The organism is Nonomuraea sp. IBHARD001 (genome assembly GCF_056106265.1).
In genome coordinates, this window is sequence record NZ_JBWBBW010000002.1 from 3,858,161 (window position 1) to 3,915,357 (window position 57,197).

Here is a 57,197-nt window from a genome sequence, read left to right on the forward strand (position 1 = left end):
ACTCCCGCCGGGTGGGGGTGGCTGGTGTAGCTCTCGCCGGGTTCGAGGCGCCAGCGCCACATCTCGACGGGGGCGGCGCCGGGGACGGTGAGCATCAGCCGGGCCTCGCCGCCGTGTTCGCCCTGCCAGACCGCGGCGGCCTCGTCCGGTCCGACGATCTGGACGACCTGTGGCTCGGGGCCGCCGACCAGGGCGGAGACCGGCAGGCCGAGGGCGTCGGCGAGCCGTACCAGGGTGGCCAGGTTGGGGTTGCCGCCTGCGTTCTCCAGGCCGACGAGGGAGCCCTTGCTGACGCCTGACCTGGCGCTGAGCTGTTCGAGCGACAGGCCGGACCTGGTCCGCGCGGCTTTGACGTTGCGGGCCACCGCGTGCAGGGCCGCCTGTTCGGATGCGGTCATTGTGTTAAACCTTTTGGCTAATGTGGTCACTTGGCTGTACTGTCCGGTCATTCTACGCCGTGCCACGGCTGGCGCGCTTCGACGGAAGGACGCATGTGACCGCACTACTGCTGGCCTTGGCCAGTTCTCTCGCCTACGGTGTCGCCGACTTTCTCGGCGGGCTCGGCGCGCGGCGTGCCCATGTGCTGCGGGTCGTCGTCGTGGCGGCGCCCGCCAGTCTGGCGGTGGAGCTCGTGCTGCTGCCGTGGCTGGGGGCGAGCTGGAGTGCGGCGGCGTTCGGGTGGGGAGCCGTGGCGGGGCTCGCCTCGGCGGTGGCGTTCGGGCTGCTGTACCGGACGCTTGCGGCGGGGCCGATGAGCGTGCTGTCGCCGGTGACCGCGCTCGTCTCGGCCGTGCTGCCCGTCGGGATCGGGCTCGCGCAGGGGGAGCGGCTCGGGATGGCGGCGCTGGTCGGGGTGCCGCTGGCGCTGGTGGCCGTGGTGCTGGTCAGCGCGGGGCCGGGCGCGGGGGCGGCCAGGCCTTCGCGTGCCGCGCTGCTGATGGCGTTCGGCGCGGGCACGGCGATCGCCGTACAGCTCGTCTGCCTGCATCAGGCGCCGGGCGGCAGCGGGCTCGCGCCGCTCATCGCGGGGCGAGCGGTCTCCTCCGTGCTCGTGCTCGTCGTGGCGTTCGCGCTGCGCGCGAGGCTCGGCGCCGGGCGCGCGTCGCTGGGGACGGCCGCGGCGGCGGGCGCGCTGGATTCGCTGGCCAACCTGGCCTTCCTGCTGGCCGTACGGTCGGGGGACCTGGCGGTGGTCGCCGTCGTCACCGCGTTGTACCCGGCCGCGACCGTGCTGCTGGCCAGGGGGGTGCTGCGGGAGAGGGTACGGCCGAGCCAGGTCGCGGGGCTCGGCGCGGCGGCGGTCGCGGTGGGGCTGCTCGCCGTCGGATGAGCGCGCTCAGTGCAGGCGGCCGTGCGGCGGGTTCGTCCGGGCGCGGCGGGCGCGGTGCGCGCCGGTGCCGGTCAGGGACCTGACGGCGAGTTCGTCGTAGCCCTCCTGGTCGGGCTGCTCCCGGCTCAGCAACGTGCCGAGGAAGGCGCACAGGAAGCCGAAGGGGATCGACACCAGCCCGGGGTTCTCCATCGGGAAGACGTGGAAGTCGACCCCGGCGGGCAGCAGCGACAGACTCGCCCCCGTCACCGGATCGACCTTCCCCGACACCACCGGCGAGAGCAGCACCAGCGTCAGCGACCCGAACAGGCCCCCGTAGATCCCCGCCACCACGCCGGTCGAGTTGAACCTCTTCCAGAACAGCGACAACACGATCGCCGGAAGGTTCGCCGACGCCGCCATCGCGAACGCCAGCGCCACCAGGAACGCGACGTTGAGATGCCTGGCCACCACCGCGAGCACGATGCCGAGCAGCCCGATCACGAACGCGGAGAACCTGGCGACCGCCACCTCCTGCGACTCGCGCGGCCTGCCGAACATGAGCACGTGCCCGAAGTAGTCGTGCGCCATCGACGTCGAGGAGGCCATCACCAGCCCCGAGACCACCGCGAGGATCGTCGCGAACGCCACCGCGCCGATGAAGGCCAGCAGCAGGTCGCCGCCGATCGGCCCGCCGACGTACTCGCCGAGCACGTGGGCCAGCTGCAGCGCCGCGGTGTTGCCCGTCGGGTCCTGGTCGGTGATGGCCCGCTGGCCGACCAGGGCGGTGGCGCCGAACCCGAGCGCGAGCGTCATCAGGTAGAACACACCGACCAGGCCGATCGCCCAGTTGACCGAGGTACGCGCGGCGCGGGCGTCGGGCACGGTGAAGAACCTGCTGACGATGTGCGGCAGCCCGGCCGTGCCGAGGACGAGCGCCAGGGCCAGGCTGATGAAGTCGAGCTTGTTGATCAGTGTGGCCAGCGGATCGCCGTCGACCTCGCGGCCGTACTTCAGACCGGGCCGCAGGAAGTCAGACGACCGGCCGCTGGCCTCGGCGGCGGCGCCGAGCATCTCGCTGACGTTGAATCCGTAGCGGCCGAGCACCAGCACGGTCAGCACGGTCGTGCCGAACATCAGCAGCACGGCCTTGATGATCTGCACCCAGGTGGTGCCCTTCATCCCGCCGAACGTCACATAGAAGATCATCATCGCCCCGACCGCGACGATCGTCACGACCTTGGCCGTGCCGCTCGACATGCCGAGGAACGTGTCGCCCGGACTGATGCCCAGCAGCAGCGAGACCAGCGCGCCCGCGCCCACCATCTGGGCCAGCAGGTAGAACGTCGACACCGTCACGGTCGAGATCACCGCGGCCGTGCGCACCCTCGGCTGCCTGCGCACCCGGTAGGACAGCACGTCGGCCATCGTGAAGCGCCCCGCGTTGCGCATCAGCTCCACCAGCAGCAGCGTCAGCAGCCAGGCCACCAGGAAGCCGACGGAGTACAGGAAACCGTCATACCCCGACAGGGCGATGATGCCCGCGATGCCGAGGAAGGAGGCGGCCGACATGTAGTCGCCGGCGAGCGCCAGGCCGTTCTGCGCGCCGGAGAACGTGCGTCCGCCCGCGTAGAAGTCGTCGGCGCTCTTGGTGTTGGCCCTGGCCCAGAACGTGATGCCGAGTGTGATGACGATGAACACCACGAATAGCCCGAACGTCAGCAGCCTGCCGCCGAACAACTCGCTCATATGCGCTCTCCCCGCTCGTCGAGTACGGGCCGGTGGGCCGGTCTGCGGTGGGCGCCCGTGCGCGGCGCGGTCCAGTTCTCGATCCGCTTGCGTTCGGCCATGGCGCGTTCCAGCTGGTCGTGCTCGATGCCGCGCAGTTCGGCCTCGTCGCGCAGCTGGGCGGCGAGCGGGTCGAGGCGGCCCCTGGCGTACCTGCTGTAGCGCCAGGCGAGGACGAAGGTGGAGACGAACTGCAGGATGCCGAGCAGCAGGGCGACATTGATGTGCCCGATCGCCGGACGCGCCATGAAGTCGCGGGCGAAGGCCGAAAGGGCGATGTAGAGCAGGTACCACCCGAGGAAGGAGCCGACGATGCCGACCGCCAGGCGGCGGAAGCGCTTTTGCAGCAGGCGGAACCTCCTGTCGTGCGCCATGGCCGAGTAGTGGCCTCGGGGGACGGCGTCAGGGGCCTGCCGCCTGCGGTGTCCCGGTGCTCTCGCGTCCCCGGCCATCAGGCCCTCCCAGGCGTTCGTGACCCACTGTGGCGGTTCAACTCCGCAGTGACATGAACGATAAAGGGAGGTTCTCGCTTTTTCCGGGAAATGCGCGAAAGAGCAGGGAGGACTCAGGCGGGCTGCACGCGGTGCGGCCTTCCGCCGGGCGCGAGCAGCACGGCGCCGAGCCAGAGCACCGAGATCCCGACCGCGACGAGCGGGGAGTCGCCGCCCTCCCTGACCGAGGCCACGGCCAGCACCAGCACGCCGGTCCCCAGCAGCCCGGCGCTCCACACCGACACGACGCCGTCGGCGGCCAGCAGCCAGGCCAGGGCGATCAGCCCGGCATAGAGCATCAGCGGTCCCGCGCCGTACATCGTCACGCCCGCCGCCGGATGGGCGGCCACGCCTTCGAGCAGGGCGAACAGCGCGTCCGGGTCCGGCCGGGTGAGTCCGGCGAACAGCTCGAAGGCGGCCCAGGCCAGATTGGCCGCAGCCCCGAGCACCGTCACCCCCAGGGCGACGCGCAGGGCGTTCCTCCGTCCCGGCGTCGCGGGAGCCGCCATTCGCCACATGCTTCCCGCCATCACTCCGAACAGGACGAAGGCCGCGATCCACACGGCATGCGCGGTGGTCCACCACAGCCCGGGTACGGCGTCGCCGCCGATCGGCCGCATGAACAGCCAGCCGGCCAGCAGTGCGGCGGGCGCCGCCGTGAAGGACAGGCAGGCCGCGGCGGGCGGGTGCGCGGCGGGCGCGGTGACGGGATCCATGACGCCAGCCTGCCGCGCCCGGCACTCCCGGCCATCGGTGATCGCCCCTGACCCCACCCCTGACCTCGCCCGGGACCGGCTCAGGGTACGGCGGGCCGCGATGATCGCGATTCTGTCGGTGGCGACGTGCATCCTTGCGCCATGCGCACAGTGATCACAGCCGGGCGGCTGGCGGAGCTGCGGGGCGCCGAGCGCCGCGCCGTCACCGTCCACCTGGCCCGCCCCGACTCGGAGCACTCCTACAGATATGCCGAGCTGGAGCTGCTCCTGGCCGGGTCGCAGGACTGGAGCGCACGCGAGATGACCTCGTTGCTGCTGGCGGCGGGCTCACGCCATCTCGGCAGCTGGGACGACGGCTGGCTGGGCGTGGTGCTCGACCGGGCGCTGGCCATGAGCCCCGCCGACCGGGCCCAGGTGCGGGAGGCGGCGATCAGGCTGCTGGAGGCGATCGACGTCGGCGAGTTGCACCTGGCGCAGCGGCGAAGGCTGCAACGCCGTTTCCCCGCCCTCCTGCACACCGACGCCGCCTCGCCGGTCGTGCCCGCCCTGCTGCCGACCGACGCCTGGGCCGTGGCCGTGCGCGCCAGGCTGGGCTCGCCGCCGGAGGCCGGGCTGGTGGAGCTGGTCGCGCATCTGGCCGATCTGGCGGCGCCGCGACCGGCCAAGGCCTGGCGGGTGCGGTGTGCGGAGCTGTCGTCTGGGGAGGGGGCGAGGGGGTTCGTGCGGGCGGCGCTGGCGGCGTTCGAGCTGGTGACGCGGCGCACGGCCGGTGGGCGCACGCGGGAGATCGTCGTCTCCGACGCCAACACGGACGTGGCGCGCGGCGTCGTGTGGGCCGCCGCGCTGCTGCCGGTCGAAGGCCTGGTCGAGGCCCTGGAGCGGTTGGCGGTCCGCGCCGGGGCGCCGGGCGACACGCTGGGCGCCCGCACGGCCGCCGCCGCCATCAGCGCCCTGGGCGAGAGCGGCGACCCGCGGGCGGCCGGGGCCCTGCTGCGCCTGACCGACGCCATCGGCAACCGCCGCCTGCGTCGTCACATCGCCTCGGCCCTGCGGGCCTGATCGTCCGGCGGTATGCCGTCTCGGTCTGGATCGGGAGCACCGGCCGCGTGGCACGGTCCAGCGGCCCTAGGGTGATCGCGGACATGGGCGGACATGACGCGTCCGGAGAGATCGCAGGCCCGCTGCGCCAGGTCGCGGCGACCTGGCACACTCCCGCTGCGGTAGGAGCCGGTCACCGGTGCATCATCCTGATCGGCCGCGATCCGGTGAAGATCGTAGCCGCACGATCAGGGAGGTCTCCTGATCGTGCGGCGCTACACATCCCTCGCCTGCGCGAGCCGTGCGGGCTGCGTGACAGGAACGTAACTCGTGATCGCTCGTGGGCCGAGCGTCTACAGCGTTTCGGTGGAAGATTCTCATCCCGGGTAGAAGAAAACTAATACCGCAGAGTGGAACGATTCATATCCTTCGTCGTCCACATTGATCGGCCGAAGCGGCGGCGGGCCGCCGGGGAATCCCGTCAAAGGCGACAATTGTCCTATGACCTCACGCCTGCTGACCCCTCGCCGCCGACCCGCCGTACCCGGTCCCGCGGACAGTCCCGGCGGTGTCGATCCGACGCCGATCCTGGACTGGCGAGCTCCCGTACTCGGCTCGGCGGCGGCGCGCCTGGCGGGGCTCGGCGCCAGGGACACGGTGCTGGCCGCGCACCGGCTGGTGGCGCAGGCGGTGGAGGGCGTCTACGGGATGGACGAGCGGCAGGCGGCGTCCGTGACGTTCGCCCGGGGACGAGGCTCGTGCAGCCAGCGGATGGCCGTGGTGGAGGCGCTCGCACGGGCCTGCGGGGTGGCGACCAGGGTGCGGGGACTGCTGGTCGACGGGCGGTTCTGGTACGCGCGCTTCCCCCGCCTGCGGCCGATCGTGCCCGACCGTGTGGTGCTCGGCTGGCCCGAGTTCGCCGTGGCGGGCGACTGGCCGGCCCTGCCCGAGGTGTACGGCGTGCGCGACGGCGCGGGATTCGTCAACGCCGGTGGCGAGACGCTGTTCGACGCCGTCGCCAGGACCGACGTCGACTGGACCGGCGGTGGCTGCTCGGCCTGCGACCTGTCGGGGTACGTCCTGGCCGAACTCGGGCGTTTCCCCAGCAGGGACGCTCTGTTCGACGCCTGGGGCCAGACGTTGTCGCGCCCGGCGCTGCGCGTGGCCGACCCGGTGATGCGCCGCCGCCGGGCGTGACGGCGGCGGCGGGGCGGCCCTAGGCCAGCAGGCGGCGTACGAGGGCGGGCAGTGCCTGGCTGATCGGCTCGCGCAGGACCTCGTCGGCATGGTCGTCGTAGGGCGTCGGCGCGTCGTTGACGACGATCAGCCGTGCGCCGGACTCCACGGCCAGCCCGGCGAGCGAGGCGGCGGGCTGCACCTGAAGGGAGGTGCCCACCGCGACGAACACCCGGCACGTCTTGGCCGCGCGCACCGCCCGCGTCGTCGTCTCGTGGTCCAGCGCCTCGCCGAACATCACGGTCGTGGTCTTGAGCGTCGAGCCGCACTCCTCGCACGCCGGGTCCGGCTCGCCCGCCTCGATCCGGTCGACGGCCTCGCGCAGGGTCGTACGTGCTCCGCAACCCGTGCAGCGCACGCCGAACATGTTGCCGTGCAGCTCCAGCACGGCCTCGGGGCTGGAGCCCGCCTTCTGATGCAGGCCGTCGACATTCTGGGTGATCAGCTTCGACAGCAGGCCCGCGCGCTCCAGGTCGACCAGCGCCAGGTGCCCGGCGTTCGGCCTGGCGCTCCAGGCCGGGCTCTCGCTGCGCATGCGCCACGAGCGCCGCCGTACGTCCGGGTCGCTCATGTAGTGGTCGACGGAGACGAGCTTCTGGTAGTCGGGGTCGGTGCGCCACAAGCCCTGGGGACCCCGATAGTCGGGGATGCCCGACGCGGTGGAGATGCCCGCGCCGGTCATCACCGTGATCGTCGCGCTGGTATCGGTCATCCTGACATTGTGGCCTTTTCGGGGACGGCGATGGTGATCCTCGCCGTTCAGGGGGTACAAGGGGCCGGTCGGATGGATCGGCGGGAGGGGGCCGGGTGGAGGGGCGAGCGGTGACGCCACGTGAGGCGATCGTCGGGCTGGACGTGGGCACGTCGTCGGTCAAGGCGGTCGCGTTCGGCGTGGGCGTGTCGTGGCGGCGGTCGGCCGTGCGCAGGTACCGGCTGGCCGAGCCCGAGCCAGGCCGGCAGGTCCAGGACGCCGAAGAGGTCGCGTCGGCCGCCCTGCGGGCCCTGGCCGATTGCCTGGCGGCCTGCGAGGGCGTCGAGGTGGCCGCGGTCTCGGTCAGTACGGCGATGCACGGCCTGGTGGGCCTGGACGCCCGGATGCGGCCGATCACCCCGCTGGTGACATGGGCCGACGGCAGGGCGGCGGCCCAGGCGGCCAGACTGCGCGAGGAGGGGCAGGCCGAGGAGATCCTGCGGGTGTCGGGCACGCCGGTGCACCCCATGGCACCGCTCGTCAAGATCATGTGGTTCGCCGAGAACGAGCCGGAGCTCGCCGGGCGGGTGCGCTGGTGGGCCGGGCTGAAGGACTACGTGCTGTGGCGGCTGACGGGCGAGCTGGTGACCGAGTTGTCGAGCGCCTCGGGCACCGGCCTGCTCGACGTCCGCACCCGGAACTGGAGCGCCATGGCCACGGAACTGGCGGGCGAGCGGCTGCCGCCGATCGCGGCCACGACCGACGTGTCGCGCCTTTCGGGCACGGGAGGGCTGCCGCGCGGCCTGCCCCTGGTCGTCGGGGCAGGCGACGGGCCGCTGGGCAATCTGGGCACGGGCGCGATGGCCGAAGGCGTGGCCGGGCTGTCGCTGGGCACGAGCGGCGCGGTCCGCTCGGTCGTGCCCGAGCCGTACGCCGATCCCAAGGGCCGTCTGTTCTGCTACGCGCTGACCGATTCGGCCTGGGTGGCGGGCGGTGCGATCAGCAACGGCGGCGCGGTGCTGGAGTGGGCCGAGTCGGTGTTCGGCGACGGCTCCCTGGCCGCGGGCGAAGGCCGCATCGACGTGCTGGAGCTGGCGAGCAGGGTGCCGCCCGGCGCCGACGGCCTGGTCATGGTCCCGCACCTGCTGCCCGAGCGCGCCCCGCTGTGGGACCCCACCCTGCGCGGCGCCGTCGTGGGCATGCGGCACTCGCACGGCAGGGGCCACCTGGTCAGGGCGGCCATGGAGGGCGTGGCCGTGCATCTGGCCGTCGTGCTCGACGACCTGGAGCGGGTGGGTCCGGTGACGGCGGTGCGCGTGACCGGAGGGGCGTTCAGGTCGAAGGTCTGGCTCGGCATCGTGGCCGCGGCGATGGGGCGTCCCGTGTACACCGTGCCCGAGCCGGAGGCCACGGCGCTGGGCGCCGCCGCACTCGGCCTGTACGCCCTGGGCCGCGCCGACGTGCTCGCCGACGCGACGGCCCCCCTGTGCGCCTCGCCCGCCGGGGACGAGCGCGCCGTCGAGGTGGACGAACGCGCGGTCGAGCTGTACGGCAGGCGCCGGGAGGCGTGGACCGGGCTGGTCGAGGGGCTTCGGGGGCTGGATCCGGCGCATCTGGACTGAGCACGGGGCTTCGGCGGGCCGCGGATCTGGGTGTTTCGAGGCCGTGGGTCCGGATGCATCGAGGCCGTGGGTCCGGATCAGGGACCGCGCCAAGGCTTCCGTGAATCCGGATCAAGCCCACCAAAGTTCGCGGTTTCCCGCAAAGCGCCTCCGAGGGGACGGCCTGCCGGATAGCCTTCGCCACGTCGGCTCGGCGGGAAGTCATGAGGGATGGCGACGTGGCGCGGTCGTGGACGGCGGGGCCTGCCCGCCGGGTGGTGCGCGTGGACGACGCACCCCGCACAGCCGACGTTCCCGGCCCCTTGCCTTCCGCCTGCTGGAGTGCTCACGCATCGTCGTTCGGCTGGGAAGGCGGGAGGGAGAGGACATGGTCGCGAAGAAGCTGTCGCTGCCGGAGATGTCGGCGCTTCTGGTGCTGATGGCCGAGGCCAGGGAGGTCTCCAACCCCGAGCTGAAGGAGCGCTACGGCCTGACGCTGGTGTCGAAGGAACGGCTGAGCCTCAACGAGCAGAAACTGGTCGACAGCCGCAGGCAGGGACGCTCCTACACACACGTGCTGACGGATGCTGGCTGGGCCAGGGTCGCGCGTGAGCTGGGCGAGGGCCTGCCGGGGGCGAGCGGCTCGGCGGCGGGCGCGCTGCGCGCCGTGCTCGCCGGACTGCACGGCTACCTCCGGCGTACGGGCAACAGCCTCGCCGACGTCTTCACCCCCGACAGCCCGCCCGAAAGCCTTGAGGCCGCCGTGCGCGCCGCCTATGCGAGCCTGGCCGGGCGGCCGGGCGACTGGGTGAGCCTGGCCGACCTCAGGCCCCTGCTCGGCACGGCCGACAGGAGTGCCGTCGACGCCGAGCTCAGGCGAATGAGCCTGCTGCCGGGCGTCGCCGTCGTCCCCGAGTCCAACCAGAAGGACCTCACCGAGGCAGGCAGGGCGGCGGCGGTGAGCATCGGGGACCAGGCCAAGCACCTGCTCTCGATCGGCGAGCTGTGACCGGCGAGGAGCGCAAGGCGCTGGCGGCGCTGAAGTTCAACTGGGCGCAGGTGCCGGACGACGTGTGGCGCCCTTCGCTCTTCCATGTCGAAGGGCTGCACGGCCACGCGGCCCGCGTCCTGCTCGACGGCGTCGAACAGGCCAGGCGCAGCGCCGACGCCAGTCCCATCGGGGTCGTCGTGCGGGGCCAGCGCGGCGCGGGCAAGACGCATCTGCTCGGCTGGGCCAGGCGCGAGGTGCAGCGCGGCGGCGGGTACTTCTTCCTGGTCGGCCTGCTGGACGCGCGCAGCTTCTGGGAGAGCACGGTCGTCTCCATGCTCGACGGCCTCTCGCGTGAGAGCGCCGACGGCGAGAGCCAGTTGCGGCTGCTGATGCGCCGCCTGGCCCTGCACGCGGGCCTGTCGCGCCTGGAACGGCGTGCGGTGTTCGGCGGCACGGCGGTGACGAAGGCGCACCTGGACGCGTTCGTCGAGGGCCTGCGCCGCCACGATCCCGTCGTCGGCAAGGACTGCCAGGACACCGCCAGGGCGCTGTCCCTGCTCGCCTCGTCCGACCTCGCCGCCCAGGACGTCGCCGACGCCTTCCTCGCCTCCATGCCGGAGGAGGAGCAGGGCGAGCGCGCGCAGTGGGGCATCAGGGGTGTGCGCCGCTCGCCGCAGGAGATCGTCAGGGACCTGTCGCGCCTGCTCGCCCTGACCGGGCCGTCGGTCGTCGCGATCGACCAGATCGACATGCTGGTCGCCCAGGCGTCGCTCGCACGGCCGGGCGACGGGCCCGTCGAGCGCAAGGCCGTCCTGCTGATCGAGCAGGTCGCGGGTGGGCTGATGGCGTTGCGCGAGGTCACCCGCAGGACGCTGACCGTGGTGTCGTGCCTGCCCGCCACCTGGACGCTGATCGAGCAGCACGCCACCGACACCGTGCGCGACCGCTTCACGCACGCCGCCCAGCTCAAGACCATCCCGGACGCGGCGCTGGGCCGGGCGCTGATCGAGACCAGGTTCGGGGCGCGCTTCGCCGAGGTGGGGTTCGTCCCGCCGTACCCGACCTGGCCGGTGCGGCCCGAGGCGTTCGAGCACGCGGTGCACTTCACGCCGAGGCAGCTGCTGATCAGGATCGACGCGCACGTGCAGGCCTGTCTGGTCGACGACGTCGCCGCCGAGCTCGAAGGCCTCGAAGGCGAGCGCGCCAGCGCCGTGCAGCCGCCTCCCGCCGAGGCCGCCGGGCAGGAGCTGGCCGCGCTCGACGCCAGGTTCGCCGGGCTGCTCGCCTCGGCGCAGGTCGAACGGGCGCGCAGCGCCGAGGGCGAGGACGCCGTGATGCCCGCCCTGATCGCGGCCGGGCTCACCGCCTGGATCGCCGAACGCGGCGAGGCGGCCGACCGTGTGTTCAGCCAGGACCCGCCGCCGAGTGTGAAGCCGCCGCTGCACGCACGGCTGCGCCGCGTCCTGGACGAGGAGACCGAGGACGAGCTGCACTGGGCCTTCCGCGCGATCGGCGCGCCCAACGCCATCGCCGCGCTCAACCGCCTGCGCCGGGCGTGCGTGGCGGCCGGGCTCGACGCCGAGGTGCCCAAGCGACGGCTGTACGTGCTGCGTGACCTGCCCTGGTCGCAGGGCGCGCGCACGCGTCAGGCGGTCGAGGCCTTCGAGGCGGCGGGCGGGCGCGTGCTGCTGACGCCGGACGCCGATCTGCGGACGCTGATCGCCCTGTGCGAGCTCCTGGCCGACAACCCGCCCCACCTGCAGTCCTGGCTGCGCGCCCGCCGCCCGGCCTCGGGCGTCACCTTCCTGGCCGAGGCGCTCGCCGACGCCTGGCCGTCGCCGTCGCCGCCCGTTCCCGCCGAGCGGCCGCTGGGCCCGCACGTGACACGCGGCACTCCCGCGAACGCCTCCACGGTTCCCGCCGAGCAGCCGCCCGGCCCGCAGGTGACGCTCGGCACTCCCGCGAACGCCTCCACGCCGTTGCGCATCCCGCTCGAAGCGCTCAGGAAGCATGTGGCGATCTTCGCGGGCACGGGGTCGGGCAAGACCGTGCTCATCAGGCGGCTGGTCGAGGAGTGCGCCCTGCACGGCGTTTCGGCGATCGTGCTCGACCCCAACAACGACCTGGCCAGACTGGGCGACCCCTGGCCCGAGCCGCCGCAGGGCTGGGGCCAGGGCGACGCGGCGCGTGCGGCCCGCTACCTGAGCGAGACCGACGTCGTCGTGTGGACGCCGAGACGCGCGGCCGGCCGGCCGCTGAGCTTCCAGCCGCTGCCCGACCTCGCCGCCGTCGCCGACGACCCGGACGAGTACGAGGAGGCCGTCGAGTCGGCGCTCGCCTCCATCGCGCCGAGGGCCAAGCTGGAGGGCAGGACGAACAAGGTCCTGCTGGCCAGGGCGGTGCTCAGGGAGAGCCTGGCCTACTTCGGCAGGCACGGGAGGGGCGGCCTCTCGGGCCTCGCCGGGCTGCTGGCGGCGCTTCCCGAAGGCGTGAGCGAGCTGGAGGGCGCCGAGCGCATCGCCGCCGACCTGGCGCAGAGCCTGAGGGCCGCGATGGTGACCGACCCGCTGTTCGGCGGCGAGGGCACGCCGGTCGACCCCGGCGTGCTGCTGACGCCGCCGCCGGGCAGGCGGGCCAGGGTCTCGGTGATCAACTTCATCGGCCTGCCGCACGACGAGCAGCGCCAGAGCTTCGTCAACCAGCTGCAGATGGCGTTGTTCGCCTGGGTACGCCGCCATCCGGCCGGTGATCGGCCGCTCAGCGCCCTGCTGGTGATGGACGAGGCGCAGACGTTCGCCCCGTCCGGCCCGATGACGGCCTGCACGCAGAGCACGCTCGCCCTCGCCTCCCAGGCCAGGAAGTACGGCCTCGGCCTGGTCTTCGCCACCCAGGCGCCGAAGGGCCTGCACAACCGCATCCCCGGCAATGCGGCCACCCAGTTCTTCGGCCTGCTCAACAGCCCCATCCAGATCGCGGCGGCCCGCGAGATGGCCCGGGCCAAGGGCGGCGACGTGGCCGACGTCTCCCGCCTCGGCACGGGGCGGTTCTACGCGGCGGCCGAGGGCGCGCCGTTCGTCAAGGTCGCCACGCCGCTCTGCCTGACCCATCATCCGAGTAGCCCGCTGACGGCCGACGAGGTGCTCGCCCGTGCCGCCAGGGCGCAGGTGTGACTCCACCTGAAGGGGTCCGTTGACACCGTCTGGAGGCGGGTCTAGCGTTCCGTTAACGGACGTCCGTCGTCTGAATTACGGCCCTTTGGGAGTGATCGTGCAGATCGACGCCGCCGTTCTCCGTGCCGCCGACCGGCCGTACTCGATCGAGAAGCTCGACCTCCCGGTCCCGGGGCCCGGCGAGGTGCTGGTGCGGATCGCGGGGGCCGGCATGTGCCACACCGATCTGATGGGCCGGGTGCCGGGCGATCTCGTCAGGAAACCGGTCGTGCTCGGGCACGAGGGGGCGGGAGTCGTCGAGCAGGTCGGCGAGGGCGTGCGCGAGGTCGCCGTCGGCGATCACGTGGTGCTGTCGTTCGGCTCCTGCGGCACGTGCCTCAACTGCCGCGGCGCGCAGCCCGCCTACTGCGCGACGTTCTTCGCGCGCAACCTGCTGGCCGGTGCGGGCGGCGTCACCGACGGCACGGGCGAGCCGGTGCTGACGGGCTGGTTCGGGCAGTCGTCGTTCGCCTCGCACGCGGTGACCGGCGTGCGCAACGTCGTGGTGGTCGGCAAGGACGCGCCGATCGAGCTCATGGGGCCGCTCGGCTGCGGCATGCAGACCGGTGCGGGCGCGGTGCTGCTGACGCTCAAGGTGGAGGCGGGGTCGAGCATCGCGGTGTTCGGCGCCGGAGCGGTCGGCCTCGCCGCCGTGATGGCCGCCAAGGTCGCGGGCGCGAGCACGATCATCGCGATCGACCTGCACGACAACCGCCTGGAGCTGGCCCGCGAGCTCGGCGCGACGCACACGGCCAAGGACATCGCCTCGATCAAGGTGCCCGGCGACGGCGTGCAGTACTCCTTCGACACCACCGGCGTGCCCTCCGTCATCGCCTCGGCCGTCGCCGTGCTGCGGCCGACCGGCGTGTGCGGCCTGGTCGGGATCGGCCAGGGCGACCTGGTGCTCGACGGCAACGCGCTGATGTCGGGCAAGAGCGTGACGGGCATCCTGGAGGGCGGCGCGGTGCCCCAGGTGTTCGTGCCGCGCCTGGTGCGGCTGTGGCGCGCCGGGCTCTTCCCCTTCGACCGGCTGATCAGGACCTACCCCCTGCACGAGATCGACAGGGCCGAGGCCGACTCGCTCAGCGGCGAGGTCGTCAAGCCCGTCCTGCTGCCCTGACCCCACCAGGCCCCGAGGAGGCGGACATGCCCACGATGACCATCGGCGGCGAGGCTGTCGCGACCAAGCGCACGTTCGATGTGATCAACCCGGCGACCGGGCGGGTGCACGCCGAGGCGCCCGACTGCTCCCCCGAGCAGCTCGACCTGGCGATGGCCGCGGCGGCGTCGGCCTTCCCCGCCTGGCGAGCCGACGAGCAGGCCAGGCGCGAGGCCCTGAGGGCGGCGGCCGACGCGCTGCAGGCGGTGGCCTTCGAGATCGCGCCGGTCCTCACCGCCGAGCAGGGCAAACCGCTGCGCGAGGCCACCCACGAGGTGTACGGCGCGGCGATGTGGCTGCGGCACTTCGCCGCCCTCGAACTGCCCAGGGAGGTCGTCCAGGACGACGCGCGCGCCTTCGTCGAGGTGATCCGCAGGCCGATGGGCGTGGTCGCGGCCATCACGCCGTGGAACTTCCCGCTGGTGCTGGCCGCCTGGAAGATCGCCCCCGCCCTGCTGGCGGGCAACACGATGGTGCTCAAGCCCTCGCCGTACACCCCGCTGTCGACGCTGGCCGTCGGCGAGGTGTTGCGCGCGGTGCTGCCGCCCGGTGTGTTCAACGTGGTCACCGGCGGCGACGCGCTCGGCGCCTGGATGACCGCGCACCCCACACCGCGCAAGATCAGCTTCACCGGCTCGGTGGCGACCGGCAGGAAAGTGGCGGCATCGGCCGCGCCCGACCTCAAGCGCATGACGCTGGAGCTCGGCGGCAACGACCCCGCGATCCTGCTCGACGACGTCGACCCGGCCGCCGTCGCCGCCAGGGTGTTCGCCGGAGCCTTCCAGAACAACGGGCAGGTGTGCTCGGCGATCAAACGCCTCTACGTGCCCGAGCGGCTCCATGACGACGTGGTCGAGGCGCTGGCCGCGCACGCGGACGCGGCCAGGGTCGGCGACGGCATGGGCGAGGGCGTGCAGTTCGGGCCGATCAACAACCGGCCGCAGTACGAACGCGTGGGCGAACTCGTCGCCGACGCCCTGGCGCACGGGGCGAGGGCCGCGGCCGGGGGCGGGCCCGGGAAGGGGCCTGGCTACTTCTTCCGCCCGACGATCCTGGCCGGGCTGTCGGACGGGTGCCGGATCGTGGACGAGGAACAATTCGGCCCGGCGCTGCCGGTGATCGCCTACAGTGATCTTGAAGAGGCGGTGGCGCGGGCCAACGGCACGCACTTCGGGCTGTCGGGCTCGGTCTGGGGCACGGACGCCGACCGCGCGGCCGAGGTGGCGGCCAGGCTCGACTGCGGCACCGCCTGGGTGAACACCCATCTGGCGCTCTCCCCGAGCCAGCCCTTCGGCGGCCTCAAGCAGAGCGGCGTCGGGGTGGAGAACGGCACGTGGGGCCTGCTGGGCTTTACCGAGATCCAGGTCCTGCACCGAGCCAAGGGAGCTGTGTGAACCTCAGCCAAGCGGGTCTGACCCTGATCGACCCGGCCGCCTACGCCGACGACGAGCGCTTCCACGAGGCGTGCACACTGCTGCGCCGCGAGGACCCGGTGCACCGCGTGCAGGGGCCCGGCTACCGTCCGTTCTGGGCGGTGACCAGGCATGCCGACGTCCTGGAGGTCGAGCGGCAGCACCAGATCTTCCTCAACGGCCCCAGGCCGCTGCTGACGCCGCAGGCGACCGAGGAGCAGATGGCCGCCTCCGGTGTCGCCCTGCGCACGCTGGTCCACATGGACGACCCCGACCACAAGGTGGTCAGGGCGATCGGCGCCGACTGGTTCAAGCCCGCCGCGATGCGCCGGATGCAGGAGCGCATCGACGTCCTGGCCAAGAGGTATGTCGACCGCATGCTGGAGCACGGCGGCAGCTGCGACTTCGCCGCCGACATCGCCACGCACTACCCGCTCTACGTCATCCTGTCGCTGCTCGGCCTGCCGGAGAGCGACTTCCCGAGGATGTTGCGGCTGACCCAGGAGCTGTTCGGCGGCGCCGACCCCGAACGCCAGCGCGGCACCACGGCCGACGAGCAGCTCGCCGTGCTCCTGGACTTCTTCGCCTACTTCCAGGAGCTGACCGCCTCACGCCGGGCGGCCCCGACCGACGACCTGGCCTCCACGATCGCCAACGCCGGGCTCGACGACCTCGACACCGCCTCCTACTACGTGATCATCGCGACCGCCGGGCACGACACCACCAGCTCGACGATCGCGGGCGGGCTGCACGCGCTGATGACCCATCCCGACCAGCTGGCCAGGCTGCGCGCCGATCCCGGCCTGATGCCGCTGGCCGTCGACGAGATGATCAGGTGGGTGACGCCGGTCAAGGAGTTCATGCGCACCGCGACCGTCGACTACGAGCTGCGCGGCGTGCCGATCAAGGCGGGGGAGTCGCTGCTGCTGGCCTACCCGTCGGCCAATCGCGACGAGGAGGTCTTCGCCGATCCCTTCGCCTTCGACGTCGGGCGCAATCCCAACCGGCATCTGGCGTTCGGGTTCGGCGCGCACTACTGCCTGGGCGCGGCGCTGGCCCGGATGGAGGCCAAGGCGATCTTCACCGAGCTGATCACCAGGCTGCGCTCGGTCGAGTTGGCCGGCGAGCCGGAGTGGGTGCGCACCACCTTCGTCGGCGGGCTCAAGCACCTGCCGATCAGATACGAGATCGAATGATCGAGGGCGCGAGCTCGCCGAGCCCGCGCACCGGGAGCGACTCCATCGCCTTCACCTCGAACGTCGGGTCCCCCGCCAGGTCGGCCGCCATGGCGGGGTCGACCAGTACCCCGTCGGGCGGCGCGAGCGCGGTCAGCCTGCTGGCCAGGTTGACCGTGGTGCCGAACACGTCGCCCATCCGCCCGATCACCGGGCCGACGGCCAGCCCCACCCGCAGCGGCGGCGTCGAGGGCTCCTTGGCATGCGTCCTGATCAGCCGCAGGCCGATCACCGCCGCCAGGTGCGCCTGACCGGCCACGAACAGCACCGAGTCGCCCAGCGTCTTGATCACCCGACCGCCCGACGAGGCGACGACGTCGGCCGATCGGCTCTCGAACCTCTCCACCAGCCCGGCCAGCGCCGTCTCGGTGAGCTGACGGCTCAGCCGGGTGAACCCGACCAGGTCGGCGAACCCCACCGCCAGCCGTACGGCCGAGCCGCTCTCGTGGTCGACCAGGCGGCCCGCGGCTGCGGCCAGGTGGCGGCGCCAGGTGTAGCTGAGCAGGCGCTCCAGGTCGGGGACCACCTTGTCGGCCCGCTTGCGCCAGGCGGCCGAGCGTTCGGCCAGCGGCACGCCCGACTGGTCGAGCGTCTCGGCGCCGAGTTCGGCCTGCGACTCGGCCAGGCGGGCGGTGGCCCGGCCGAGCGAGCGGGTGAGCAGGACCAGGTGCTCCTCGTCGTAGGTGCCGTCGGCGACCAGCTTCAGCAGGGTCCGCAGCGCCTCGACGTCGTCCTCGGTGAACTCCCGCGCGTCGTCGGCCACATTGGCGAATCCGAGCGCGCGCCAGTAACGCCTGGCCCGGTATACCGGCACTCCGGCCAGGTCGGCCACCTCGTGGCTGGTGTACCGGCGATGCCGGCCGAGGAAGGCCTCGGCCAGGCCGTCGGTCACGGCGTCGTCCTTGCTAGCCCAGTCCATGTCAGCCCAATTATCACGGGAAGCCGTGAAACACTCCAGGAGTGCGGCAGCAAGAGTCGACCAAAGCAGGACCCGGACGCCCGGCCGACCCCACATTCGGCCCCCGGGTCCTCGCCACGGCCCTGCGCCTGTACGGCCAGAGCGGCTGGGCCGGCTTCAGCCTCGACGCCGTGGCACGGCTGGCCAGGGTCGGCAAGGCCGGGCTGTACCGCCGCTGGCCGAGCCGCGAGCTGCTCATCGTCGAGGCGCTCGGCACGCTGGTCGAGGACGGTCTCGACGTCGACACCGGCTCGCTGCGCGGCGATCTGCTGGCCATCGCGCGCGGGCTGCTCGGCCGGGCGCTCGGCCCGTACGGGCTGGTGCTGCTGCGGGCCCAGGTCGAGGCGAAGGTGTATCCGGAGCTGTTCGGCGCGGCGATGGAGCGGCTGGACGGGCAGACGCGGGCGGCGGGCAGGCGGGTCGTCCTCAGGGCCGTCGAGCGGGGCGAACTGCCGCGTGGCACCTCGCCCGCGATGGTGCTGAACGCGGTCGCCGGGATCGTCGAGCACCACATCCTGACCACGCCGCACGAGCACATGCCGGCCTTGGCGGCGGAGGCGGACCGATACACCGAGCGGGTGGTCGACTTCGTGCTGAACGCGGCCCGCGCGGGCTGAGACCGGGCTCTCCCGGCGGCCTGGGCACGGCGCAGCCCCAGCTCAACGTAGCGGCCCTGCGATCGGCGGGCGATGACCCTCATGGTTTTCGATGCTCAGGGCCGTAAGCATTCACGGGTCTTGGGGTCGTGCTCTCGGATCGTCAGCATTCGTTCACACGCAACGCATGCTCGACGACCCAGGAGACATCCATGAGGACAGGCAACTCGCGGCGCAGGCTGGCACTGGCCGCCTGCGCGCTCAGCGGTTCGCTGCTGGCCGGCGCCACCGCCTTCGCCGCCGCCCCCGCCGCGTCGGCCACGGCCGCTCCTCAGCAGAACACCACCCTGAGGGTGAAGATGTCGGGCTCGGGCGTCGACACGCTCAACCCGTTCCTCGCCTTCTTCAACGGCGCCCTGGACATCTTCGGCTCCATCTACCCCACGCTCAACGCCCTGGACGAGAGCGGCAAGCCGGTGCCGTACCTGGCGGAGTCGTGGACGCCGTCGGACGACAAGCTCACCTGGACCTTCAAGCTGCGCTCGGGCCTGAAGTGGAGCGACGGCAAGCCGATCACCGCAGACGACGCCGCCTGGACCCTCAACCTGATCATGTCGGACCCGGTCGCGGCCACCGCCAACGGCTCCCTGGTCGGCAACTTCGCCTCGGTCACCGCCCCCGACGCCGCCACGCTCGTCATCACCACGAAGGCGCCCCAGGCCAATGTCATCTATGTGAGCATCCCGATCAGCGGCATCCCGATCGTGCCCAAGCACGTGTGGGAGCCGCAGGCCAAGAACCTCAAGGACGTCAAGAACGACACCTTCCCGGTCGTCGGCTACGGCCCGTGGACGCTGACCGACTACAAGCCCGAGCAGTACGCCAAGTTCGACGCCAACAAGGACTTCGTGCTGGGCGCCCCGGGCTTCGACCACATGATCCAGCAGTCGTTCAAGTCGACCGACGCGGCCGTCGCGGCCCTGCGCAGCGGCCAGCTCGACTACATCAACGGCGTCAACCCCACCCAGTTCAAGGCGCTGCGCGGCGACAAGAGCCTGCTCACCGTGCAGGAGGTGGGCAACGGCTGGACCGGCATCGAGATCAACCACAATGCCCGCACCCGTACCGGCAAGAAGATCGGCACCGCGCACCCGGCGCTCGGCGACCCGGTGCTGCGCCAGGCGATCTCCCTGGCCACCGACAAGAAGACGCTGGTCGCCAAGGTGCTCGACGGCCTCGGTGTGCAGGGCGCCGGGTACCTGCCGCCCGCCTGGCCACAGTGGACGTGGAAGCCGGCCGCCGGGGCCGAGACGCCGTTCGACCTGACTCAGGCGGGCAAGCTGCTCGACGACGCCGGCTACGCCAAGGGCGCCGACGGCGTCAGGGTCGACCCCAAGAGCGGCAAGCCGCTGACCTTCCGTCTCGGCATCCACTCCGACGACACCATCGACGCCGGCATCTCCTCCTACCTCAAGGGCTGGCTGGAGACGATCGGCATCAAGCTCAAGATCCAGTCGCTGAGCATGAGCGCGCTCAACAGCGACCTGGCCAAGGGCGACTGGGACATCCTGATGGACGGCTGGACGACCGGTCCGGACCCGACGTACCTGCTGGGCATCCAGACCTGCGCCGTGCTGCCCAAGGACGACGGCACCGGCGGCAACACCGACTCCTTCTTCTGCGACAAGGCATACGACGAGCTGTTCGACAAGCAGCTGACCACCTTCGACCAGGACGAGCGGGCCTCGGTCGTCGGCCAGATGCAGGACATCCTGTACAAGGCGGGCGTCAACCAGATCCACTTCTATGCCAACACCCTGGACGTGGCCCGCACCGACACCGTCTCCGGTCTGATCACCGGCGCGCCCGACGCCCAGGGCATGCATCCCGCGCAGACCGCCTTCTGGTCCTACATCAAGGCCGCGCCGCCCGCCGCGAAGGCGCAGGCGGCGGGCGAGCAGGAGCAGGGCGGCTCGGGCGTGCTGCTGTGGGGCGGCGCGGCCGTGCTGGTGGTGGCCGTGATCGGCGGTGTGATCGTGATGCGTCGCCGCTCTTCGGCTGGTGACCGTGAGTAGCCTGCTCACCCCGGCCCCGGCCAAGGCGAAGATCAAGCGCTCGGACTTCCTGCCCTACCTGGGCGGGAAGCTGGTCGCCGCCGCCGTCAGCTTCCTGGTGACGCTGGTGATCGGCTTCGTGATCTTCTCGCTGATGCCGTCGGACCCGGTCAGGACGCTGACCAGGGGCCGTCCGACGAGCGAGGCGCAACTGGCCCAGCTCAGGGTGCAGCTCGGGCTCGACGATCCGGTCTGGGAGCGGTTCCTGAGCTTCGCCGGCAACACGCTCAAGGGCGAACTCGGCTACTCCTGGCAGTTCCAGCAGTCGGTCTCCTCGCTGGTCGCCGACCGGATCGGCCCGACGCTGCTGCTCATGGGCACGGCGGCGGCGCTGTCGATCGCACTCGGGCTGTGGCTCGGCGTGCGCAGCGGCTGGCGGCACGGCAGCCTGTTCGACCGGATCGCCTCCAGCGCCTCGCTGACGTTGTGGTCGGTGCCGACGTTCTGGCTCGGCATGATCCTGCTGGTCGTCTTCAGTGTCGGCGTCGGGCCGATCCCCAGCCTGCTGCCCGCGGGCGGGATGAGCGACCCGGCGCTGCCGCAGGAGGGCTGGACGCACGTCGTGGACGTCGCCAGGCATCTGGTGCTGCCGTGCCTGACCATGGTCCTGGTGGTCTTCGCCCAGTACGTCACGGTGATGCGCACCTCGATCATCGACGAGATGGGCAGCCCGTACCTGCTGACCGCCAGGGCCAAGGGGCTGACCGACGACGCGGTGCGGCGGCGGCACGCGGTGCCGAACGCCCTGCTGCCGTCGGTGACGATGATCTTCATGCATCTCGGCGTCCTGGTCAGCGGTGCGATCACGGTCGAGGCCGTGTACTCCTGGCCGGGGCTCGGCTATCTCACCTACGAGGCGCTCAAGATCCCCGATCTGCCCCTGCTCCAAGGCACCTTCATCGTCTTCAGCGCGAGTGTGATCCTGATGAACCTTCTGGCGGACGTGGTCTACCGCTTCCTCGACCCGAGAGTGCGGGCGCAATGACGGCCGCCACCGCGACGCCCGTGGCCGACCCGCCTCGCCACCACGCGTTCGCCAGGTTCTGCCGCGCCTACGCCAGGCGCCCGGCGGGGCTGGCCGGGCTCGGGCTGCTGCTGGCCTTCGGCGTGCTGGCGCTGGCCGCGCCGCTGTTCATCGGCGACGACCAGCTCAATGTGATCAAGGTGGACGGGCCGCAGCTGTCGCCGCCCGTCGACGGCTACCCGCTCGGCACCGACCAGGCGGGCCGCTCGGTCCTGCTGCTGGTCATCTGGGGTGCGCGCGAGTCGCTCAGCATCGGCATCATCGCCACCGCGCTCACTGTCGTGCTCGGCAGCGCGGTCGGGCTGCTGGCCGGGCACTACCAGGGGTGGACCGGCAAGGTGCTCATGCACGTCACCGACTGGTTCATCGCCCTGCCCAGCCTGCCGCTGGCCATCTCGCTGTCGGCCGTGCTCGGCCAGGGGGCGGCCTCGATCACGATCGCCATCGCCGTCACCTCCTGGACCGCGACCGCCAGGCTGGTACGCGCCCAGACGCTCGCCGTCGAGGCGCGGCCGTTCGTCGAGCGGGCCAGGGTGCTGGGCGCGGGCAACACACAGATCATGATCAGGCACGTGCTGCCGAACGTGATGCCGCTCATCCTGGTCTCCAGCACGCTCACCGTCGCCTCGGCGATCCTGTCGGAGGCCACGCTGACCTTCCTCGGGCTCGGCGACCCGACGAGTGTGACCTGGGGTTCGATGCTCCAGGCGGCGTTCGCGGGCGGGGCGGTCACGGCGGGCGCCTGGTGGTACCTCATGCCGCCGGGCATCGCGATCCTCATCGTCGTGCTCGGCTTCACGCTCGTCGGCAGGGCCGTCGAGCACGTGCTCAACCCGAGGATGGTCGGCCGATGACGATGCTTGAGGTACGCGACCTGCGCGTCACCTACCGCAACGGGGAACGCTCGGTGCCCGCCGTACGCGGCGTCGACTTCACCCTCGGCAGGGGGCAGACGCTCGGGGTGGCGGGTGAGTCGGGGTCGGGCAAGTCGACGATGGCGCTGAGCCTGCTGCGCCTGCTCGCGCCGTCGGCCCAGGTGAGCGGTCAGGTGCTGTTCGAGGGCGAGGACCTGCTGACGGCCAGGTGGTCGCGGCTGCGCGCGGTGCGCTGGTCGGCGGCGTCGGTCGTCTTCCAGGGCGCGATGAGCGCGCTGAACCCGGTGCGCACGATCGGCGAGCAGATCTGTGAGCCGATCCTGCTGCACGACAGGTGCGGCGCCAGGCAGGCGCGCGAGCGTGCGGCCGGGCTGCTCGACAGCGTGGGCGTGCCGTCGCGGCGGCTCGGGTCCTACCCGCACGAGTTCTCCGGCGGGCAGCGCCAGCGCATCATGATCGCGATGGCGCTGGCCTGCAGGCCGGACCTGATCATCGCCGACGAGCCCACGACCGCGCTCGACGTCATGGTCCAGGCCCAGGTCCTCGACCTGCTCGGCGACCTGGTCCGCGAGTCCGGCATCGGCGTCATCATGATCAGCCACGACCTGTCGGTCCTGTCGCACATGTGCGAACGGCTGGCCGTCATGTACGCCGGGCAGATCGCCGAGATCGGCCCGGCCAGGCAGCTCATCGCCGACCCGCGCCACCCGTACACCAGGGCGCTGGGCCGGGCCTTCCCCACGATCGGCGACCCGGCCTCCCGGCGTGCCCCCTCCGGCCTGCCCGGCGACCCGCCGACGCCGTCGGAGCTGGCCAGGCTCACCGAAGGACACGGCTGCGCCTTCGCCCCGCGCTGCCCCGACGCCGCACCCGCCTGCGGGAGCGAGACCATCAGGCTGTGGCCGAGCGGCCCAGGCCGCGAAGCCGCGTGCCTGCGTGTGCTGGAAGGAGCCCCATGACCCCCGTCCTAGAGGTACGCGACCTGCGGGTCACCTACCCGGCACGCCGAGGCGCCGCCCCGGCGCACGCCGTCGACGGCGTCAACCTCCAGGTACGCCAGGGCGAGATCGTCGCGCTGGTCGGCGAGTCCGGATGCGGCAAGTCCACCCTGGCCAGGGCCCTGGTCGGCCTGGTACGGCCGACCGGCGGCCAGATCCTGAGCGACGGCGTCCCGCTCGGCTACTCGGCCGCCGCGCTCAAGGCCTACCGGCGTCACACCCAGCTCGTGCTGCAGGACCCGGGCGGCGCGCTCAACCCACGGCAGAACGTCTTCGACGCGGTCGCCGAAGGCCCCAGGCTGCACGGGATGGGCGCCGGGCTGACCGAGCGCGTGCACGGCGCCCTGGCCAAGGCCGGGCTGCGACCGCCGGGCGAGTTCGCCGCGCGCTTCCCGCACGAGATGTCGGGCGGCCAGCAGCAGCGCGTCGTCATCGCCGGGGCGCTCGCCCTCGAACCGTCGGTGATCGTCGCCGACGAGCCCGTGGCCTCGCTCGACGCCTCCGTGCGCGGCGAGATCCTCAAGCTGATCCTGGAGCTGCGCGACACGCTCGGCCTGTCGGCGCTCGTGGTCAGCCACGACCTGGGGCTGGCCTGGAACATCGCCGACCGGGTGGCGGTGATGTACCTCGGCCGGATCGTCGAGACCGGGACCGTCGAGGAGGTGCTGCTGCGGCCCCGCCATCCCTACACCAAGGCGCTGCTGTCGGTGCTGCCCGACTCCGGGCGTGCCCCGCTGCTGCTCACGGGGGAGCCGCCCGACCCGACCCAGGTGCCCGCCGGGTGCCGCTTCCATCCCCGCTGCCCGTTGCGCGCGGTCGAGGCCGACCCGCTGTGCGACACGCGCGACCTGCCCGTCCTGACCGGCGACCCGGCCGCCGCCGACAGCCTGGCCGCCTGCCATCTCCTGACCCATTGAGGGGGAGCGCGCATCGATCTGCCCTCTCCGCCACCCCGTTCCCACCCGCTAAGGAGCACCTGCCTTGACCGCATTCCGTCGTCCGCCCGCCCTGCTGCCCGGCGCCCGTGTCGCCGTCATCGCGGCCAGCAGTCCGCCGAACGAGGCCAACCTGGACCGCGGGCTCGCGGCGATGGAGCAGGTCGGCCTCAAGGCCGAGGTGTTCGCCTCGTGCCGGGCAGGCGGCACCGAGTACGACTACCTGGCGGGCGACGACGAGCTGCGCGCCCGCGACCTGACCAGGGCGCTGGCCGACCCGGCCTTCGACGCGGTGTTCTGCGCGGGCGGCGGCTACGGCATGCAGCGCACGCTCGAACTCGTCGACTGGTCGGCGGTCGACCCGGCCAGGCCCAAGGTCGTCGTGGGCTACTCCGACGTGACCGCCCTGCTGGAGGCCGTCGCCGTCAAGCTGGGCTGGGCCTCGCTGTTCGGGCCGATGGTCGCCTGCGACGGGTTCCACCAGGGGCCGGGCGAGTACGACTTCGACGAGCTGATGAAGCTGCTGTTCCACCCGGAGAGCGTGCGCGAACTGGTCTTCCCCGACGCCCGCACGGTCGTGCCCGGCATCGCCGAAGGCCACACGCTCGGCGGCACCGCGACGCTGCTGGCCGCCTCGCTCGGCACCGACACCTCGCTGCCCGCACGCGGCGCGATCCTCTTCCTCGAGGACGTCGACGAGGAGCTGTTCCGGATGGACCGCTACATCACGCAGCTGCGCCGCGCCTCCTACAGCGACGGCGTCGCGGGCATCCTGCTGGGCACGTTCACCAACTGCGGCGAGCCGCGCGACGTCGAGCGCATGCTGGTCGAGCGGCTCAGCGACCTGGGGGTGCCGGTGCTGGCCGGGGCCGACATCGGGCACGGCATCTCCATGCAGACCTACCCGATCGGCGTCCGGGCCAGACTGGACACCGAGGCGGGCACGCTGAGCTTCCTTGAGCCGGTCCTGGCGCCGCGTTAGGCGTCACGGCCGGCGCCGTACCTCGGGGTAGCGGGGGCTGTGGCCGTTCAGCAGGGCCGAGGGGCGGCCCCGCAGGTGCCGGTCGACGAACGCCCGCACGTACGCCCGGGTGAGCGCGACCGCACGCGCGCCGCCCAGTCCCTCGCCGGGCGGCCCGGCCTGCTCGAACAGCAGCGGGTAGTCGGTGAACGACTCGTGCCCGGCTCCCGCCACCGTCAGCCAGCGCTTCCAGCCCGTCAGCCTCGGCCAGCCGAGCTCCCACGACGGGTCGTAGGCGGCCGAGCCCGGCTTGTAGGACTCCTCGGTGCCCAGCAGCAGGAAGGGCCTGGCCAGCCCGGTGGCGGGCAGCGGCTCGATGAGCGAGCCGTCCATGTCGACCCCGGCGTCGACGCGGGCGTCGCGCGCCATGGTGGTGGCGGCGGCGTTGCCGCCGATGGAGTGCCCCACCATGGCCACCCGTGAGAGGTCGACCTGCCCCCTGGCCCCCCACGAGGCCAGCCTGCCGATGACGAACGACATGTCGGCCGCCCTGATCGCGGGCACCAGGCCGGGCGAGTCCTCGATCGCGCACGCCAGGCACGGCGCGGTCGTCCCGCCGGGCAGCGTCACGCCCGCGGCCTCGTAGGTGTGGTCGACCGCGGCGGCCAGGTACCCCCTGCTGGCCAGTTCCTCACCCAGCGAGGTGAGCGAGGAGCGCGGCAGCCCGAACCCGGGCGAGAGCAGGACCAGCGGCAGCCCCTTGGCGGCGGGCGTCGCGCCGGTCCTGGCATTGGTCCTGACCCGGCTCAGCGCGTCCGGCGGCACGCCCTGCGCCCCCTGCGCGGTCAGCAGCGCCGCCGACTCCTGCGGCGTCATGTAGGGCGCGAGCGGACGTGCCGAAGGCCGCGCCGGGTACCACAGGGTGAGCATGAGCGTCCGCCGCTGCGACGGCGCCCACGGATCGGCCCTGGCCTGGTCCACCAGGTGCAGGACGCTCGCGCCGACGGTGTGCGGACCGGTGGGCGCGGGCAGCGAGAGCGGCGGCGTGGGAGACGGCGTGGGCGACGGCGCGGGCGCGGCGAGCGCCGGTGGGGTGGCCGCGACCAGCGCCAGCGCGACGGCGGCGGCCAGGACACGGCTGAGTGGGATCGACATGCCGGGCAAGCTAGCCACCGATCGGCCCGCGAGGTCTCGTCCGGGAGGCCAAGGCCCGCGGGCCGGGCTTTGCCGCAGCGGCCAACGGCCGTCGTGCGCGCGTGTCCTTGTCGCGCAGGACGAGCGCGGGAGCGCCGAGTTTGGCTGTCCGGTCAGTGAACGCGGGGCCCGCTGCTTCTAGCGTCCGACTATCGTCCGCCGCTCCCTCACAGAGGTGCTTCCATGACATCCTCAACCGCGCTCATCAGGGTCGCCGCGACCGCCCTGCTCCTGCTGTCGGCCGGCTGCGCCTCCTCGGGCGGCGGGAAAGCGGGGAAGGCGGGCGACACGCTGCGCTGGGCGATGGCGGGCACGGCCAGCAGCCTCGACATCGCGCACGGCTTCAACACCGGCTCCACCCTCGTGCAGTTCTCCGTCCTGGACACCATGGTGACCACGGACGCCGAAGGCCGGGTGGCGCCCGGCATCGCCGCGTCGTGGACGCACCCCGACCCGCGTACCTACGTGTTCACCCTGCGCCAGGGCGTCACCTTCAGCGACGGCACACCCGTCACGGCCGACGACGCGGCCTACTCGCTGACCCGCCATCTCGACCCCGCCGTCGCCTCGCAGGCCGCCAGCTACGTCACCGTGGTGAAGAAGGCCGAGGTCGTCGACCCCGCCACGGTCAGGGTCACGCTGCGCAGGCCGAGCCCGACCTTCCTCGCCACGGCCTCGCTGGCCTGGCAGATCGTGCCGAAGAAGCTGGCCCAGGCGCATCCGAAGGACCTGGGCTCGCCCGAGGTCGGCACGCTGGGCTCGGGCCCGTTCAAGGTCGCCGCGTTCTCGCTCACCTCGGGCGTGGTCCTGGAACGCAACGAACGCTACTGGGGGCCGCGACCGGCCCTGCGCCGGATCGAGATCAGGTCGATCCCCGACCCCGAGACCCTGCGCCTGGCCGTGGCGTCCGGCGAGGTCGACGGCACCGGCGACGTCATCCCCGGCGAGGCGCGCAAATGGGACTCGCTGCCCGGCGTGGCCACGTACTTCTACCCGGCCAACAACATCGCCTTCCTCACCCTCGACGTCACCCGGGGGCCGCTGAAGGACGTGCACGTGCGCAGGGCCGTCGCGCACGCCGTCGACCGCGCCGCACTGGCCCGGCTGCTGACCGGCGGCCGGGGCGGCCCCGCCGCGACCGTCCTGCCGAAACCCCAGCTCACCGCCCTGTACGGCGACACGCCGCCGGTCCTGCCCGGCTACCCGCACGACATCGAGGCGGCCAAGGCCGAGCTGGCCAGGTCCGCCCACCCGGGCGGGTTCACCCTGTCGACCGTCTACAACAGCGGCGGCGACCACGCCAAGGCGCTGCAGGCCGTCGCCGCCGACCTGGCGAAGATCGGCATCACGCTGGAGCTCGTCCCGCTGCCGCCGGAGAAGCACCAGGCGCAGATCATGGCGCACGAGAACGTCGGCCTGCAGATGTCGAACCTGTTCTACGGCACGCCCGACCCGGGAGAGGTCCTGCCCGACCTGCTCAGCCGGGCGTCGGCCGAGCCGCAGGGCTTCAACTTCAGCGGGTACGGCAGCGCGGCCCTCGACGCCAAGCTGGACGACCTCGGCCTGGTCGAGGGCGAGGCCAGGGCCGACGCGGTCACCGCCGTGCTCACCGAGGTGGCCGAGCAGGTGCCGTACCTGCCCGTCCACCACAGCGAGTCGGGCGTGGCCCTGAGCAAGCGCTTCACCGGCGTCTTCCACACCTGGACGGCCGATCTGTTCAGCTCGGTGCGCCCCGCGGCCGGTGCCTGATGGCCTTCGTCGCCCGTCGGCTGGCCGCCGCGCTCCTGCTGCTCGGCGTGCTGTCGGCGCTCAGCTTCGCCCTGCTGGCCGCGGCTCCGGGCGAGCCCGAGCAGGTGCTCCTCGGTCCGAGGCCGTCCACGCCCGAGACCAGGGCGGCCGTCCGGGCCGAGTTCCGCCTCGACGAGCCGCTGCCCGTGCGCTACGCCGCCTGGCTCGGCGACGCGCTGCGCGGCGACTTCGGCGTCTCGGTCTACACCCGTGAGCCCGTCGCCGACGTCATCGCCGACCGGCTGCCCGTCAGCGCGGGCCTGGCCGCCTACGCGCTCGTGCTCACGATCGGCGTCGGCGTGCCCGCGGGCCTGGCCGCCGCCATGCGCAGGGGCGGCGTACTCGACCAGGCCATCACCCTGACCGCCCTGGCCGCCCTGTCCGTCCCGCCGTTCGCGATGAGCATCCTGCTCCTGTACGGCTTCGCGGTCACGCTCGGGTGGTTCCCCGTGTTCGGCGCGGGCGAGACCTTCACCGAGCGGATCGCCCACCTCACCCTGCCCGCCGTCGCCCTGGCCACCGGGCAGGCCGCGATCGTCGTCAGGCAGATGCGCGCCGCCGCACTCGACCTGGCCGGGCAGGACCACCTGACGTTCGCCAGGGCCAGAGGGCTTGCGCCGGCCCGCATCTGGATCAGCTACGCGCTGCGCACCACCGCGCTGCCCGTGCTCACCGTCGGCGGCCTGCTGCTGGCGGCGAACCTGACCGGCGCCCTGTTCGTCGAGCGCGCCTTCGGCCTGCACGGCCTCGGCTCGCTGCTCGTCGGGGCCGTGGGGCAGAAGGACATCCCCGTCGTCCAGGCGCTCGTCCTGCTCGGCGGAGCCGTGGTGGTCGCGGTCAGCCTGCTGATCGACCTGGCCTGCCTCGCCGTCGACCCTCGGGTGCGGCACGGGGCGGTGGCCGTATGAGCGCGCACTTGGCCGCACCGGTCAGGCGTCGTGCCGCCCGGTTGCGCAGGCACGGGCGCAGGCCGGGTCCGGTGGCCGTGCTGTCGGCCGTCGTGCTGGCCGCCATGGTCGTCGCCGCCGTCGCGGGGGAGTGGCTCGCGCCCTACGACCCCGCGGCGCAGGACCTGCTGCTGGGCGCGACGATGCCGAGCCGGGAGCACTGGGCCGGGACCGACGACCTCGGCAGGGACGTGCTGTCGCGCTGCCTGGCCGGGGCCAGGCCCGCCCTGGTGTGGCCGCTGCTCGTCGCCCTGTGCACCTGTCTGCTGAGCACCACGCTCGGCCTGCTGGCCGGGTACCGGCTGGGCTGGGTCGACGCGGTGATGATGCGCGTGGTCGATCTGTTCATCGCCATGCCGGGGATGCTCGTCCTGATCGTCCTGGTCGGGGTGCTCGGCGGCGGCATCGGCTGGGCGGTGGCGGCCATGGCGGTGCTGTTCACGCCGGGCGACATCCGGGTCGTCCGCAGCCTGACGATGGCGCAGCGGGAGCTGGCCTACGCCGAAGCCGCGCGGACGCTGGGGCTCGGCCGCGCCCGGATCATGTTCCGGCATCTGCTGCCCAACATCGCGCCGACCGTGGTGGCGGGGGCGCTGCTGAGCTTCGTGGCCGCGCTGGCGGCGCTGGCCGGGCTGTCCTTCCTGGGCATCGGCCTGCCCGCGGGCACGCCCGACTGGGGGCTGATGATCCAGGAGAACCGCGCCCTGCTCGACCTGAACCCGTGGGCCTCGGTCCTGCCCGCGGCCCTGGTGACCGTGGCCGCCACCGCCGCCACCCTGCTGGGCGACCGGCTCTTCGAGAGGCTCTCCGATGCTTGAGATGCACGCCCTGCGGATCCTGCGTACCGCCGAAGGGCACGACGACGCCGTGCTCGTCGACGGGGTCGGCCTGACCGTCGCCGCAGGTGAGACGGTCGGACTGGTCGGCGAGTCGGGCAGCGGCAAGTCGCTGACCGCCCGTGCGGCCGTCGGCCTGCTGCCCAAGGGGCTGCGCGCCGAAGGCTCGGTCAGGGTCGGCGGCGTCGAGGTCGTCGGCGCGCGTGAGCGGGTGCTGCGCACACTGCGCGGCGGGCGGATCGCACTGCTCATGCAGGACCCGTTCGCCATGCTGAACCCGCTGCGCACCGCGGGCGCGCACATCGCCGAGTCGCTGCGCACGAGGCGCGCGGACCGGGCCGAGGTGGCGCGCAGGCTGGCCGAGGTCGGCATCGGCGACCCGTCGGTGGCCGCGCGCTACCCCTTCCAGCTGTCGGGCGGCATGCGGCAGCGCGTGGCCCTGGCCGCCGCCCTCGCCGGTGACCCCGACCTGCTGGTCGCCGACGAGCCGACCACGGCGCTCGACGCCACCACCCAGCACGAGATCCTGGCCCTGCTCGGCCGGCTGCGGCAGGCCAGGGGCATGGGGGTCCTGCTCATCACGCACGACCTGCGCGTCGCCTTCGCCACCTGCGACCGGGTCGCCGTCATGTACGCCGGACGCGTCCTTGAGCAGGGGCCCGGCCCGGCCGTTGCCGCCGCGCCCGCCCATCCGTACACCAGGGGCCTGCTCGCCGCGCTGCCATCGGCCGAGCACACGCTGGCGCACCTGGCCGCGATCCCCGGTCAGGTGCCCGCCGCGGCGGCGGTCGCCGGGGTGTGCGCGTTCGCGGCCAGGTGCGCCGCCTGCGGCCCCGACTGCGTGAGCGCCAGACCGCCGCTGCGCGTGCTCGGCCACGGACGGCTCAGCGCCTGCGTGCGCGACCCGGCCGCCCTGGCCGCTCCCGCCGCCCCGGCCGTCCGGCTCGCCGCACGCCCGGCGCGCACCGCCCCGCTGCTGACGGTCGAAGGCCTGACCAAGAGGTACGGCACGCACACGGCGCTCGGCGGGGTCGGCCTCACCGTGCGCGCGGGCGAGAGCGTCGGCCTGGTGGGCGAGTCCGGCTCGGGCAAGACCACACTGGCCAGGTCGATCCTCGGCCTCACCACGCCGGACGCGGGCCGCATCGAGCTCGCCGGGCTCGACGTCACCCGCAGGAACGCCATGCCCGCCGCCGAAAGGGCCGGGGTGCACCGGCTCGTGCAGTGCGTATTCCAGGACCCCTCGACCTCGCTGAACCCGGCCATGACGATCGGCTCGACACTCGCCGAGGCGATCGGCAGGGCGGCTCCGGCCGACCGCACGGCCGTGGGCGAACTGCTGGAGCTCGTGGGCCTGCCGCCCGCCTACGCCGCACGCCGCCCCAAGGGCCTGTCGGGCGGTGAGCGCCAGCGTGTGGCCGTCGCCAGGGCGCTGGCCGTACGCCCGGCGTTGCTGATCTGCGACGAGCCCGTCGCCTCGCTCGACGTCTCGGTGCAGGCGCACGTGCTGGAGCTGCTGCGGCGGGCCGGCGCCGAGCTGGGCATCGGGATGCTGTTCATCACGCACGACCTGGCCGTGGTCAGGCAGATCGCCGAGCGGACCGTGGTGCTGTTCAAGGGGCGGGTCGTCGAGCACGGCGACACGGCCGCCGTACTGGACGCGCCCGTGCACGACTACACCCGGAGGCTGGTCGCGGCACACCCGTGACCTTCGGCCACCGAACCTCATGCCACCGAACCTCATGCCACCGAACCTCATACCAAAGGACGAAGCGGACAGAGCTCGCCCTGCGAAAGGCTGGACACATGCACGACCTTCTTCTGCGCGGTGGCACCCTGCACGACGGGCTCGGCTCGCCCGGCCGCACCGCCGACGTGGCGATCGGCGGTGGCCGGGTCACCGCCGTCGGGTCCGGGCTCGGGCCCGCCACGCGCGTCGTCGACGTGAGCGGGCTGGTCGTCGCGCCCGGTTTCGTCGATCCGCACAGCCACTCCGACACGGTGCCGTTCATGGCCGAGGCGCAGCCGTTCAAGCTGGCGCAGGGGGTCACGACCGAGATCGTCGGCAACTGCGGCTTCTCGTGCGGGCCTTCGGACCCCGCCACGGCGGGATGGGCGCCCGACCTGCTCGGCGGGCACATGTTCGCCACGTTCGGCGGCTATCTGGACGCCGTCGAGGCCGAGGGCGTCACGAACAACATCGCCGTGCTCGTCGGGCACAACACCCTGCGCCTGGCCGTGCGGGGCATGGACGCGGCGCTGCGGCCAGGCGACCTGGAACGGATGACCGCACTGGCCGCCGAGGCGTTCGCCTCCGGCGCGGCCGGGCTCTCCAGCGGCCTGGAGTACGTGCCGGGCGCCTATGCCGGCACCGCCGAGCTGATCGCACTGGCCAGGGTCGCCAGGCGGTGGAACCTCGTCTACGCCACCCACATGCGCAGCGAGAGCGAAGGTCTGGCCGACGCGCTGGAGGAGGCCATCGCGGTCGCGGCGGCGGCGGGGCTGCGGCTGCAGGTCTCGCACTGCAAGGCCTCGGGCAGGGCGGTGCACGGGGACTCCTCGATGGTGCTGGCCAAGCTGGAGGCGGCCCGAGCGCGAGGCGTCGACCTGCGTGCCGACGTGTATCCGTACCAGGCCTTCAGCACGGGTGTGGCGGCGCTGCTGCCTCCGGCGGCGTGCGAGGGCGGGCCGGAGAAGATGATCGAGCGGCTGGCCGATCCCGGGCAGCGCGCGGCGTTGCGCGCCGTCGCCGAGGACCCGGCCAACGGCACCGGCGTCGGGCTGTGGCGCGAGGTGCACCCCGAGGACGTGCAGCTGCTGCGGCACGCCTGGCCGCAGGTCCGCGGCAAGCGGCTGGCCGAGGTGCTCGACGGCCGTGCGCCGTGGGACGCGCTGTGCGACCTGCTCATGGCCGACCCTCGGGCCGACGGCGTCTTCCACACCATGCACGACGACGACGTCACCCGCTTCATGCGTCACCCGCTGGTGTCGATCGGCTCCGACGGAGGGCCGCCGGTGGCGCAGACGCATCCCCGGACGTTCGGCACCTTCCCCACGTTCTTCGGCGAGTACGTGCGCGAGCGCGGCGTGGTGGACATGCCGCAGGCCGTACGCAAGGTCACCTCGGCGACGGCGCAGCAGTTCGGCCTGGCCGACAGGGGCTGGCTGGGTGAGGGTGCGGTGGCCGACGTGTGCGTCTTCGACGCGGGCGCGATCAGGCACGACGGCACCTACGACCTGCCCGGCGTGCCTCCGGCCGGTGTCGTGCACGTGGTGCTCGGCGGACGGCTCGTCCTGGAGGACGGCGAGTTCACCGGCGGACGGCACGGCCGCGTGCTCAGGAACGGCGGCGGCGTGTGCTGAGGCGGAGGAACGGAGGCGTGCGATGAGCTCGGGAAGCGGAGGCGCGGGACGAGCCCGGGGGAGCGGGGGTGTGCGATGAGCGCCAACGGGCGGGTCACGCTGGGCGTGCTGCTCGACAGCCTCGGGGCGGGCGCCGTGAGCGGACTGTGCCTGCCCGCCGGGCGGCAGACGCTGGTCGGGGCGCCGGTCATCCACGGCTCCGACGAGCCCATGGCCGCACTCGACGGGGCCTTGCTCCTGGTCACGGGCAGGCCGTCGGCCGAGGTGGTCGAGCGGGCCGCGGCCGCGGGGGTGGCCGCGGTCGTCGTGCGCGGCGGGCTCGGCGATCCCGCGCCGCTGGTCGCCGCGGCCGAGCGTGAGGGCATCGCGCTGCTGGCGGCGGCGCCCGGCCTGGCCTGGGGGCAGCTCTACGCGCTCGTCGACGCCCTGCTCGCCGTCGTCGCGCCCGCGTCCGACCTGGGCCAGGCGCAGGCCGCCGACCTGTTCGCCCTGGCCAACCAGGTCGCGGCCAGGGTCGGCGGCGCCGTCGCCGTCGAGGACCTGGCCATGCGCGTGCTGGCCTACTCCACCGTCGACGGCCAGCGCATCGACGACCTGCGCAAGGAGGGCATACTCGGCCGCAGAGTGCCACAACACCCCACCAACCCCGAGGAGTACGCCGCCGTCCTGCGCGCGGAGGAGGCGGTGTGGAGCTACGAGCCACGCGAGTTCTACCCCCGCCTGGCCATCGCCGTACGCGCCAGGGGCGAGGCGCTCGGCACGATCTGGGTCGTCCAGGCCGAGACCCCGCTCCAGCCCGACGCCGGGCGGGTCCTGGCCGAGGCGGCGCGTACGGCGGCGCCGCACCTGGCCCGGATCAGCCTGGCCGCCGACGAGGCGCGAAGGACGCGCGACGAGTGGCTCGGCTGGCTGCTGCGCGGGATCGGACCGGTGGAGGAGCTGGCGACGTCGTTCGGCCTGCACCCGGACGAACCCGTCGCGGTCGTGGCGATCGGCACCACACGCGCCGGGCCGAGCACCGCCGGGGCCGTCCCGCGCCGCGCCGACGTCTTCGCCGCCACCCATGCGGGCGACCTGCTGCGCACCGCCTATGCCGCCTACCGGATCAGGGCGGCGGTGGGAGCCGTCGACGGCCGGGCGTGTGCGATCGTCGCCGCCGACTCCACCGCGCCGCTGCTGCGCCGCGTCACCGCCGACACGCTCGGGCAGATCACCGACCGGCTCGGCGGGCAGTGGCGTGCCGGGATCGGCCGTACGGTGGGCTCGGTCGCGCAGGCGCCGATCAGCTCGCTGCAGGCGGCGCAGGCGTTGCGGGCGATGTGCGGGCCCTTCGCCTCCGGGCAGGTGGGCGGGCACGAGGAGTTGTCGGCGGCGCTGTTCCTGCTGGACGTGGCCTCGGCGATGCGCACCAGGCCGGCGCTGCTCGGCGAGCCGCTGTCGCTGGTGAGCGAGCACGACACGCGGCACGGCACCGACTACGTGCACAGCCTGCGCGTGTGGATGGGCGTGCACTTCGACGTGCCCAAGGCCGCAGAGTTGCTCTCGCTGCATCCCAACACGCTGCGCTACCGCCTGCGCCGGATCGGTGAGCTGATCGCCGTCGAGGACCCGGACGTCCGGCTGGTCCTGGCCCTGCAGCTGCGCCTGAGCGATGTGCGCTGCGGCGAGGACGAGCGCTGACGGCGTGCCGGACAAAGGGCGGCGGGTGAAGTTCGGCGCGCACGCCAACGCCCCGGCGCCCGGCCCGGCGGGATGCTGGCCCCATGGTCGAACTCCTCACCCGTGCCGAGGCGGGGCCACGCGTCGTGTCCCTGCACGGCTCCTCCCAGCTCCAGGCGGCCGACCGGCTGCTGCGCCGTATCTGGAACACCGCCCCAGGCGAGGACCCGCCGCTGGCCCTCGACCTCATGTGCGCCCTTGACCACACGGGCGGCTATGTCGGCGGCGCCTTCATGGGCGGCGAACTCGTGGGCGTCGCCGCCGCCTTCCTGGCCGAGGGCCCCAGCCTGCACTCCCATGTCGCGGGCGTCGCGCCCGAGGCGCAGGGCCGGGGGATCGGCCGGGCGATCAAGCAACACCAGCGCGCCTGGGCGGCCGAGCGAGGGCTGCGCTCGATCTCGTGGACGTTCGACCCGCTGGTACGGCGTAACGCCTTCTTCAATCTGAGCAGGCTGGGGGCCAGGGCCGAGGCGTACCTGCCCGACTTCTACGGGCCGCTGACCGACGGGCTCAACGACGGCGACGTGTCCGACCGGCTGTTCGCCCACTGGCCGGTGCGGGCGGGGGAGGTCCGGGAGCCGGGCATCGCGGCCGAGGGGGCGGTGGTGATCCTCGACGAGTCGGGGTCCACGCGTCCGGCGCTGGGCTCCGCCGTACTGCGGTGTGCGACGCCGGCCGACGTCGAGCGGTTGCGGCGTGAGGAACCGGAACGGGCGCGGGCGTGGCGGGCGGCGCAGCGTGAGGCGCTGGGCGGCGCGCTGCGCGACGGCTACCGCATCACCGCCTTCACCAGGGACGGCTGGTACATCCTCGAGCGTGCCTCGTGAAGCTGGCCGAAGCCGAGCTGCGCACGGTCTCGCTTCCGCTGCGCACGCCGTTCCGCACCTCGCTCGGCACCCAGACCGTGCGCAACGCCCTGCTGGTACGGCTGCGCGGCGAGGACGGCGAGGAGGGGTGGGGCGAGTGCGTGGCCGAGGACGAGCCCACCTACAGCAGCGAGTACCTGCACGGCGCGGCCGATGTCGTCGAGAGGTTCTTCCTGCCCGTGCTGTTCGCCCTGCCCGACCTGGACCCGGCGGCCGTCGGCCCGGCGCTGGCGCACCTGCGCGGTCACCCGATGGCCAGGTCGGCCGTGGAGATGGCCGTACTAGACGCCGTGCTCAGGGCAAGGGGCGTCTCGCTGGCCGCCCACCTGGGGGCCACCAGGACCAGCGTGCGCGTCGGAGTCTCGGTGGGCATCGCCGATTCGCTCGACGCCCTGCTCGACACCGTCGACCGCCATGTCGGCGCCGGGTACGCGCGGATCAAGCTCAAGATCGAGCCCGGCTGGGACCTGGAGCCGGTCCGGCTGGTGCGCGAGACGTTCGGCGCGGGCCTGATGCTCACCGCCGACGCCAACACCGCCTACGGCCCGGCCGACGCCAGGCATCTGAGCAGGCTCGACGCCTACGACCTGGCCCTGCTCGAACAGCCGTACGCCCCCGACGACCTGCGTGCGCACGCCGAGCTGGCGGCCAGGATGGACACGCCGATCTGCCTGGACGAGTCGATCACGTGCGCCCGCGACGCGGCGGTCGCGATCAGGCAGGGCGCGTGCTCGATCGTCAACATCAAACCCGGCCGCGTCGGCGGTTATCTGGAGGCGCGGCGCGTCCACGACGTGGCCTGGGCCAACGGCGTGCCGGTGTGGTGCGGCGGCATGCTGGAGACCGGTCTCGGCCGTGCGGCGAACCTGGCACTCGCCGCGCTTCCCGGCTTCACCCTGCCCGGCGACATCTCGGCGACCGCTCGCTACTACGACCGCGACATCACCGCGCCGTTCGTGCTGGAGGGCGACTCGATGCGGGTGCCCGCTTCGCCCGGTATCGGCATCACTCCTGACGAGTCGGCGCTGGCGGACCTCACGATGAACACTTCCTTGCGAGTTAGGAAACCTTCCTAACTTACTTGACACTGCGCACTGCCGCTTGCCACGATCGCCGGTAAGCGGCTCGGCGCGGCCCCCGTCCCGGGGGGTGACGCGCTCAGTGAGAGACATGCTGACCCGGCCGCCCGCCCCAGCGTGCCCGCCGTCTCTCACCCCAGGAGAGTCATGTCCAGATTCCGTCCACCCCTCGTCGTGGCCGCCGCCCTGACCCTGCTCGCCGCCCTGCTCGTCGGCCTGGCCGCGACCACGGGCAGCGCCTCGGCGGCCGAGACCCTGCTGTCGCAGGGCAAGCCCGCCACCGCCTCCTCCACCGAGGCCACCGCCTACGGCGCCGCCAAGGCGTTCGACGGCGACACCGCCTCCTCCCGCTGGGCGTCGGCCGAAGGCGCGGACCCGCAATGGCTGCGCGTCGACCTCGGCAGCGCCCAGCCGATCTCCCGCGTCAAACTGACCTGGGAGGCCGCACACGCCTCCGCCTACCAGCTCCAGGTCTCCACCGACGGCTCCGCCTGGAGCACCGTCCACACCACGACCACGGGCGACGGCGGCGACGACGACATCACCGGCCTGACGGCCACCGCACGCTACGTGCGCATGTACGGCACCGCCAGGGCCACCCCCTACGGCTACTCGCTGTACGAGATGCAGGTCTACGGCGGCACGCCCACCACGCCCGCCACCGAGTACCAGGCCGAGAACGCCCTGCTGTCCCAGGCCGTCGTCGACACCAAGCACGCCGGGTACACAGGGACCGGCTTCGTCGACTACGTCAACACGAGCGGCGGCCACGTCGAGTTCACCGTGACGGCGGCCCAGGCGGGAAGCGCCAAGCTAACCTTCCGCTACGCCAACGGCACCACCGGCTCACGGCCGCTCGCGGTCGCGGTGGGCGGCGTCACCGCGGCCACACCCGCCTTCCCCGCCACCGGCGCCTGGAGCACCTGGCAGACCGTCGACGTGCAGGCCGTGCTCGCCGCCGGGGTCAACAAGATCAGGGCCACCGCCACGACCGCCAACGGCGGCCCCAACCTCGACCGCCTCACCGTCGGCGCCGCTGGCCCGAGCGAGCCGCCAGGCGAGGCCTTCGTCGTGGCCGCCGCCGGAGACATCGCCGCCCAGTGCACCGCCTCCTCCAGCTCCTGCGCCCACCCCAAGACCGCCCTGCAGGTGGAGGCGATGAACCCCGAGTTCGTCATCACGATGGGCGACAACCAGTACGACGACGCCCTGCTGTCGGACTTCACGAAGTACTACGACAAGACGTGGGGCAGGTTCAAGGCCAAGACCCGACCGGCCGTCGGCAACCACGAGACCTACGACCCGGCGGGCGTCTACGCCGGGTACAAGTCCTACTTCGGCAGCCAGGCCACCCCGCAGGGCAAGACGTACTACAGCTACAACCGGGGCAACTGGCACTTCATCGCGCTCGACTCCAACTACTTCGACGACCAGGCGCAGCTCACCTGGCTCACCAACGACCTCAACACCAATACCAAGGGCTGCATCGCCGCCTACTTCCACCACCCGCTGTTCAGCTCGGGCGAGCACGGCAACGACCCGGTCGCCAAGCCGGTCTGGCAGCTGCTCCACAACAAGAAGGCCGACCTCGTGCTCAACGGCCACGACCACCACTACGAGCGCTTCGCCCCGCAGAACCCCGGCCAGCAGGCCGATCCGAACGGCATCGTGGAGATCCTCGGCGGCATGGGCGGCGCGTCGCCGTACGCGATCGAGAACGTGCAGCCCAACAGTCTCAAGCGGCTGACCGGCACCTACGGCGTGGTCAAGCTGAACCTCACCGACACCACGTTCCAGACCCAGCTCATCGGCATCGACGGGGCGGTCAAGGACTCGAGCCCGACCTACACCTGCCACTGATGTACATCTCGCTGCACGGGGGCCGCCTCAGCAAGGCGGTCCCCGCCAACGTCCTCGCGCTCGGCACGGTCAGCCTGGTCACCGACATCTCGTCGGAGATGATCACGGCCGTGCTGCCCCTCTACCTGGTGGGCGCGCTCGGCCTGAGCCTCGTGCAGTTCGGCCTGCTCGACGGCCTGTACTTCGGGGTGACCGCCCTGGTCAGACTGGCGGGCGGGCACGCGGCCGACCGCTGGCAGCGCCGCAAGCTCGTCGCCGGGCTCGGCTACGGGCTGTCGGCGCTGGCCAAGCTCGGCCTGCTGGCCGCGGGCTCGTCGGTGCCGCTGCTCGGGGCCGTCGTCGCGGCCGACCGCACCGGCAAGGGTCTGCGTACGGCACCGCGTGACGCCCTCATCTCGCTGAGCGCGCCCGCCGACGGGCTCGGCTCGGCGTTCGGGGTGCACAGGGCGATGGACACGGTCGGAGCCCTGCTCGGACCGCTGGCCGCCTTCGCCGTGCTGAGCGCCACCGCCGGAGCCTACGACGCCGTGTTCGTCACCAGCTTCTGCGTCGCCCTCCTGGGCGTGCTGCTGCTCGTGCTGTACGTCGGGGACAGGCGTGAGCCGATCGCCGCGCCCGCTCCGCTGCGTTCCGGGCTCGCGGTGCTGCGTGCGCCCGGCTTCCGCCGTATCTGCCTGGCGGCGGCGGCGCTCGGCCTGGTGACGCTCAGCGACCCCTTCGTGTACCTGCTGCTGCAGCGCTCGCACGGCGTCGCGCCCGAACTGTTCCCGCTGCTGCCGCTCGGCACGGCCGCGGCCTACCTGCTGCTGGCCGTACCACTCGGGCGCCTCGCCGACCGGGCCGGGCGGGCGGCGGTCTTCGTCGGCGGGCACGTGGCGCTGGCGCTGGCCTACCTGGTGCTGATCGGGCCCGGCTGGCTGGTGCCCGTCCTGCTCCTGCACGGCGCCTTCTACGCGGCGACCGACGGCGTGCTCATGGCCGCCGCCGGGCCGCTGCTGCCCGCCGCGACGCGTACGACCGGCCTGGCGGTGCTGCAGACCGGCCAGGCGTGCGCGCGGATGGCCTCCTCGATGGTGTTCGGCGTCGTCTGGACGGCGTGGGGGGCGTCGGCGGGGCTGGCCGCCATGGCCGTGGGCCTGCTGGCGGGGTCGGCGCTCGCCTGGAGGGTTGTCGTGACGGCATCGGTCTCAGGGAGGACATCGTGACCAGACCGGCTTCGGGGAGGACGTCATGACCAGACCGGCTTCAGGAAGGACGACGTCATGACCACACCGGCTTCAGGGAGGACGTCGTGACCACACCTGTGAAAAGCGGACGACGCGGGGCGAGGGCGCTCGTGCTCGGGGGCGCGGTGAGTGTGCTGGTGGCGGCGGCCACGCTCTACGCGGTACGCGCCACCGCCGCCGAGCCGGTGACCGCCGCCGCCTTCGACACCGCCGTACCCGGACGGCTGGTGTTCCGCAGCGGCGGCCACATCGCCTCGGCCCCGCTCGCCAACCCCTCCGCACCCGCCACGATCGGCGCCGCCCGGTGCGAGCGCGTCTCGACCTCGGGCGGCACCACCCTGTGCCTGGTCGCGAAGCCCGGCGCCCTGCCCAAGACCTACGCGCTCGTCCTCGACCGCGAACTGCGCGAGAAGCGCCGCATCAACCTGGCGGGCATCCCGAACCGGGCCAGGGTCTCGGCCAGCGGCCGGATGCTGTCCTGGACGGTCTTCGTGACCGGCGACTCCTACAACCAGGGCGGCTTCTCCACCTGGACCGGCATCCTCGACACCACGACCGGCTACTCCATCACCAACATGGAGGACATCCCGCTCACCCTGAACGGCAGGCGATACCACTCCGAAGACGTCAACTACTGGGGCGTGACCTTCGCGGCCGACGACTCCCGCTTCTACGCCACCGTCGGCACCAAGGGCAAGACGTACCTGGTCCAGGGCGACTACCGCACCTGGCGGGCCACGACGCTGCGCGAGAACGCCGAATGCCCGTCGCTGTCGCCCGACGGCACCCGCCTGGTGTTCAAGAAGCGCGTCTCGGCCACCGAATGGCGGCTGCACAGCCTCGACCTGGCCACCCTGCGCGAGCGACCGCTGGCCGAGCGCGCCAGCATCGACGACCAGGTCGCCTGGCTGGACGACGACACCGTCGTGTACGCCAAGGCGGGCGACATCTGGGCCTCGCCGGTCACCGGCCCCGGCGCCCCCCGCCTGCTGGTACCCGGGGCCTCCTCACCCTCGGCGGTGCGATGATCAGAAGCCGATCGCCGGCGTCCTCAGGCTGAGCATCTCTCCCGTGTTCCTGCCATGGCCGCGCGGCACCGTTCCTGCCATGGCTGCGTGGCACCGCGAACATGCGCTCGGCCCCCGTTGTCGGCGCCCTCGAAGCGATCCACGCGCGTCTCGCTGGCGGTTGCGCAAGCGAGAACGCCGGGCTGATCGAGAGCGTCCTGCAACGCGCCGACGAGCCCGGCGGGGCCCTCGCCTACTGGCTCTCCCTCCACGGCCACGCCATCCCTGGCTGCCCCCTCGCTGCGCTGGGCCTACTCGCTGGAGCAGGCGCTGAGGTTCTCGCTTGCGAAAGTGCCAGCACTCTCGGGACGCACCCTGGTCCTGGTCGACCGGTCGCCGTCGATGAGGCTCCACAAGCTCAGCGAGAAGTCGACGACATCGTGGGCCGACGCCGCCGCGGTGTTCGGTGTGGCGATCGCCCTGCGCGCCGAACGCGCCGACGTCGTCGAGTTCGGCGCGCGGAGCAGGCCGGTGGCGTTCAGCCGGGGCGAGTCGGTGCTGAAGGCAGTGAAGCGTTTCGCCCGCCTCGAAGGCACTGACATCCCGACTGCGATCCGCGCGCACCTGCGCCCGCATCACACCCGGATCGTGATCGTCACCGACGAGCAGACCACGCCGGGCTGGCTGCCCTCCAACACCGTCCGCCACGGCGGCAGCGACTCCATGCCCATCGACGGCCTCGTCCCGGCGAACGTTCCGCTGTACATGTGGAACTTCGGCGGCTACAAGCGCGACGCGGCCCCGTCCGGGCAGGGCAACCGCCACACCCTCGGCGGCCTGAGCGACGCCGCATTCGCCATCATCCCGCTCCTCGAGGCACACCAGTCGGCGGACTGGCCCTTCTGAGCCGAACCAGAGCCGCTCATCCCTGGACATAAGTCAGCCCTGCACATCTAACCTGAAGAGTGTCTACGCTCCCAGGAGAGGCAGGGCTATGCCTGACGCTACCACGCAGCCCCACGCAGACAGCAGGAACACCGAGCCCGGCGAGCGCATCCGCGAACTCCGCATCCAGCGGGGAATGACCCAGGAAGAACTCGCCGAAGCCGCCGGGCTCGGTGTGCGCGCGATACAGAAGCTGGAAAGCGGCGGCACCGGGCGCCTGGAGACCTACCACCAGATCGCCCGCGCGCTCGGCGTCGTCACCATGACCTTCGTCCAGCCCGGTTCCCCCGAACCGGCACTCGACGGCCCATCCGAGGCGATGCTGGCTCCGCTGCGATCCGCGATCGCCCCCGCGATCGACCTCGGCGGGCAACCGATGTACGGCAGCGCCGACGCGCACGACCTCTCACTCCCGCACCTGCAACAGGCGATCACCGCCCTCGGCTACCTCTACCACGCCAACGCCTACGACAAGATGGCGCGGATGCTCCCGCTGCTGATCCTGTCCAGCCGCCACCATGTCGCCCACCACGAAGGCGAACAACACGCCACCGCACTACGACTGCGCTGCAGCGCGCTCAACCTGGCCGCTCGCTACCTGATTCAGATCCGCGCGCACGACCTGGCGCTGCTCGCCATCCAGGAATCCCAGCGCGACGCGCTCACTCTCGGCGACCTGCCCTTGGCCGGCGCGGCGGTGAGCGTCCAAGCCTGGGCCATGATGCGCCAAGGGCGCTTCCGTGAGGTCCTCGATCTGTGCGTGGCTGCGGCCGACGTCGTTGAGCCTCGCATGTCCCAGGCCACCGCCGCCGAGCTCGACGCGTGGGGCTGGCTGCTCCTGCGCGCCTCGGCCGCAGCCGCGCGCGACAACCAGCCGGAGCGCGCCCAGGACGAGGCCGAGCTGGCCATGGTGGCAGGAGCCAGGATGGGCACAGAGCGCTCTCAACCGGCCGGGCGCTCGTTCGGTCCGGTCAGCGCGGCTCTCATACTGTCGGAGAACGCCATGATCGCCGGAGATCACGGTTTCGCGGTCCGCCTGTTTCAGCAGGTGCCGAAGGGCGTCGGCCGTACGGATGCGAGTACATGGAACCGCGCCCTGCTGGACTCGGCCCGCGGTCACGCCCACGTCGGGCAAGCCGGCGAGGCGACCGAGATCATGACCAAGCTGCGCCGCAGCGCCCCCGAGTGGTTGCGTCAGCAGCAGTACGGCCGCGATGTGATGCGAGAGATCATCAGCAAGGCTCCGCGACGGCTCACCACGGCACAGCGGGCGATGGTCGACTGGTTCGGCCTCAACGACTGACCCCGCTTCCCCTCCTCTTTCACGCAGCCCGCACGTTCCGTGCGGGCTGCTGCCGTTCGGGTGTGAAAAGCGCACGTCTCGTACGTGGGCTTGACCTACAAGGCTGTCTACCGTCAAGGCCATGGACGAGCCGCCCCTGCTCCTCGCCCCCTCTACGGCCGAGATCCTGCAGGCCGAGTTTCCCGACTGGACGATCTGGCGGGAGACCAACGGGACAGCACACGGCTGCTGGTGTGCCGAGCGCACCGAGCATCCCCATGAGGAGCGGCTACGTCACCGCAGCCCTGAAGGACTGCAGCGCCTGCTGCAGTCCGCTCGCTCGCAAGCGCCCGGATGAACTCGAAGCCTCTAGGAACCCTCATGGTCGACAGAAACCCCGGCAGTCTGGACACTTCCGGTTCCCCGGTCGATCTGGAGGATCGGCTGAGGCCTGATGTGCCGAACGTCGCGCGCATGTACGACTACTTCCTCGGCGGGAAGGACAACTTCGCCGCCGATCGGGCGGTAGCCGACCGCGTTGTGGCTGCGCTCGGGAAGATGGGGTTACGGCTGGCGGTGCGCAACAACCGGGACTTCCTCATCCGGGCGGTCCACGAGCTGGCTACCGATGGGTTCACCCGGTTCCTCGATCTGGGGTCCGGGTTGCCCACCATGCGCAACGTTCACCAGGTCGCCCAGGACGTTCACCCCAACGCATGCTGTGTCTACGTCGACATCGACCCGCTCGTGTGCGTGCACGGGCGCGCCCTGCTCCGCGCGCCGCGCACGACGATCGTGGATGCCGACGTGCGCCACATGGCCGACCTGCTGGCCCGGCGCGAGGTGCGCGCCCTGATCGACTTCGAGCAGCCGGTCGCTGTGCTGGCGGTGGCGCTACTGCACTTCGTCAAGCTCCCGTCCCGGGTTCTGGCCACACTGGCCGGGAAACTGCCGCCGGGCAGCAAACTCGTCATCAGCCACGCTGCCCTCGTCGGGCCGCACCCTCGGCGGCTGAGGAACGCGGCCGACGAGTATTCCGCGGCCGACCAGCAGATGTACCTGCGCACGCCGGATCAGGTGCGCGCCATGGTCGGCGAGCGGTGGGTGTGGGATGAGGACGGTCTGGTCCCGGTCCACAGCCGGCGCCCCGAGGACCCCAGCGATCCCACAACGTCCGGGACTTCGGCCTATTTCGTCGGCGGCATGCTCACCCTCGCTGAGGGGTGAGGCGGCGTGATGTCGGCGGCCCATCGTCCTCTGAATTCGACACCTCTATATAGGAAACCCCCATGGTCGACGTACGCCCCTCCAGCCCCGCCCCGCCCACCATGGTGGGCGAGAGTGTGGTGCCGCCAGGTCACTCGCGGATCCCCGACGCCTGGGCTGAACTTCCTCCCGACAGCAGCCTGGGCCTGGTCCGTGATGCCCTCAGAAGGAACAGGCTTCGTGTCCTTGAGGTGGCCAGGGTGGCCACCACGCTGCTCGACAGGGACTGCGCCGCTTCGCTGCCCCGATTCACCGCACCCGAGTTGATGGTGTTCGCGTTTTCGCCCGGCACCCGCATCGCCACGGTGACACAGCTCCACCAGGGGGAAGCACTGATCGTGTGCCTCACCGGCGAGGTCTCCGGCCGCCTGGTCCAAGGCCATCGGCCGGACATCGCCGTAAAGATCATCACCGGCGCGTCCGGAATCTCAAGAATGCGATGAGAGCCACCGAGGGCAAGGTGAACGCCGCATGACATCCTCCCCGGACCTCTACCCAGCTCCTGCGAGAGACGCTCGACGAATTCGGGCGGGTGTGGGACATCAGCAAAGCGGAGGACGGCTGGGTCGCTCTGCGGCGCCAGCCGGTCCCGAACACAGGAGGGCGCAGCAACATCCGCTGCGGGAGAGGCCTGAACGAGCTGCGCGGATGCCTGGAGGAAGAGAGGCAGCTCGACGAGAAGCGACTGCCTGGCAGCCGGGCACGAACGACGTGAGTCAGGCAGCCGTGCACCAACATGCACGTAGTCCTGGATCGGAGGCTGGCATTCACCTCACGACGAAGCACTTCAGCAACCTGTTCACCGAGTACGAGCACTCGGCCACGCGGATCGGGACGCTCGACGTCTACACCGTCGACCTGAGCTACGACGGCGAAGGCCGCCTCACCCACATCCACCACAACAAGGACCCCGAACGGCTACAGCAGGCCAGAAACCGCCTGGCATGAGCTGTGAGAACGCTCGTTCCCACTGCCGGAGCTGCCGGCCACGATCCGCGGTCGCGATCTAACCCTCCCTCGTCCGGACACAGAGCGCCGAGACGACCCGAGGCGCATGATGTCCCCATGACCTGACCAAGGACCGCCACCTCACACCCTGCGAAGAATCCGCCGTCCTATCAGGAGGTTGATCGTGCAGAAGCCCTTGATCATCGACACCGCAGCGAACTCCTGCTACTTCCGCACATCGGTCGGCGGCGACGGGCGCAAGGCGCTCATCCAGATCACTGAGCGCTGCAACCTGCACTGCGCGCACTGCTTCGTCTCCTCCGTCAGGGAAGGCCGCGACATCGGCTACACCGACCTCGTCGAGAAGGTGATTCCCCGGCTGCTGCGCGCCCGCGTGGAGCGCATCACCTTGACCGGCGGGGAGCCGTTTGTCCACCCCGACATCATGATGTTGTGTGCGCACGTCGCCGAACTGGGACTGCCGCTGGGAATCTGCACCAACGCCACCCAGACCGGCGACCGGCAGATCGCCGAGCCGGCGGCCTTGGGCAATGTGCACGTGAACGTGAGCCTGGACGGATTCCGGCGAGAGTCCCACGGCAGGTTCCGGGGCGACACCGCTTCCTTCGGCCTCACCGTGGCGACGGTCCGCAAGTTCGCCGCCGCAGGACTGCTTCAAGGGCTGCTGTCCACCCCGAACGTGCTCACCGACGCCGAGGAGTTCGAGGCCCTGTGCGCGTTCGCCGTCGAGGTCGGCGCCGCGTACGTACTCATGAACCCGCTGTCGTCGATGGGCCGCGGGGTCAAGAGTCAGAGCCGCATGGCCGCCGCCGACGACAAGATGCGGGCCATCCGATCCGTCACCGAGCAGTTCCGCGAGCGCGGCGTCGATGTGGTGCACATCCGCTTCCCCAACGACGACAAGCCTTTGGCCGGCTGTGACGCGGGCAAGCTCATCTACGTCTTCTCAGACGGCGCCACCACTGTCTGCCCCTACCTCGTCTTCGCCGCCCGAACTCCGCAATCGCCCTACCCTGACACCGACTTCGTGGTCGGCAACATCCTCGACGACGAGGTCGTCGGCCCGCTGGACGGCTACGACCTGGAAGGCAGACTCCGGATGGGCACCAACAGCACGTGCAGCACCTGCTCGCTGAACGCCTCCTGCGGCAAAGGGTGCCCCGCTGCGCTGATCTCACGAGGCCAGGCGATCGGCCAGGTCGACACCGAGCAGTGCCCTATGCCCGCCCCCGTTCTTCAGGTCGGCCGGCGATTCGCGTGAAGGCTTCGACGTTCATCGTCGTCGAAGGCCCCAACGGGGTCGGGAAGACCACTTCGGCCGGGTTGCTCGCCCAGCGCCTTCGCGAGCGTGGAGCGGACGTTCATCTGACCACCGAGCCGTCCGACACGCCGCTGGGCAAGCTCGCCCGCTCAGCCGAGGCCGGGCTGACAGGACGAGCTCTGGCGCTGGCCATCGCCGCCGACCGCTCTGCCCACCTCACAGACGAGATCCTGCCCGCGCTGCGAGCCGGCCGCCACGTGATCAGCGACCGCTACGTGCCCTCCTCATTGGTCCTGCAACGCCTCGACGGTCTAGAGCTGGAGGAGATCTGGCGCTACAACTCCTTCGCCGAGGCCCCGCACGTGTCGTTCTACCTGCAACACGAGGCGAGCATCATCCAAACGCGGTTGAATGAGCGCCAACGTCACTCCCGGCTGGAGCGTATCGGCTCACCCGAGCGCGAGCTGGGCCTGTACGACGAGGCCTTCCGCTTTCTCAACGATCAGGGGTGGCATCAAGTCCAGATCGACTGCCGCAGTCTGAAGCCGGAGGGCGTCGTCGCCCAGATGCTTCACCAGCTCGACCTGTCGTCCGCCTGAAAGGCCCACATGATGCTGTCCGTGCTCACCGTCAACATCGGCGCCGCCTCGCGGGAGCGCGCTGAGCGCATCCTGGGTTGGCTGTCGGCACGCGAAGAGCAGGTGTTCATGCTGACCGAGACCAGCGCGGGCACCGGCACGGCCTACCTGCTGGAGCGGTTCCGGCAGGCGGGGTGGGCGGTCGTGAACACCGCCGACGTGGGTGACCGAGGCGCGGCCCTGGTCAGCCGCGTCAGGGTGATGCACGAGCAGTCTGCCTCGTTGAGCGCCGGCATGAGCGCGGTGTCGATCCCCGGCAGGGTCGCCGCCGTCGTCCTGGACACCCAGCCGCAGGTGAGCGTGGTGGGCGTGTACGTACCTTCCCGTGACCGGAGCCAGGTCAAGACCGAACGCAAGCAAGGCTTCATCACCTCCCTGCTGCAGGCCCTGGCCGCCCTTCCCGCCGAGCAGCGGGAGCATCTCGTGCTCGGCGGCGACTACAACGTCATCGCCCGCTCCCATCGGCCTCTGCACCCGGGGTTTCTTCCCTTTGAATTCGCCTTGTTGGAAACCCTCCGCACACACGGCCTGGTCGACGCCCACGACCACTGCCAGCCCCATGCCCAGCCCTACAGTTGGATCGGCCGCACCGCAGACGGCTACCGCTACGACTACCTGCACGTCGGCGCAGAACTAGCCGGGCACGTCGGTGCGTGCGCCTATCTGCACGAGACCCGCGAGCAGTCCCTGACCGATCACGCGGCACTCACCCTGGACCTGCGGGTGAAAGCTGTCGCCTTGCCGGTGGGCGCGCTCAGCGCATCCGAGGAGATCGCGCTGTTCTAGGCAGGGGTCAGCGCCGCCCGCACCAGGGAGTCGTAGGTGTCGCTCATCCGCTCAAGACGCACGCCGAGCGAACGCGCGAACCCGTCAAGCTGTTCCTGCGCGGCCACGCCGGACTCTTCGGCCGCGACGACCGTCTCGATCTCCAAGAACAGCCCCGCGTGCTCGACCTGGTCCACACACAGCGACAGGTCATCCCATCGCGCGGTTCGCCGGACCTTCCGGATGCACACCGTAGGACGAAAACCCATCTGCATGATCGCCTGATGCATCTGCTCGCGGTCGGCGATCTCGGACTCGTGCTCCAGGCAGGCCATCTCGTTGGCCAGCGGCGTCTTGACGGTGAACAGGTGCCGCTCGCCCTGCGTGCGCAATCTTGCGAACGCCACGCCGACCTTGGGCCGGCCGTACTCCCAACCCGGCTGAGCGTAAGCCTGATCATCCTGACGCACGGGCGCCGACAGCCTCACACCCCGCTCGGTAAGTGCGCACTCCAGGGCGTGCAGGTCATCCACCCGATACTTGACCTCGATCTCCTGCACCCCGTGCACCCCTTACCACCTGGTCCTCACCTGACCGCAGGAGCCTACCGGGAACCTTCCCACCCCACAGGCATAGCCGCGAAAGCACTGAACGCCCAACTTGAGCACGCAACAAATGCGATGATCACGAATCCTCATCAGCCGGGCCGATCCGCAGCTGCGCTCGCCGCCAGCGGCCGACGAGGAGGACATGCGAGTCTGGCGAACCATCGCACCGCCCGCCACCATCACCGCCCGCGAACCTCGCCTACGCGGACCTCATCGGTACCCGAGGCGTTGCGGGTGCAGTTGGAAACGCGGAAAAGCCCCGTTCCTCCGCCTGCCGAGCAGGAGGGGAACGGGGCTGAGAGTCCAGCGGCGGCCGGTTGTCTGGGCCTGGCCGCTCGTGGTCGCCGTCTCACGAACAGCGCGGTGCCGCGTGGTTCCCGCAGGAGCGCTGCGCGCGCGGCACAGGAACGATCTCAGCGCTGGTCTGGAGGCAGATCGGGCCTGGCGGTGTGCTTGGCCTTGTACCCGGACACGTAGGTGATCAGGCCGGGCAGCAGCGGGATGGCCAGCGTCTCGATCGCGTCGGGCAGGAATGCGATCAGGTCGAGGTCGGTGTTGACGGCCTGAAGCACGGTGAGCACGGCGAGCAGGCCAAGGTAGGAAGCCCGCCGATGCAGCCGTGACCTTCCGCTCGATGGGCGGCTTGCCGTACTGGATCGGGTCTGCGTGCATAGGTTCTCCTCGGGGATGCGAAAGGGCCGGTCCGGCAGGGACCGGCCCTGAAGGTCAGTTCGTCTCGTGGATCTCGCCCGGTACCCGCCCAGGCGCAGGCTCGGCGGGAGCAGCAGGGTCTTCGTCTGGGTCGTGCGCGGCGCAGGAGCACCGGCAGGTGGGCGTCACAGCGGCGGGGCTTCCACGACCAGGTCATCGCCCAGATGAGTTCGTCGACCTCACCTGTCTGCGGCAGGCCCGTGGCGCGCTGGTAGCCGCGGCACACCCCGGCCGACTGCGGCCCGTACACCTCGTCGACGGTGATGTTCCAGCCTCGCTTGGCCATCTTGGCCTGCCACACCAGCACGTCCGGGCCGCGCATCATCGGGTCGCTCACCTCAAGGACGCGTCCGGGCCAGCGCGGCACCCCGCCCTCGTAGACGACCTCGGGTGAGGGCCTTGCAGCCGAGGGGCGCCTGGCCCCGGCGCGCACCCACCGGTAGAGGGCGTCACCGGGACACGAGGTGGAGTAGCCGTCGGGGTGCCCTCTCACCTCCCGCCCGGCGCCGCCGTGCTCGCGCAGGTACTCGATGGCATCGACGAGGCCGTGCAGGAGTTCGTCGGTCGGCTCGACGAACCCCGTCGAGCCGACCAGGGCGAGCACCGCGTAGTGCCGGGAGTTCAAACCCTGCCCGTTCGCCGCCGACCCGACCGGCCAGGATTCCGGCCGCGCGGCGGGCGAGCTTGATGTCGCGCTCCAGGAACCGGGCGTTGAGGACGACGTTGCCGGAGATCTGCCCGTCCTTGCCAAGCGTGAGAGTGAGCTGCCGCCCGATGCCGACGGCGTAGGTCGTCTCGGTCATCGCCGTCGATCCCGGCGTCCTGGCGGTCATCACCACCTCTGTCTGCCGCAGAAGTCGCGTCCTGGCCGTGCTCGACGTGCGGGGGAAGGGAGTCGTGGTGGGCTTCGGGGTGTTGTCGGCAGGGAGGGGATGTGGGTGGCGGCCTCGCTCGGGGGCGTGACCGTGGCTCCGCGGCGCTGGGCTGACGACCCGGATGTCCTCCAGGCAGGCCCACGCCACTTCTTGGGGCGTCACCGGGCGAGGGACAGGCGGGACTGTTCGGCCTCGACGATCTGGCGGGCGAGGGACTGCTCGGAGATGTCGAGGGCGTCGGGGGCGGCATCGGCCAGGTCGCTGCGTCTGGCGTAGGCGTCGAACAGGCCGCTCTTGCCGCGCAGGATCGTCAGCAGGCGCTCGTCGACGCTGTCGGGGGTGAGCAGCCGGTGCACCTGGACCCGGCGCACCTGGCCCATGCGATGCGCGCGGGCCACGGCCTGGCTCTCCGTCGTGGGCTTGACCTGCGGTTCGCACAGGACGACGACGGAGGCGGCCTGCAGGTTGAGCCCGACGCCCCCGGCCTGGATCTGGCCGAGCAGTACGGCATGGCCGGGCTCGGCCGAGAAGTCGTCGACCACACGCTGCCTGGCCGCGGGAGAGAGCTGTCCCGAGATCGGCCCGAAGACCGGCGAGCCGCCGGGCAGCCCGGAGGCGACGGTGGCGAGCACGGAACGGAAGAAGGAGAAGACGACGACCTTCTGCCCGTTGCCGGCCGCCTCCTCGACCAGCTCACGCAGGCGCTCCAGCTTGGCCGACGAGCCTGGCACCTCGTAGGCGGCCCTGCGCATGGCCATGAAGTTGCCCGAGGCCACCGCCTTCAGGTACGCCTCGCGGTCGGGCGCGCTGAACGGCTCCCACTCGTCGACGTGCACCAGGTCGGGCAGCTCGGTCAGCACGTCCTCCTGGTTGCGTCGCAGGTACGCGGGGGCCACGGCCCTGCGGAAGGCCCTGGCGCCCGCGGCCCCGGAGGCGGCTCCCGTCTCGGCCAGCTCGTCGGCCAGCCCGGGACGCAGGTAGCCGACGAGTGTCCTGAACTCCTCCACCCGGTTCTCCATCGGCGTGCCGGTCAGGAACAGCACCCGCTCGGTCCTGGCACACCAGGCGGCCACGGCCTGCGAGCGCCGCGTGTCCGGATTTTTCACGTAATGGGCCTCGTCCAGGACGAACAGCCCGACGCCGAGCCCGGCCGGGACCTCAAGGCGGTGCAGCGCGTCGATCGTGCAGACGGCGACGTCACCCAGCCTGATCCACTCGGCCAGCGCGGCGTCCCGGTCCGCGCCGTGCACGGCGAACGCGCGCAACGTGCTGCGCGCCTCGATCTCCCTGGTCCAGTTGACCAGCACGCTCGCCGGGCAGGCGACCAGGAAGTGGGTCAGGCCACCGGCCTTGAGATGGGCCAGCGCCGCCACGGCCTGCACGGTCTTGCCGAGCCCCATCTCGTCGCCGAGTATCACCCGCCCCTGGGCCAGGGCGAACTTCGCCCCGAACGCCTGGTACCCGCGCAGCGAGACCCGGCGATGGGTGTCGTCGAGCTCCTGCGCCCTGACCTTGGCGGCCAGCTCGTCCGGCATGAAGCCTTCGGCCGCGACCTGGTCGCCGGGTTCGAGCGCTGCCAGCTCGGCCAGCAGGTTGTAGTACTCGGGGGCGCGCAGCTCGAAGTCGATCCACACGACGGCGGGCGAGGGCGGCGGGCGCAGCAGGTCGACGGTGGCCTGCTGGATCAGCAGCGCCGTCTCGCGCCCGCCGAGCGACCCCTCCGGGCCGAGCAGGGCGTCGAGGCGGTCGACGGCGTCCCTCGCCCTGGCCCGGCCGCGCTTCCCGGCGAACAGCATCCGCAGGCGGCTACCGGCCGGTCTCGCGACGGGCAGGAGGTCGGCCAGGTGCTGCTCGACCGTCCGCGCGGCGGCCAGCGCCCTGGGCAGCTCGGCCCCCGCGCCGACCAGGCGGCTCAGGGCGATCAGCAGGGCGGTGGTCTCGGCGTCACGCTCGTCGACGTCGATCTGCACCGGCGTCACCGCCGCCGCGGCCCTGGCGATCTGCAGGGCGGCCGTGTGGATCTGGCCCGCCGTACGGGCGCCGATGCCGGGGATGAGCTGCAGGCCGTGCGGTGTGCGGTCGAGCACCTGCAGCACGCTCGTGCACCCGGCCTGTTCGAGCACGCCGATCCGCAGCCTGCCCCCGGTGACGTCGCGCAGCCGCGAGACGGGAACGGCGTCGAGCCCGGCCCTGGCCAGCCTGCCCCGCAGCGCCGCCAGCGCCTCGTGCACGCCACGCCTGGCCTCGGCGTCGTCGGCGAGCAGCGTGCGCGCCTCGCCCAGAAGCGCATCGGCCCGCGCCAGGAGGGATCTCACCTCGCCGACTCTAGGCCAACCCTCCGACAACCCCCACGTACGCGCTGAAACAGCCCAGCACGCGCCCACCCCGACCCCCGCCGCCCGCCTCACCTCATACGGCATCGGCGAAACCACTCTCCGACACCACCCGGTGACTCTAAGGTTGAGTCTGCGCACGGGCGTGCACGCTGGGCGTGATCCTCCCGAACGTGGCATCAGGGGACGGCACGGCCCGCGCCGTATGGCGTGGTCCGCGCCGACCTGAGCACGTCGCGCCCTTCCTTCCTTTCCTGGTTGCGGGTTTCGGCCGCTCGGCATACCGTACACATCACAGAATAATTCACTGCCATGAATCATTCCTCGAAAGAAGTGATGTGTGATGTCAACCGATTGGCCGACCAGCCCAGAACGGGCCGCCGCGGCCGGGCCGGGGGCGCGGCGTGGGGCGCGGCTGCCGGGTGTGCTCGCGGCGGCGTTCGCGGGGCAGTTCGTCGCGGGGCTCGTGGTCGGGGTCGTCCTGGCGGGCGGCGACACCTTTCCCTCGCCGTTCGAGGAGGCGGGCGACATATCCGCGTATTTCCGGGCGCATCAGGACGCGGTGGCGGTGGGGGCGTTCCTGCAGTTCGTCTCGGCGATCTCGCTGACCGCCTTCTCCGCGGTCGTCGCGGGCAGGCTGCGGCGACTCGGCGCGACCGGGCCCGCGCCGCTGCTCGCACCGGCGGGCGGGGTGCTCGCCGCCGCCCTGCTGGCCTGCTCGGCGCTGCTGTCGTGGGTGTTGTCGCGTCCCGAGGTGGTGGCCGAGGACGCGCTGGTCCGGATGGTGCAGGATCTGGCCTTCGTCACCGGAGGGCCGGGGCACGTCGTGCCGCTGGGGCTGTTGATGGCGGGCGTCGCCGTACCTTCGCTGGTGGCCGGGGTGGTGCCGCGAGGGGTGGCTGTCGCGGGGCTCGTCGTGGCGGGGATCGCGTTCGCGTCGGCGCTCACGCTGCTGCTGCCCGGGGCCGCCTTCCTGCTGCCGGTGGCGCGGTTCGGGGGGCTGATCTGGCTGGTCGTCGCGGGGTTCCTGCTGTCGCGCCGCACACTGGACGCCCGTACGGAGGCGTCGTGACGATGAAGCTGATGATCTTCGGAGCGACCGGGGGCACCGGGCGCCAGGTGCTCGGCCAGGCGGTCGCGGCGGGGCACGACGTGACGGTCGTGGCCCGCGACCCCGACCGGGTCGAAGGGCGCGAACGGGTACGTGTGATCACCGGCGACGTGCTGGACCCGGCAAGCTGGCACGCCGCCGTCGCCGGGCACGACGCCGTGCTGTCCTGCCTGGGCAGCACCGATCGCCGCCGTCCCACCACCGTCTACTCCCAGGGCGTCACCGCCGTCATGGCCGCGATGCGCGAGGCGGGCGTGAGCCGGTTGCTGTGCCTGTCGTCGGCCGGGCTCGAGATCGCCCCAGGCACGCCGATCGGCCGGCGCCTGGTGACCAGGTGGGTGATCCAGCGCATGTACCGGCACGGCTACGCCGACATGGAACGCCTCCTGCGTACGACGTCCGACCTCGACTGGACCGTCGTACGCCCGCCGATGCTGACCGACGGCCCCCCGACCCACGCCTACCGCACGGCGACCGACGCCCACCTGCCCGGCGTCAAGCCGCTGTCCAGGGCCGACCTGGCCGCCTACCTGCTCGGCGAGGTCGACGCGAGGACGAGCGTTCGTGGAGTGGTCGAGATCTCCGGCTGACCCGCCACATGCGTACATGTCACACCTGCGCACTTCCCGAGCCCATAGCGCAGGATGAACCCTGCCATGACGACAAATCGACTACGCGCCGGAGCCGCGGTCCTCGTCCTCCTGCTGCTGGCCGCGACCGCCTCGGTCCCCATCGCCGAGATCGCACTCCCCAGGGTCGTCGCCCTGGCCTACGCCGTCGAGAAGCGCGACATCGCCTACTCCTGGGGCGGCGGCCACGGCGCCGAGCCGGGCCCCTCGACGGGTACCTGTCTCGGCTACACCGGATCGATCAAGCCGTGCCCGGCGACCAGGACCAGGGGCCTGGACTGCTCGGGCCTGGCCCGCTGGGTCTACGCGCTGGCCGCGGGCAAGGACGTGCTCGGGCCGGGCAACACCGACGACCACGTACGGCGCATGCGCAAGGTACGCGTCGGCAGGCCGGGCGACCTCGTCTTCTTCGGCAAGGTGACCAGGAAGCGGATCAAGACCCACCACGTGGGCATCTACCTCGGCGACGGCAAGATGATGAACGCCCCCGAGACCGGAGCGGTCGTCCGTGTCGACGACATCGCCGAGAAGAAGGACTTCGCCGGCTTCTACCGCCTCGACCACTCCCTGGCCCGCGTCCTGTCCTGACCTACGGGGCGAGATCCTTGGCCTCCCCGGCGGGCGTCAGATCGACCAGCCTGTCGCCGACACCGGCCGCCTCGAAGGCCAGGACGAGCGAGGCGATGTCCTCGGAGTAGATGTTCCAGCTGTCGGTGTGCACGGCGACGACCCGGCGCGGGTCGAGATGCGCGGCCACCTGGGCCGCCCCGGCCGAGGTGAGCGTCAGCGGCGCGTTGCCGAGGATCGCGGGTGTACGGGCGGCGCCGGCGAACAGCACGGCCGTGTCGATCGGGCCGATCTCCGCCCTGACCCGGTCGCCGACCTCCTTGGCCAGGACGACCGAGGCGTTGTCCCCGGACACGTAGGTGATCGGCACGCCGTCGCCGCTGAGCACGAACCCGGTGACCTCGCCGTCGGCGCCGCGGTCGACGCCGTCGGGACCGTGCAGGGCGGGCACCGCGGTGACCGTGATCGCCCCCTCGCCGGTTGGCAGCACCGACGACTGCCAGGCGGCCAGCCCCGTGACGTGCGGGCCGAGCCGTACGGCGGCGCCCGGTGTGGAGAGCACGATCGGGACGCGGCCGAGCAGGTCGCGGCCGGAGTCGTCGAGGTTGTCGTCGTGCTGGTCGTGCGAGAGGAGCACGGCGTCGATCCGGCCGACGCCATCGGGGCCGAAGGCCGGAGGCCGGGTCCGCTCCAGCCCGCTGGGATAGCGCCTGGGCCGGTCGAACGTCGGGTCGATCAGGATGCGCGCACCGGCGATCTCCAGGATGGCGGTGGGGCCGCCCACGTGGGTGACGGTGAAGGTCATAGAGGACACCGGCTCTCATGCTTACGAGTAATCGGACATCCCACAGGCCGTCTGACCGGCGGGATGTATTCAACGCTAACACAACATGTAAGCGTCGATTACAGGCCACCATGCGAGACTGTTAGCGCTGCTATCGTGGAACGCATGTCGACGGCACGAGAGCGCATCCTGGAAGCGACCGCCGAGCTGCTCGCGGGCAAGGACGCGCTGGCCGTCTCGACCAGGGCGATCTGTGACCGGGCCAAGGTCGGCATGCCGGAGATCTACCGTCAGTTCGGCGACAAGCAGGGGCTGCTGACCGCGGTCGCCGATCTCGGCTTCGAGCGGTTCCTGGCCGGCAAGCGGCGCAATCCGCTCACCGGCGATCCGGTCGCCGACCTGCGGGCCGCCTGGGACGGTCACCTCACGTTCGCCCTCGGCAACCCGCATCTGTACCGGCTGATGTTCACCCCGACCGGCGACGAGCGCCCGCAGGGCATCAAGGAGGCGCACGCCCTGCTGCTCGCGGCCGTCGAGCGCTGCCGTGCCGCGGGACGGCTGCGCACGGCGCCCGAGCTGGCCGCGCGCTCGATCCTGTCCGCCAATGTGGGCGTGTGCCTGATGGCGCTGTCGTTCCCCGAGCCGTTCGGCGGGCTCGACATCTCGCAGGCCGTACGCGATGCGGTCATCGGCAAGGTCACGGGCGACGAACGGGAGGACACACGCGTCGCCGCCGCCACCGTGCTGGCCCGGTCGCTGCTGGCCACACTCACCGGGGAGAACGCGCCGGACGCCTTTTAGTAAAGCAATCCCGAGCCGCCTTCCGAATGCCGGGAAAAGAAATGGCGGCCGGGAATTAAATGCGGCTCGGCCCTCCATCCGAGTGGGGATGGAGGGCCTTTGGGGAGGAGATCAGCCGGGCGGGAAGTTTCCGTTCTTCGCCACGGGCAGAGCCAGCTGGCTCGCACCCGCGAGCGTGGCGCGCTCGGCGGGCAGATGCGCGAGCACGGGGTTGATGTGCCGCAGGGCCAGCGACACCGTGGGCAGGGTGGAGGGCGCGACGATGTCGAACTTCTCCAGGTCGATCCACCTGACGATGTTGAGCACCGCCGTCGGGATGTTGTCACCGGCCTTCAGCACCGGCACGCACAGCTGGCGCGCGTTGGTGACCTGAACACCGTGCGTGGGGATCGTCGGGGACAGGACCGGGTTGAGCTGGCGCAGGGACAGC

53 protein-coding genes (2 of these 53 running past the window's edge) are annotated in these 57,197 nt (G+C 71.9%); 40 read left to right on the top strand and 13 right to left on the bottom strand.

All coding sequences use genetic code 11. The features are described 5' to 3' along the window. Positions 1-398: the 5' portion of a helix-turn-helix domain-containing protein gene (locus tag ACTWNK_RS19635; RefSeq protein WP_474305779.1), read on the bottom strand. The gene continues 190 nt to the left of window position 1, outside the view; the window shows 398 of its 588 coding nt (coding positions 1-398); its start codon is at positions 396-398; the stop codon falls past the left edge of the window. Positions 399-493: 95 nt separating this feature from the next. Here ACTWNK_RS19635 and ACTWNK_RS19640 point away from each other — a divergent pair, with 95 nt between their 5' ends. Beyond that, a complete protein-coding gene (locus ACTWNK_RS19640; RefSeq protein ID WP_474305781.1) occupies positions 494-1,330 on the top strand; it encodes an EamA family transporter in 837 nt (278 codons plus the stop codon). A 6-nt stretch (positions 1,331-1,336) separates the two neighbouring features. Here the strand turns inward: ACTWNK_RS19640 and ACTWNK_RS19645 are convergent, their stop codons facing one another. From ACTWNK_RS19645 to ACTWNK_RS19655, 3 genes are all read right to left on the bottom strand, one after another. Beyond that, positions 1,337-3,058, bottom strand: a complete 1,722-nt coding sequence (locus ACTWNK_RS19645) for a solute symporter family protein (protein WP_474305783.1) — start codon at positions 3,056-3,058, stop codon at positions 1,337-1,339. Next, on the bottom strand, positions 3,055-3,549 hold the full coding sequence (locus ACTWNK_RS19650; RefSeq protein ID WP_474305785.1) for a DUF485 domain-containing protein: 495 nt from the start codon (positions 3,547-3,549) through the stop codon (positions 3,055-3,057). Before ACTWNK_RS19650 ends, ACTWNK_RS19645 begins: the two co-directional genes overlap by 4 nt. Positions 3,550-3,662: 113 nt before the next feature. Beyond that, positions 3,663-4,304, bottom strand: coding sequence for a hypothetical protein (locus ACTWNK_RS19655; RefSeq protein WP_474305787.1), 642 nt, complete (start codon positions 4,302-4,304; stop codon positions 3,663-3,665). A 141-nt stretch (positions 4,305-4,445) separates the two neighbouring features. On the opposite strand from ACTWNK_RS19655, the gene ACTWNK_RS19660 reads away from it, so the two are divergent. Together ACTWNK_RS19660 and ACTWNK_RS19665 are read left to right on the top strand one after the other, a co-directional pair. Further along, positions 4,446-5,363: a serine/threonine-protein kinase gene (locus ACTWNK_RS19660; RefSeq protein WP_474305789.1), complete on the top strand. Its 918-nt coding sequence runs from the start codon at positions 4,446-4,448 to the stop codon at positions 5,361-5,363. 480 nt (positions 5,364-5,843) lie between these two features. Beyond that, complete coding sequence (locus ACTWNK_RS19665; protein ID WP_474305791.1) at positions 5,844-6,539, top strand: hypothetical protein; 696 nt, start codon at positions 5,844-5,846, stop codon at positions 6,537-6,539. A gap of 19 nt (positions 6,540-6,558) precedes the next feature. Here ACTWNK_RS19665 and ACTWNK_RS19670 read toward each other — a convergent pair whose 3' ends face one another. Continuing rightward, the gene (locus ACTWNK_RS19670) at positions 6,559-7,290 is read right to left on the bottom strand and encodes an SIR2 family NAD-dependent protein deacylase (RefSeq protein ID WP_474305793.1); all 732 of its coding nucleotides are present in this window, start codon (positions 7,288-7,290) and stop codon (positions 6,559-6,561) included. Positions 7,291-7,400: 110 nt separating this feature from the next. On the opposite strand from ACTWNK_RS19670, the gene ACTWNK_RS19675 reads away from it, so the two are divergent. The 6 genes from ACTWNK_RS19675 (at position 7,401) to ACTWNK_RS19700 (ending at position 16,837) form a co-directional block, all read left to right on the top strand. After that, entirely contained in the window at positions 7,401-8,891 is a 1,491-nt protein-coding gene (locus ACTWNK_RS19675; protein WP_474305795.1) for a gluconokinase, read from the top strand. A gap of 367 nt (positions 8,892-9,258) precedes the next feature. Further along, positions 9,259-9,879, top strand: coding sequence for a hypothetical protein (locus ACTWNK_RS19680; protein ID WP_474305797.1), 621 nt, complete (start codon positions 9,259-9,261; stop codon positions 9,877-9,879). Continuing rightward, positions 9,876-13,031, top strand: coding sequence for a helicase HerA domain-containing protein (locus ACTWNK_RS19685; protein ID WP_474305799.1), 3,156 nt, complete (start codon positions 9,876-9,878; stop codon positions 13,029-13,031). The genes ACTWNK_RS19680 and ACTWNK_RS19685 overlap by 4 nt, the downstream gene beginning before the upstream one ends. Before the next feature lie 97 nt (positions 13,032-13,128). Further along, complete coding sequence (locus ACTWNK_RS19690; protein WP_474305800.1) at positions 13,129-14,190, top strand: NAD(P)-dependent alcohol dehydrogenase; 1,062 nt, start codon at positions 13,129-13,131, stop codon at positions 14,188-14,190. A gap of 26 nt (positions 14,191-14,216) precedes the next feature. Next, positions 14,217-15,623: an aldehyde dehydrogenase family protein gene (locus ACTWNK_RS19695; protein WP_474305802.1), complete on the top strand. Its 1,407-nt coding sequence runs from the start codon at positions 14,217-14,219 to the stop codon at positions 15,621-15,623. After that, a complete protein-coding gene (locus ACTWNK_RS19700; RefSeq protein WP_474305804.1) occupies positions 15,620-16,837 on the top strand; it encodes a cytochrome P450 in 1,218 nt (405 codons plus the stop codon). Before ACTWNK_RS19695 ends, ACTWNK_RS19700 begins: the two co-directional genes overlap by 4 nt. Here ACTWNK_RS19700 and ACTWNK_RS19705 read toward each other — a convergent pair. Continuing rightward, positions 16,818-17,795, bottom strand: coding sequence for an adenylate/guanylate cyclase domain-containing protein (locus ACTWNK_RS19705; RefSeq protein WP_474305806.1), 978 nt, complete (start codon positions 17,793-17,795; stop codon positions 16,818-16,820). The two genes, ACTWNK_RS19700 and ACTWNK_RS19705, sit on opposite strands and share 20 nt — an antisense overlap. Positions 17,796-17,836: 41 nt before the next feature. On the opposite strand from ACTWNK_RS19705, the gene ACTWNK_RS19710 reads away from it, so the two are divergent. From ACTWNK_RS19710 to ACTWNK_RS19740, 7 genes are all read left to right on the top strand, one after another. Further along, positions 17,837-18,451, top strand: a complete 615-nt coding sequence (locus ACTWNK_RS19710; RefSeq protein ID WP_474305808.1) for a TetR-like C-terminal domain-containing protein — start codon at positions 17,837-17,839, stop codon at positions 18,449-18,451. A 191-nt stretch (positions 18,452-18,642) separates the two neighbouring features. Further along, positions 18,643-20,505 carry an ABC transporter substrate-binding protein gene (locus ACTWNK_RS19715; RefSeq protein WP_474305810.1) on the top strand — a complete coding sequence of 621 codons (1,863 nt, stop codon included), beginning with the start codon at positions 18,643-18,645 and terminating at the stop codon, positions 20,503-20,505. Further along, positions 20,498-21,529, top strand: a complete 1,032-nt coding sequence (locus ACTWNK_RS19720) for an ABC transporter permease (protein WP_474310946.1) — start codon at positions 20,498-20,500, stop codon at positions 21,527-21,529. Before ACTWNK_RS19715 ends, ACTWNK_RS19720 begins: the two co-directional genes overlap by 8 nt. After that, positions 21,526-22,422, top strand: a complete 897-nt coding sequence (locus ACTWNK_RS19725) for an ABC transporter permease (protein ID WP_474305812.1) — start codon at positions 21,526-21,528, stop codon at positions 22,420-22,422. Before ACTWNK_RS19720 ends, ACTWNK_RS19725 begins: the two co-directional genes overlap by 4 nt. Continuing rightward, positions 22,419-23,402, top strand: coding sequence for an ABC transporter ATP-binding protein (locus tag ACTWNK_RS19730; protein WP_474305814.1), 984 nt, complete (start codon positions 22,419-22,421; stop codon positions 23,400-23,402). The genes ACTWNK_RS19725 and ACTWNK_RS19730 overlap by 4 nt, the downstream gene beginning before the upstream one ends. Beyond that, on the top strand, positions 23,399-24,358 hold the full coding sequence (locus ACTWNK_RS19735) for an oligopeptide/dipeptide ABC transporter ATP-binding protein (RefSeq protein ID WP_474305816.1): 960 nt from the start codon (positions 23,399-23,401) through the stop codon (positions 24,356-24,358). Before ACTWNK_RS19730 ends, ACTWNK_RS19735 begins: the two co-directional genes overlap by 4 nt. A 64-nt stretch (positions 24,359-24,422) precedes the next feature. Beyond that, positions 24,423-25,358, top strand: a complete 936-nt coding sequence (locus ACTWNK_RS19740; protein ID WP_474305818.1) for a S66 peptidase family protein — start codon at positions 24,423-24,425, stop codon at positions 25,356-25,358. A gap of 3 nt (positions 25,359-25,361) precedes the next feature. Here ACTWNK_RS19740 and ACTWNK_RS19745 read toward each other — a convergent pair whose 3' ends face one another. Continuing rightward, positions 25,362-26,492 (bottom strand): alpha/beta hydrolase family protein, encoded by a 1,131-nt coding sequence (locus tag ACTWNK_RS19745; RefSeq protein WP_474305819.1) that lies wholly within the window; start codon positions 26,490-26,492, stop codon positions 25,362-25,364. 222 nt (positions 26,493-26,714) lie between these two features. Between ACTWNK_RS19745 and ACTWNK_RS19750 the strand changes: the two genes are divergently transcribed. From ACTWNK_RS19750 to ACTWNK_RS19845, 20 genes are all read left to right on the top strand, one after another. Continuing rightward, a complete protein-coding gene (locus ACTWNK_RS19750) occupies positions 26,715-28,280 on the top strand; it encodes an ABC transporter substrate-binding protein (RefSeq protein ID WP_474305821.1) in 1,566 nt (521 codons plus the stop codon). Further along, entirely contained in the window at positions 28,280-29,227 is a 948-nt protein-coding gene (locus ACTWNK_RS19755) for an ABC transporter permease (RefSeq protein ID WP_474305823.1), read from the top strand. Before ACTWNK_RS19750 ends, ACTWNK_RS19755 begins: the two co-directional genes overlap by 1 nt. Next, positions 29,224-30,084, top strand: coding sequence for an ABC transporter permease (locus tag ACTWNK_RS19760; RefSeq protein ID WP_474305825.1), 861 nt, complete (start codon positions 29,224-29,226; stop codon positions 30,082-30,084). Before ACTWNK_RS19755 ends, ACTWNK_RS19760 begins: the two co-directional genes overlap by 4 nt. Next, positions 30,077-31,810 carry an ABC transporter ATP-binding protein gene (locus ACTWNK_RS19765; RefSeq protein ID WP_474305827.1) on the top strand — a complete coding sequence of 578 codons (1,734 nt, stop codon included), beginning with the start codon at positions 30,077-30,079 and terminating at the stop codon, positions 31,808-31,810. Before ACTWNK_RS19760 ends, ACTWNK_RS19765 begins: the two co-directional genes overlap by 8 nt. Positions 31,811-31,908: 98 nt before the next feature. Continuing rightward, positions 31,909-33,465, top strand: coding sequence for an N-acyl-D-amino-acid deacylase family protein (locus ACTWNK_RS19770; protein ID WP_474305829.1), 1,557 nt, complete (start codon positions 31,909-31,911; stop codon positions 33,463-33,465). Positions 33,466-33,540: 75 nt separating this feature from the next. Then, entirely contained in the window at positions 33,541-35,145 is a 1,605-nt protein-coding gene (locus ACTWNK_RS19775; protein ID WP_474305831.1) for a PucR family transcriptional regulator, read from the top strand. 83 nt (positions 35,146-35,228) lie between these two features. Continuing rightward, a complete protein-coding gene (locus ACTWNK_RS19780; protein ID WP_474305833.1) occupies positions 35,229-36,011 on the top strand; it encodes a GNAT family N-acetyltransferase in 783 nt (260 codons plus the stop codon). Next, on the top strand, positions 36,008-37,126 hold the full coding sequence (gene menC / locus ACTWNK_RS19785) for an o-succinylbenzoate synthase (protein WP_474305835.1): 1,119 nt from the start codon (positions 36,008-36,010) through the stop codon (positions 37,124-37,126). The genes ACTWNK_RS19780 and menC overlap by 4 nt, the downstream gene beginning before the upstream one ends. A gap of 150 nt (positions 37,127-37,276) precedes the next feature. Beyond that, positions 37,277-38,989 (top strand): discoidin domain-containing protein, encoded by a 1,713-nt coding sequence (locus ACTWNK_RS19790; protein WP_474305837.1) that lies wholly within the window; start codon positions 37,277-37,279, stop codon positions 38,987-38,989. Beyond that, the gene (locus ACTWNK_RS19795) at positions 38,989-40,194 is read left to right on the top strand and encodes an MFS transporter (RefSeq protein ID WP_474305839.1); all 1,206 of its coding nucleotides are present in this window, start codon (positions 38,989-38,991) and stop codon (positions 40,192-40,194) included. Before ACTWNK_RS19790 ends, ACTWNK_RS19795 begins: the two co-directional genes overlap by 1 nt. An 86-nt stretch (positions 40,195-40,280) precedes the next feature. After that, on the top strand, positions 40,281-41,243 hold the full coding sequence (locus tag ACTWNK_RS19800) for a hypothetical protein (RefSeq protein ID WP_474305841.1): 963 nt from the start codon (positions 40,281-40,283) through the stop codon (positions 41,241-41,243). 330 nt (positions 41,244-41,573) lie between these two features. Beyond that, positions 41,574-42,128 carry a hypothetical protein gene (locus ACTWNK_RS19805; RefSeq protein WP_474305843.1) on the top strand — a complete coding sequence of 185 codons (555 nt, stop codon included), beginning with the start codon at positions 41,574-41,576 and terminating at the stop codon, positions 42,126-42,128. 88 nt (positions 42,129-42,216) lie between these two features. Then, complete coding sequence (locus tag ACTWNK_RS19810) at positions 42,217-43,470, top strand: helix-turn-helix domain-containing protein (protein WP_474305845.1); 1,254 nt, start codon at positions 42,217-42,219, stop codon at positions 43,468-43,470. Positions 43,471-43,591: 121 nt separating this feature from the next. Next, positions 43,592-43,807 (top strand): hypothetical protein, encoded by a 216-nt coding sequence (locus ACTWNK_RS19815; RefSeq protein ID WP_474305847.1) that lies wholly within the window; start codon positions 43,592-43,594, stop codon positions 43,805-43,807. Between the two features lie 23 nt (positions 43,808-43,830). Then, positions 43,831-44,676: an SAM-dependent methyltransferase gene (locus ACTWNK_RS19820; RefSeq protein ID WP_474305849.1), complete on the top strand. Its 846-nt coding sequence runs from the start codon at positions 43,831-43,833 to the stop codon at positions 44,674-44,676. Positions 44,677-44,915: 239 nt separating this feature from the next. After that, positions 44,916-45,158, top strand: coding sequence for a hypothetical protein (locus tag ACTWNK_RS19825; protein ID WP_474305851.1), 243 nt, complete (start codon positions 44,916-44,918; stop codon positions 45,156-45,158). Positions 45,159-45,441: 283 nt separating this feature from the next. Then, complete coding sequence (locus ACTWNK_RS19830; RefSeq protein WP_474305852.1) at positions 45,442-45,663, top strand: hypothetical protein; 222 nt, start codon at positions 45,442-45,444, stop codon at positions 45,661-45,663. A gap of 184 nt (positions 45,664-45,847) precedes the next feature. After that, positions 45,848-46,945, top strand: a complete 1,098-nt coding sequence (locus ACTWNK_RS19835; RefSeq protein WP_474305853.1) for a radical SAM protein — start codon at positions 45,848-45,850, stop codon at positions 46,943-46,945. Beyond that, positions 46,942-47,544: a dTMP kinase gene (gene tmk, locus ACTWNK_RS19840; RefSeq protein ID WP_474305854.1), complete on the top strand. Its 603-nt coding sequence runs from the start codon at positions 46,942-46,944 to the stop codon at positions 47,542-47,544. The genes ACTWNK_RS19835 and tmk overlap by 4 nt, the downstream gene beginning before the upstream one ends. Positions 47,545-47,565: 21 nt before the next feature. Beyond that, a complete protein-coding gene (locus ACTWNK_RS19845; RefSeq protein WP_474305855.1) occupies positions 47,566-48,369 on the top strand; it encodes an exonuclease/endonuclease/phosphatase family protein in 804 nt (267 codons plus the stop codon). Here ACTWNK_RS19845 and ACTWNK_RS19850 read toward each other — a convergent pair. From ACTWNK_RS19850 to ACTWNK_RS19865, 4 genes are all read right to left on the bottom strand, one after another. Next, positions 48,366-48,908 (bottom strand): class IV adenylate cyclase, encoded by a 543-nt coding sequence (locus tag ACTWNK_RS19850; protein WP_474305856.1) that lies wholly within the window; start codon positions 48,906-48,908, stop codon positions 48,366-48,368. The two genes, ACTWNK_RS19845 and ACTWNK_RS19850, sit on opposite strands and share 4 nt — an antisense overlap. 461 nt (positions 48,909-49,369) lie before the next feature. Next, positions 49,370-49,537, bottom strand: coding sequence for a hypothetical protein (locus tag ACTWNK_RS19855; RefSeq protein WP_474305857.1), 168 nt, complete (start codon positions 49,535-49,537; stop codon positions 49,370-49,372). Continuing rightward, positions 49,495-50,292 carry a peptidoglycan-binding domain-containing protein gene (locus ACTWNK_RS19860; RefSeq protein WP_474305858.1) on the bottom strand — a complete coding sequence of 266 codons (798 nt, stop codon included), beginning with the start codon at positions 50,290-50,292 and terminating at the stop codon, positions 49,495-49,497. Before ACTWNK_RS19860 ends, ACTWNK_RS19855 begins: the two co-directional genes overlap by 43 nt. 408 nt (positions 50,293-50,700) lie before the next feature. Then, the gene (locus ACTWNK_RS19865; protein ID WP_474305859.1) at positions 50,701-52,857 is read right to left on the bottom strand and encodes a DEAD/DEAH box helicase; all 2,157 of its coding nucleotides are present in this window, start codon (positions 52,855-52,857) and stop codon (positions 50,701-50,703) included. A 361-nt stretch (positions 52,858-53,218) separates the two neighbouring features. On the opposite strand from ACTWNK_RS19865, the gene ACTWNK_RS19870 reads away from it, so the two are divergent. From ACTWNK_RS19870 to ACTWNK_RS19880, 3 genes are all read left to right on the top strand, one after another. Further along, a complete protein-coding gene (locus ACTWNK_RS19870; protein WP_474305860.1) occupies positions 53,219-53,947 on the top strand; it encodes a hypothetical protein in 729 nt (242 codons plus the stop codon). Positions 53,948-53,949: 2 nt separating this feature from the next. Then, on the top strand, positions 53,950-54,576 hold the full coding sequence (locus ACTWNK_RS19875) for an NAD(P)-dependent oxidoreductase (protein ID WP_474310947.1): 627 nt from the start codon (positions 53,950-53,952) through the stop codon (positions 54,574-54,576). A 66-nt stretch (positions 54,577-54,642) separates the two neighbouring features. Then, positions 54,643-55,203, top strand: coding sequence for a C40 family peptidase (locus ACTWNK_RS19880; RefSeq protein WP_474305861.1), 561 nt, complete (start codon positions 54,643-54,645; stop codon positions 55,201-55,203). Between the two features lies 1 nt (position 55,204). Here ACTWNK_RS19880 and ACTWNK_RS19885 read toward each other — a convergent pair whose 3' ends face one another. Further along, positions 55,205-55,987: an MBL fold metallo-hydrolase gene (locus ACTWNK_RS19885; protein ID WP_474305862.1), complete on the bottom strand. Its 783-nt coding sequence runs from the start codon at positions 55,985-55,987 to the stop codon at positions 55,205-55,207. Positions 55,988-56,131: 144 nt separating this feature from the next. Here ACTWNK_RS19885 and ACTWNK_RS19890 point away from each other — a divergent pair, with 144 nt between their 5' ends. Next, positions 56,132-56,767, top strand: a complete 636-nt coding sequence (locus tag ACTWNK_RS19890) for a TetR/AcrR family transcriptional regulator (protein ID WP_474305863.1) — start codon at positions 56,132-56,134, stop codon at positions 56,765-56,767. Positions 56,768-56,878: 111 nt separating this feature from the next. On the opposite strand, the gene ACTWNK_RS19895 is transcribed toward ACTWNK_RS19890, so the two are convergent. After that, positions 56,879-57,197 carry the 3' end of a hypothetical protein gene (locus tag ACTWNK_RS19895; RefSeq protein WP_474305864.1) on the bottom strand. It continues 587 nt past the right edge of the window, so the window shows 319 of its 906 coding nt (coding positions 588-906); its start codon lies off the right edge, out of view; its stop codon occupies positions 56,879-56,881.

Bases quoted from the DNA above. Each gene is read 5' to 3' on its own strand.
- ACTWNK_RS19750 (WP_474305821.1), top strand. From the start codon at position 26,715: ATGACATCCTCAACCGCGCTCATCAGGGTCGCCGCGACCGCCCTGCTC.
- ACTWNK_RS19880 (WP_474305861.1), top strand. From the start codon at position 54,643: ATGACGACAAATCGACTACGCGCCGGAGCCGCGGTCCTCGTCCTCCTG.
- ACTWNK_RS19815 (WP_474305847.1), top strand. From the start codon at position 43,592: ATGGACGAGCCGCCCCTGCTCCTCGCCCCCTCTACGGCCGAGATCCTG.
- ACTWNK_RS19790 (WP_474305837.1), top strand. From the start codon at position 37,277: ATGTCCAGATTCCGTCCACCCCTCGTCGTGGCCGCCGCCCTGACCCTG.
- ACTWNK_RS19810 (WP_474305845.1), top strand. From the start codon at position 42,217: ATGCCTGACGCTACCACGCAGCCCCACGCAGACAGCAGGAACACCGAG.
- ACTWNK_RS19730 (WP_474305814.1), top strand. From the start codon at position 22,419: ATGACGATGCTTGAGGTACGCGACCTGCGCGTCACCTACCGCAACGGG.
- ACTWNK_RS19870 (WP_474305860.1), top strand. From the start codon at position 53,219: ATGTCAACCGATTGGCCGACCAGCCCAGAACGGGCCGCCGCGGCCGGG.
- ACTWNK_RS19885 (WP_474305862.1), bottom strand. From the start codon at position 55,987: ATGACCTTCACCGTCACCCACGTGGGCGGCCCCACCGCCATCCTGGAG.
- ACTWNK_RS19875 (WP_474310947.1), top strand. From the start codon at position 53,950: ATGAAGCTGATGATCTTCGGAGCGACCGGGGGCACCGGGCGCCAGGTG.
- ACTWNK_RS19735 (WP_474305816.1), top strand. From the start codon at position 23,399: ATGACCCCCGTCCTAGAGGTACGCGACCTGCGGGTCACCTACCCGGCA.
- ACTWNK_RS19695 (WP_474305802.1), top strand. From the start codon at position 14,217: ATGCCCACGATGACCATCGGCGGCGAGGCTGTCGCGACCAAGCGCACG.
- ACTWNK_RS19770 (WP_474305829.1), top strand. From the start codon at position 31,909: ATGCACGACCTTCTTCTGCGCGGTGGCACCCTGCACGACGGGCTCGGC.
- ACTWNK_RS19705 (WP_474305806.1), bottom strand. From the start codon at position 17,795: ATGGACTGGGCTAGCAAGGACGACGCCGTGACCGACGGCCTGGCCGAG.
- ACTWNK_RS19890 (WP_474305863.1), top strand. From the start codon at position 56,132: ATGTCGACGGCACGAGAGCGCATCCTGGAAGCGACCGCCGAGCTGCTC.
- ACTWNK_RS19760 (WP_474305825.1), top strand. From the start codon at position 29,224: ATGAGCGCGCACTTGGCCGCACCGGTCAGGCGTCGTGCCGCCCGGTTG.
- ACTWNK_RS19755 (WP_474305823.1), top strand. From the start codon at position 28,280: ATGGCCTTCGTCGCCCGTCGGCTGGCCGCCGCGCTCCTGCTGCTCGGC.
- ACTWNK_RS19745 (WP_474305819.1), bottom strand. From the start codon at position 26,492: ATGTCGATCCCACTCAGCCGTGTCCTGGCCGCCGCCGTCGCGCTGGCG.
- ACTWNK_RS19650 (WP_474305785.1), bottom strand. From the start codon at position 3,549: ATGGCCGGGGACGCGAGAGCACCGGGACACCGCAGGCGGCAGGCCCCT.
- ACTWNK_RS19765 (WP_474305827.1), top strand. From the start codon at position 30,077: ATGCTTGAGATGCACGCCCTGCGGATCCTGCGTACCGCCGAAGGGCAC.
- ACTWNK_RS19660 (WP_474305789.1), top strand. From the start codon at position 4,446: ATGCGCACAGTGATCACAGCCGGGCGGCTGGCGGAGCTGCGGGGCGCC.
- ACTWNK_RS19670 (WP_474305793.1), bottom strand. From the start codon at position 7,290: ATGACCGATACCAGCGCGACGATCACGGTGATGACCGGCGCGGGCATC.
- ACTWNK_RS19715 (WP_474305810.1), top strand. From the start codon at position 18,643: ATGAGGACAGGCAACTCGCGGCGCAGGCTGGCACTGGCCGCCTGCGCG.
- ACTWNK_RS19655 (WP_474305787.1), bottom strand. From the start codon at position 4,304: ATGGATCCCGTCACCGCGCCCGCCGCGCACCCGCCCGCCGCGGCCTGC.
- ACTWNK_RS19780 (WP_474305833.1), top strand. From the start codon at position 35,229: ATGGTCGAACTCCTCACCCGTGCCGAGGCGGGGCCACGCGTCGTGTCC.
- ACTWNK_RS19820 (WP_474305849.1), top strand. From the start codon at position 43,831: ATGGTCGACAGAAACCCCGGCAGTCTGGACACTTCCGGTTCCCCGGTC.
- ACTWNK_RS19680 (WP_474305797.1), top strand. From the start codon at position 9,259: ATGGTCGCGAAGAAGCTGTCGCTGCCGGAGATGTCGGCGCTTCTGGTG.
- ACTWNK_RS19665 (WP_474305791.1), top strand. From the start codon at position 5,844: ATGACCTCACGCCTGCTGACCCCTCGCCGCCGACCCGCCGTACCCGGT.
- ACTWNK_RS19725 (WP_474305812.1), top strand. From the start codon at position 21,526: ATGACGGCCGCCACCGCGACGCCCGTGGCCGACCCGCCTCGCCACCAC.
- ACTWNK_RS19645 (WP_474305783.1), bottom strand. From the start codon at position 3,058: ATGAGCGAGTTGTTCGGCGGCAGGCTGCTGACGTTCGGGCTATTCGTG.
- ACTWNK_RS19795 (WP_474305839.1), top strand. From the start codon at position 38,989: ATGTACATCTCGCTGCACGGGGGCCGCCTCAGCAAGGCGGTCCCCGCC.
- ACTWNK_RS19775 (WP_474305831.1), top strand. From the start codon at position 33,541: ATGAGCGCCAACGGGCGGGTCACGCTGGGCGTGCTGCTCGACAGCCTC.